Consider the following 57,671-nt stretch of genomic DNA (forward strand, 5'->3'; position numbering starts at 1 on the left):
TAACATTGCTAACGTCTCCAAAGGAGTAAGAATTCATTCGATAAGTAGATACTAAGCCAAATCGATAGATAGATAAAACAGTTTGTTCTTATAAATCTGATCGGTTTTGCAAATGTATTGAAAAATTCATGATTAATTTCAAGCTTATATATGGGTGCTTAGCATGAATTTTCAAATAGTTTAAAGTGTGATTGGTCTTTTTCAGTTAAGATTGGAATTCTGCATTTGAGAGTTGAACGATGGAATTACAACGCGGTATTTATCAACATTATAAGGGTAAACTTTATCAGGTCCTGCATGTGGCAACACATAGTGAAACGGAGGAAAAGCTGGTGGTTTACCAATGTCTTTATGGTGACTATTCGATTTGGGTTCGACCGCTATCCATGTTTACGGAAAGTATTAATACCAGTGATGATCGTGAAGTAGAACGCTTTAAATTGGTTCAGGCACTTTAATCAATCCATAAAAAATTTATTTAGATAACCTCAGGGAAGAGCAATGAATCAATTACAACATTTTGAAAGTTTCATGCAGGAACTGTATAAGACCTTTCATGCGCATGATCTTCAGCAAACTGAACGTCTGCAACGCTATCGAAATATTGAGCCTGAATCAGGCCGATTTTTATCATTACTCATTCGTGCCCAGCAGTCCAAACGTATTCTGGAAATTGGGACTTCTACAGGCTATTCCACTTTATGGCTGGCCGAAGCTGCCCGGCAGACTCAAGCGATAATTACAACATTAGAAATAGATGCAGAAAGAGTTGCGCAGGCCGAGCAGTATGCAAATCAGCTAGACTTAAAGGATTTGATTGATTTTAAAGTGACAGATGCCTTGTATTATCTGCAAGCTGAGCAGGACGTATTTGATTTTATATTGTTAGATGCGGAACGTGATGCTTATGTGGATTATTGGACCCATTTGGCCCGATTGCTCAAGCCAAAAGGTGGAGTATTGCTGGTGGATAATGTGATTTCACATGCTGCGGAAGTAGAAGAATTTATTCAGCTGATCCAGCAGGATTCACGTTTTATCATGAGTACATTGCCGATTGGAGCTGGTTTACTCATGGTGACTTATCGTTAAGTAGAAATTAGTTAAATTAAAACAGGCAAACCCGGTCAAAATGTAAGTTGTATTCAAGATACTTCTGTACAAAGGCCATTTTATCTTGTCGTCTTAACAGGTTGTCATAAACAAATTCGGGAACAGGATGGTAGAGCTCTATATCGCCATTGCTATAAATGATTTTCAGGTGGCGGCTAGAAGGACTATAAGCCCATGAGATCACGGTTAGCAGTTTTTGCATACGTTTTCCTCCACTGAATATTATTATCTTATGTCTTGAACTTATGCCAACTGACATTGAAGATGTATAACTGAATTGTAAGCATAAGTAGGGGATTGTTATGAAGAGGATGCAATATGCATGCCTGATTTTTATATGATCTTTAAGATGAAAAATAAAGATTTGGCAGGATGGCTTTAGATAGAAGAAAAAGGAAAATAAAACGGTTGGCCAATAGAGCAATCAAATAAATGTTCAAATAAAAAACCACGCTAAAAGCGTGGTTTTTTTTGAATCAGTTCAATCTAATACAGATTAGATTTTACCAACTAGGTCGATTGAAGGAGCAAGAGTTGCGTCGCCTTCTTTCCATTTAGCTGGGCAAACTTCGCCTGGGTGAGCGTGTACGTATTGAGCTGCTTTAACTTTACGAAGAAGTTCTTGAGCATCACGACCGATACCGCCAGCGTTGATTTCAACGATTTGGATTTTACCTTCTGGATCGATCACGAAAGTACCACGGTCAGCAAGGCCGTCAGCTTCAATTAGTACGTCGAAGTTTTTAGCAAGAGTCCAAGTAGGATCGCCAACCATTACGTATTGGATTTTTTTGATTTCTTCAGAAGAATCGTGCCAAGCTTTGTGAGTGAAGTGAGTGTCAGTAGAAACTGAGTAGATTTCAACGCCTAATTTTTTGAATTCTTCGTAGTTGTCAGCAAGGTCGCCAAGTTCAGTTGGGCAAACGAAAGTGAAGTCAGCTGGGTAGAAGAATACTACAGACCATTTACCTTTAAGGTCAGCTTCTGTTACTTCGATGAATTTACCATTTTGGAACGCAGTTGTTTTGAACGGTTTAACTTCAGTATTAATTAAGCTCATCATTGTCTCCATGATTGAGGTTTGTATTTAATTTCCAATAGGGTACAGAAATTATTTTTCTTGCTGAAACAGTATTTTTACATAACATACATCGGAAAAACCGAATTAAGCTAAAAATAAAACACCATTAGCGCAAACAGCATTGCTCTTGATATAAATGATTCAACCGTAGAATGGTGAATACATCATGACAAGACTCACCCCGGTTTAATGCCTCTTCAGACATGATGCCGCAAGCAGTAAAATTCAAGGGTAAAAATTAAAAAATTATAAAAATATTCAAAATGGCCGTTCTTTCGCTTAGGGGCAATACAGCGTAAAATAGCTGCCTATTGTCTTTTTTTATATCAGGTGTTTTCTCAGTGCAGAGTCCTTTAAATGTAGATCAGCTCGTTATGGCGCGTGACCGTCATCGTTTAAATCGACTCCAAAAAGGTAAAGATGCCAACCAAAAGCAATATCAAGAATTATTTGAAAAATCGCATGCCAAAGTCATGCAGCGTATCGAACGCATTCCCAATATCAAGCTGAATCAGGATCTGCCTGTTACCCAGTATGCAGACAAGCTGATTGAAGCGATTCAGCAGCATCAGGTTATTATTGTGGCTGGTGAAACCGGTTCCGGTAAAACCACGCAATTACCACAAATCGCCATGCTGGCAGGTCGCGGCCTGACTGGTCTGATTGGCCATACCCAGCCACGTCGTCTGGCTGCGCGTAGCGTATCACAGCGTATTGCGGAAGAAGTTGGCGAGAAACTGGGTGAATCAATTTCCTTTAAGGTTCGTTTTAATGAACAGGGCTCGCAGGATTCGATTGTCCGTTTGATGACGGATGGTATTTTATTGGCAGAGCTGGCCAATGACCGGTTCCTGACCAAATACGACACCATTATTATCGATGAAGCGCATGAACGCTCGCTGAATATCGATTTCATCATGGGGTATCTCAAGCAGCTCTTGCCGCGTCGTAAAGATCTAAAAGTGATCATTACTTCGGCAACACTGGACGTAAATCGTTTCAGTAACTACTTTAATGGCGCGCCGATCTATGAAGTGGAAGGGCGTAGCTATCCGGTAGAAGTGCGTTATCGTCCAATTTCTGAAATGAGCATTGTCGGCAGTGATGATGACGAGTTTGATGATTTTGAAGAAAATCTGCCACGTGCAGTGGTTGCAGCTGTAGAAGAATGTTTTCAGGATGCACAGGAAAAGGGACATCCGGAACATGCCGATATCCTGATTTTTGCCAGTACCGAACAGGAAATTCGTGAACTGCAGGAAACCCTGATAAAGCATGGTCCACGCCATACTGAAGTGTTACCACTCTACGCACGATTAGCATTAGCAGAACAGCAAAAAATCTTTAATCCTTCGGGCGGCGGTCGACGGATTATTATCGCCACCAATGTAGCAGAAACAGCATTAACTGTTCCGAATATCCGTTATGTGATTGATAGCGGTTTTGCCCGTATTTCCCGTTATAACTATCGTTCACGGGTGCAGCGCTTACCGATCGAAGCGGTTTCTCAAGCTGCTGCCAATCAGCGTAAAGGTCGTTGTGGCCGTATTGCGCCAGGTGTCTGTATTCGTCTGTATAGTGAAGAAGACTTTTTAAGTCGTCCTGAATTTACCGAACCAGAGATTAAACGGACCAATCTGGCATCCGTTATTTTACAGATGCAAAGTCTGGGCCTAGGTTCACTGGAAGATTTCGATTTCATTGAGCCGCCAGATCATCGTCTGGTCAATGATGGTCGCAAGCTCTTGATTGAGCTTGGGGCGATGGTGGAGAAGAGTAAAGCCCCTCTTTCTGAAAGAGGGGTTGGGGGAGATTCTACTAATCCTCCTAAATCCTCCTTTACGAGAGGAGGACTTCAAGGCAAGGGAGATTCTCTAACCAAAATCGGTCAGCAAATGGCAAAAATGCCAATCGATCCACGTCTGGCGCGAATGATTCTTGGCGGTGCGCATTTTGGTGCATTGAATGAAGCTTTGGTAATTGTGGCGGCACTAGCTGTACAAGACCCACGTGAACGTCCTGCGGATAAGCAGATGCAGGCCGATCAAAAACATGCCTTATTCCGTGAAACAGATTCAGATTTCCTGTTTTATATCAAGCTCTGGGATACCCTGCATAATAACCGTGAAAGTATGAGTGAAAACAAACGCCGTACTTTTGCACGGAATCATTTCCTGAGCTGGTTGCGTCTGCGTGAATGGAAGAAAACTCATGAGCAGCTAGTGGATCTGGCTAAAGGCTTAAAACTGTCCTTTAATGAAAAGAAAGCTAGTTATGAAAATCTCCATCGCGCTTTATTGACCGGCCTACTGTCTTTTATTGCCAACAAGACTGATGAACGTAATGTGTTTATGGCAGTTCGTCAGCAGAAAGCACGGATTTTCCCGGCATCAACGCTGCACAAAACCAATACCCCATGGGTAATGGCTTTTGAAATGGTTGAAACCTCGCAGGTGTATTTACGAACTCTAGCGAAAATTGAGCCGGAATGGATTTTGCTGGCTGCGCGTGACTTACTGAAACATCATTATTTCGAACCACATTGGTCGAAAAAGGCGGGTGTGGTCAATGCGTATGATCAGATTTCTCTGTTTGGTCTAATCATCGAGCCGAAACGTCCGGTCAATTATGAGAAAGTGGATCAGCCGGCTGCGCATGAAATCTTCCTGCGTGATGCACTGACTACTGGTAATCTCGGCATTAATCCACCCTTCTTGAAGCATAATTTGCTGAAACTGGAAGAAGTGGAGCGGGTAGAAGATAAGCTACGCCGTCGTGACTTGGTCGTGGATGAAGAAACCATTTACCAGTTTTATGCCTCCAAAGTGCCACCAGAAGTAGCCAGTCGCCGCAGTTTTGAGGACTGGCGTGCGACAGTAGAGCCACATGATCCACGTTATCTGTTTATTGATGATGATGCGCTTTGGCTGAATGATCGTCCGACCACACAACAGTTTCCGGATTATTTACGTAATGGTGAATTGCGTCTGGCGACCAGTTACCGTTTTGACCCAAGTCATGATGAAGATGGTGCAACGGTTAAAATCCCGCTGCAGGCTTTGCCGCAGGTCGATGAAAATATCTGGTCATGGGGGATTCCGGGCTGGCGTCTGGAGTTGATCGAAGCTTTATTAAAGAGTTTACCTAAAGATAAACGCCGTAGTCTGGTGCCGATTCCAGACACTGCGAAAAAGCTGGCAGCCCGTATTGATGCAGTCAATTTACGTGAGCATATTTTCAGTTTTCTGGCTTTCCAGTTGCGTGGCGAGCAGATTACAGAAAAAGATTTTAGCCTGGATCGGGTTGAGCAATATCTCTTGCCTTTGATCAAGGTGATTGATGAAAAAGGTCGTGTGATTGAACAAGGCCGTGATCTTGCCGAACTGAAAGCCCGTTGCCGTACTGAAACTCATAGTCCGGTGAAACAGTTAAAAGGTGAATTTAAAACTTTCCCAGAAAACTTTGTCTTTGAAGCGTCACAAAAAGTGACGGGTGTAGTGGTCAAGCAATATCAGGCACTGGTTCCGACCAAAGACTTCGCTGCACTGGAACAGAAAGATGAATCTGGTGTCGTGATTCAGACCTTTAATGATCAGGCTGAAGCCGTCAAACAGCACCGTGAAGGGATTATTCGACTGGTGCATATGCAGCTCGGAGATCTGGTGCGCCAGCTGAAAAAACAGATTTCCAAACCGCTGGCACTGGCATATTCACCGCTTGGTGATAAGGCTCAACTGGAGCAAATGCTAGTTTATGCCACACTGCACCTGTCAATTAACGAGCTGCCTGTCAATATGCAAGAGTTCCAAAAGTTGGTGGAGGATGTAAAAAAATCTTTCCTGACTCATGGCCAGACTGCACTGAAAGAAATCACGGATATTTATATCCAGTGGCAGGAAATCCGTCGTAAATTACTGGTTTTAGACCCATCTATATTTGGAAAAAATATTGATGATATTGAGGATCAGCTTGATTTGATGAGTCTTTCTGACTTTGTTTATCGGAAACCTTCCGACGTATGGTCAGAATTTCCACGTTATTTGAAAGCCCTGATCTTGCGTTTAGAGCGCTTGCCAAATAACCTACAGAGGGATGATTCCGCCATTGACCAAATTGATCCGTGGATGGAAAAATTATTTCAGTTTAAAAATGACGCTCGCCTTAAAGAATTGTATTTTATGGTTGAGGAGTTAAGGATCTCATTGTTTTCTCAACCGATGAAAACGAAAACACCCGTTTCTCCAACTCGTCTGCAAAAAGTATGGGAACGTCTTGGAATCAGTTAAGATATAGGTCATTTTGAGAAGGAGTTTTACATGGGCATTCGTATTACGGGTACTGGCTTGTTCCATCCGGAAGATGTCATTACCAATGAAGAGTTAGTTGAAAGTTTAAATGCTTATGTGGAACTGTATAATCACGAAAATGCAGATAAAATCGCTGCAGGCGAATTAGATGCACGTCGTGGTTCTAGCGCAGAATTTATTGAAAAAGCGTCAGGCGTACAACGCCGTTATGTGTCAGAAAAAACTGGCATCCTCGATCCAAAACGTTTACGTCCAAATCTACGTGAACGTTCAGATGATGAAATTTCCCTTCAGGCAGAATGGGGCGTGATCGCAGCAAAACAGGCGATGGAAAATGCCGGTGTCACTGCTGAAGATATCGATGTCGTGATCCTGTCATGTTCAAACCTACAACGTGCTTATCCTGCGGTTGCGATTGAAATCCAGACTGCTCTGGGTATTCAAGGTTATGCTTATGACATGAACGTTGCATGTTCAGCAGCCACTTTCGGTTTAAAACAGGCTGCTGATGCCATCAAGGCAGGTGCACGTCGCGTATTGCTGGTGAATGTTGAAATCACCTCTGCACATACCGATTTCCGTTCACGTGACTGTCACTTTATTTTCGGTGATGTCGCAACTGCATCGATCATTGAAGATACTGAAACTAAAACCGGTTTTGAGATTCTAGATACTTCATTATTTACCCAGTTCTCAAACAATATCCGCAATAACTTTGGTTTCCTGAATACGTCAGAAAATGCGGATATCGACGACAAACGTTTCCGTCAGGATGGTCGTAAAGTATTTAAAGAAGTGTGTCCACTGGTTGCCAAGATGATTACTGCTCAACTTGAGAAAAATCATATTGCCCCTACAGATGTGAAACGCTTCTGGTTGCACCAGGCTAATGCCAGCATGAATGAATTAATTCTGAAACTGGTAGTGGGTAAAGAAAATGCCAAACCAGGTCTGGTACCTATCATTCTGAATGAGTTTGCCAATACTTCTTCCGCAGGTGTCATTATTGCCTTACATCGTACTGCAAATGAAGTTGAAGACGGCGAATATGGCGTACTGTGTTCATTTGGTGCAGGCTATTCAGTGGGTTCAATCCTGGTACAAAAACGCGTGGCGTAAGCCGGGAGTATATTTTGCAGGTCAAGCATGACGGAGCATGGATCAGGCGCTTAAGTGCCTTATCCAAACTGTATTTCACGCCTACTTTTTTAGGGGCTGAAAATATTGATGCCAGTCGACCTGCAATGTATGTCGGTAATCATTCCATGTATGGCATCTTTGATGCGCCAATGCTGATTGATTACCTGTACAATGAACATCAAGTGGCTGTGGTTAGTATTGCTGATCATAGCCATTTTTATGTGCCGCTATGGCGTGAAGCAGTGAAGAAATTTGGTGCTATTGATGGTATACAGGACTATGTGCGCTCAGCTATGCAGCAAGGCTACTCGATTCTGGTCTTTCCGGGTGGTGGCCGTGAAGTGCTGAAACGGGAAGGTGAGCAGTATTAGCTGATCTGGAAAGAGCGTTACGGTTTCCTGAAATTAGCACAAGAGTTTCAATACGATATTGTCCCTTTTGCTGCACTCGGCGGTGATGAAATCTATGAGATTGGATTTGATGCCAATAAGATCATTCAACATAAGTATTTTCAAAAATTATTAAAAATTCCCCAACTCAATAAATTATTACGTCATGGTGACGTGATTCCTTCCTTACCTAAAAATCTGTTTCCCAAACGCTTGCCTTTTTATTTTCAGTTTATGCCGCGGCAGCCAATTCATCATGTGCAGCACGAGAATGATCTGATTGATTTTCGTGAGCATTTACAACAAAAGATCTATCAGGGGCTAGAACTGTTGGCTGACAGACGTCGGCAAGATGAAGTCTAGGTCTTTTCATCATTCCTGCTTTGCTTTACATTGAGATCGAATCGTCTAAAAAATCACCATGCTTCAATTTCTGTAATAGAAAGGAAAAAGCGATTTTAAAGGATTGAAATTCAGTAGGTCTGTAACTCAATAGGGTTAAAACGAAGGGGGAAATATGGAACAGGAGTGTTTGCTACTGCCATTCAGACAGCTCGCTCAACAATGCCTCAGTATTTTTCCTGAGTTAAATCAGCTGTATTTGGATCAAATGGCTTTTGTTGGTCATGTGAATGCCCAGAATTTGTTCAGGATTCATCAGGACGAACATCGCATTGACCTGCTTAATGGCTTATTAAATATCCAGCTATATACACCTCAAGATTTAAATCCGGAAAGTCCTCATGCCTTAGCAGAAATGCACATTGATTCCAGTCTGGCTAAAGCAGAGGCTTTGGAAGAGTTTTTCTTTCAGGATATTTACTTTCTGACTGGCGATTTAAAGCCCCAGCATTCCCTGTTTTTACGTGATAAAGCCAAACAGCTCCGTCAGCTCATTATTGATCAAGTCTATATATGGGTTAATGCGCCTGACCGAGTTGCTAATTGCTTAAAACAGATGTCGCTTGTGCAGGCTGAAATCATCGACTCCTTTATGATTAAAGCCGAAGTTTATACTCAGTCTTGTATCAGTAATTGGATTCAAAGTGGGCATGAGATTCCTGCGCATGTCTTAAAACAGCTACAGCAAATCTTTTCCTTGCAATATTTGCAGCCAGATGAGTTTCTATCGATTCAGTCAGTTATGGATAGTCTGGATGCATTTTGTTTTAGTGCGCCTGAGTTTCTGCACCCAGCAACCTTCCGGATTATTTCTTTATCCTTTGAAAACCGGTTCAATCTGCACGAACTGAATGACCATATTGACGATATTCGTTTGTTGTATCGGCATGCAGAAGAGCAAAGTCATCTACTGGGCTTTGTCCGGTTGATGAATTGTGATAGCTGGCATCGGAGTGATCTGCTATCCAAACGCAATTTTCTGGAAAATAATCCTTATTTATGGCAAAAAAAAGTCGCCAAACTTCCTTTATTTGACTGTCATCGCGTAGTGAACTGGCTATTTAAACAGCCTGCGGAAATCTTGGATTGGCTGAGCAGCAATATTCAACATAGCAGTGTGCGGGTAGCAGCAACAGCTTTAAGCTTTATCGATACGCATCATATTCATCCGCAGATTGTTTTAGCTACCTTGCAATATTTTCAATATATCGCAGCACGTCTGTTTATTGATGATGTTCATCAATATGCCATTCAGCATCACTGGTTTGAGCATGAGCTAAATCGAACAGTTGTTCTCAAAGGGACGCGTCAGGCTATTGAGGATCATCGTATTGCGATTAGTCCATCGATTCTATATCTGGATGAATGGATCGGATTATTGCGGGATGTAGTGGCAATGGATGATCAGATGACTAAAAGAGTTTACGCCAACTTAAGTCGGGTGATGCAGGCTTATATGCAGCATCTGTATAAGGTCACCCGTGATTTGCCTGAGGATGTGCTGGCTTATATTCGGCCCCAAACTCAGCAAGACCGTGATTTTTATAACGTGCTACAACGTAACCAGATTCCATTTGTAGAGTTCAGGAAGCGCTTTTATTTACATGCAAGGCATGTGCGGGAATCCTGTTTTGATGGTTATATCCGTGATTATCTGCCGGAGTATTTTTCTACTCAACCGGAAGTGCCTAAAAATTTAAGCTGGACCAGTTTATTTACGCAGGCAGTTGTCTGGCATGAGCAAATTCAGAAGCAAGAAATTATTGCCAAGCTCAAAAAAGACTTTGCTCTAACCAGCTGGAGGCCGCTCACACAAGCACATTTTCTACTGTATTTTAATTGGCGGTTTGAGGAATTGAAAACACTAGAGCGGATTATTGAAGAGGCTAGAATATTCCGGAACTGTCTGGCTGCAAGTTATGCACAGCGTATAGTCGAAGGTGAATATGTGGCCTTTCGCATGTCACATCCTGCCATTAAATTACCTTTGATTTTAGGCTGTCAGTTGCAGAATGACCAAGTCATCTTTGACCAGCTTGAGTATCCAAATAATCAAAAAGCGGAAGTTGAATATATCAATATTGCCCAGCATTTTATTAACTGGTTAAACCTGCAGGCTTGACCTGATTCAGTGCTTTTCTGTCCGTGAAGCTTAACTTTTCCGGCAAAAATCGTTAGGCTATAGCCGTTCTTTTACGGTATCTCTTTTATGAAACAGGAAACTGCACTTAAGCTCTTAAAAGCAGGGGAAAATGTCTTTTTAACCGGTTCTGCGGGTGCAGGGAAAACTTATACGCTCAATCAATATATCAATTATCTGAAAGCCCGTAAGGTGTCGGTCGCCATTACTGCGTCGACTGGCATTGCAGCAACGCATATGAATGGCATGACCATACATACCTGGGCAGGAATTGGGATCAAAGACTTTTTGTCTGAAGAAGACCTGAAGCGGATGAAAGAGCGTAAATACCTGAAAGAACACTTGGAAAATGCGCAAGTCCTGATTATTGATGAAATTTCCATGCTGCATGCCAAGCAGCTTAATCTGGTCAATCAGGTGCTGAAATATTTCAAGGAAAGTGATGAAGCTTTTGGTGGGATTCAGGTCATTGTAGCAGGGGATTTTTTCCAGTTGCCGCCCGTTGGAAAAAATGATGAACGTAACCGCGATAAATTCTGCTTTATGTCGGATGCCTGGGTTGAAGCCAAGTTCCGCGTCTGTTACTTGACTGAACAGCACCGTCAGGGCAATGACTATCTGAATGATATTCTGAATGCCATTCGTGCACAGGCCATTTCACCTGAACATCGTTCAGCGCTACAAGGTACACGTCAGCAGGACATTGGCGATACCTATACACGTCTCTATACCCACAATATGGATGTCGACAGCATTAACTTTAAGCATCTGAATGAAATTGATCAGGATCCCCGCCAGTTTGATGCGCAATGTGATGGCAATGAAAAACTGATTGAAACCTTAAAGTCTTCAGTCCGAGCACCCGAAGCCTTAACCCTGAAAAAACATGCCAAGGTCATGTTCGTGAAAAATAACTTTGATATGGGTTATATCAACGGCAGCTTGGGTGAAGTGATCGGCTTTGAAGATGATGATGAGCATGGCATTCTGCCAAAAGTTAAACTGACAGATGGAACTACATTAATTGTAGAGCCTGAAACTTGGTCGGTAGATAATGAAGCAGGTAAAACCATTGCCAGTTTCCAGCAGATTCCACTACGTTTGGCTTGGGCGATTACCATTCATAAGTCTCAAGGCATGACGCTAGAAGCTGCTGAGATTGACTTGAGCCATACCTTTGAAAAAGGTCAGGGCTATGTAGCATTATCCCGTTTAAAAAGCTTAAATGGTCTACGCTTGAAAGGCTTTAATGAACAGGCTCTGGAACTTGATAGTCTTGCCATTAAGGCTGATCGCCGTTTTCAGGAACTGTCAGATGAAGCAGAAGCGAATTTTGAAAACGTGGATTTGACTGTACAGCATAAGGCCTTTATCCGCCATTGTGGTGGCACTTTGAACGAAGTTGAGATCCAGCGTAATGAGAAGAAAATTGCCAAAAATGGTGGTAAGCAAAACTACGCGACTGCAACCTTGGATGAAACCCGTGAACTGTTTGAAGAAGGGTATGAGATTTCCGATATTGCAACTGAACGTGGCTTGACACCAGCAACCATTATTAACCATCTCGGACGTTTGCATAAAGAGCAAGGTCTTGATATCTCAATAGCTCATCCGGGTGAGGAAGTTGTTGAACAAGTCCGTAAGATTTATAAACGTCTAACCAAACGTCAAAATTCAGATCATTTTAATGATGATGGCAGTATTAAATTACGCCCAATCGTGGAACTGACCAGCCCGCGTATGGGTTATGATCAGGTGCGTTTGGCCTTGCTGTTTGTGGAATAAAATTTGGGTTTTTAAATTTTAGTATTTAACCTGAGCTTTTACTTTTGAAAGATCAAAAGTAACAAAAATCTTTTGTTGGATTGAAGGTACATCCTGTACCTCAATCCAACGAGCGACATCCATGTCGCTGATCATGTGATTTAATACTATGCAGTTCTTAATTTTAGAATATTAATTTTTAAGAATATTGCACAATCATGGTTAAAGACTTATTGCGTTCCAATCAATAACGATAAAATCCCGGCTGCAATTAATGGCCCGACTGGGACACCACGAAGTACCGCGACGCCTGCCACCGTACCAATTAATAGACCTGCAACGACATCAGGCTGACTTGACATCAGTTTCACCCCGCGTCCACCAAGCCAGGCAACAAATAGACCGATTGCAATTGCCAGTAAAGATTTCCAGCTAAGAAAAGATTTCAGAATACTGTCACCGGGAATTTTTCCGCTAGCAATCGGAGCCAATACTCCAATGGTTAAAATAATAATCCCGATATTTAGGCCATGTTGCTGTATATAAGGTAAGAGTTCATTGAGAGGCGTGATTTTTAATACGATCAACACGGCCGCGGCAATGGTCACAGCAGTATTATGACTAAAAATACCGCAAGCCAGTAGAACCAGAAGAACAAGCAGATTCAGATCAAATTGGGACATAAGGAGATAGGAAAAATGAAAAGTCACAGGATTATAGGCTTTTTACCCATTTAAAGGGAGAAAGCCTTATAAGAACTGAATCTAGTTGGTTTTCGGTATAGAATGCGCCTATTGTTCGTTTAAACAGGTTCAGACAGATGCTATTGGAAAAAATGTTGCAATCACAAGGTTTCGGCTCACGAAAACATTGTCAGCAACTGATTAAAAATGGTGCTATTTCGATTCAAGGCGAACTCATCGATAACCCCAAGCATAAGCTGAATCTGCAAGATCTGACTTTTAGCGTCTATGGTCATGAGTATCGCTATCGGGAAAAAGTATATATTGCGCTCAACAAGCCACAAGATTATGAGTGCTCACATCAGGCCACACATCATTTCAGTGTATTTGATCTGTTTGATGACATCCTGTTAAACCGTGGAATTCAATGTGTAGGTCGTCTCGATCAGGACACCACCGGACTGTTATTGCTGACGGATGATGGTCAGTTTTTACAAGCGTTGACCCATCCTAAAAAACATGTGGCGAAAGTCTATCAGATGACTACTGCCGATCCCGTGACAGATGAGCAGATTCAACAGCTTGAACAGGGTGTGGAATTGAGAAATGAAAAAGGCACCTTTGCTGCTACAGATATTGTTCGTCTAGATGAAAATCGTCTGCAAATGACCATTCATCAAGGGGTTTATCATCAGGTGAAACGTATGCTGGCAGCTGTTGGCAATAAAGTGGAGCAGCTGCATCGTGCCCAGATTGGTGCATTGGCCTTGAATGAACTGCCAATAGGGGAATGGACCTATCTGGACGCAGAACAAGTGGCACAGGCAAAATTCCGTACCGAATAAAGTCTGGGATTTATTTCAGGAAACAATGGAAAGTCACGAATTCATTATCCTGAATAAATCCAAGTGACTCATAAAGTTTATGTGACTGATAATTGGTTTTTTGCGTTTCCAGGCTGATTCGAAGCGCATTCTCATGTCGGGCAAACAAGATGGCAGTGTCAATCAGTTGCTTGGCTGCACCATGCCGTCGATAAGGCGGGCTAATATAGACATCGTCCAGCACATAATAAGTAGAACATGCGACTGAGGAAAATCTTAAATACAGCAGAATAAATCCGGTAAAAATATCATCCTTAGTGTTGATAAAAATGACAGTTTGACCATCTTCAAAACGCTGTTTCAGAAACTCGTAAGATAAATCCAGATTGGAAGAAGTACCATAAAATTGACGGTACTCATCAAATAAAACGGCCAGGTTAGGTAGATCTTCTGACTGGGCGCGTCGCACGATCATCGGCTTACTCCATGTTAATTTTATTATTTATCATTAACATCAAGCATAGCGAAGTTTGAAAGGAGAGAAACTTAAGAATTGTTCGTAAATGCAACAATGTTAAATTTTGTCGCTTTCACCTAAAATGGCATTCAGCTCTTCAAATAAATCAAAATGATCATCATCCAGATTCATTTCCTGATGATCTGCTGGAATCGCTGTAGTACTTGGACTTGAGGTTTGTTCTGCCTTAAGTTCATTCTGTTTCTGCTTGCGTAACTTGATCAGCTGTTCCAGATTAATATTCTGATTTTCAATCGAGAAGGGGATTGATTTGGTCAGAACCACCTGTTTAAAAAAAAGACGAACTGCCTGAGCCGGCGTAATCCCCAATTGTTTAAATACTGCAAATGCCTGTTTCTTTTCTTGGGAATCCAGGCGAATTTGATAAACTTCAGTTTTTCTCATAATATTTTCAAAGCTTTAAATTACTTAACTTTTCGCCTTATTCTAATCGATAACTTCGGGATTTCAATCCTCAAGTTGCCGTTTTTAGAAAATAATCTGTAATGACAAGAGATTTACAGTGTCAATTCAAGTTCAGAGCTAAATTGCATCTGCTTTTGAGTAACTGGATCCCTAAACTGAATGTGTTTGGCCAGTAGCTGTAACGGTGCAGAAAAATCATCATCCGCCTTATGGCAAACCTGGGGATAAAAAGGATCATTCTGGATCGGAATCCCCAAATGACTTAAATGTACCCTTAACTGATGCTGCTTTCCTGTATGCGGTTTTAGCTCATATTTGCCCCATTGTTGATCATGTTGCAGCAGTTGAATTTCGGTTTCGCTATTAGGTTCTCCTTCTACCACCTGCATGATATAAAAGGGCTGGCCTTTTTCCATTTTCAGCTTTGTGATGAGAGGAAAACTTAAATCATCACGATAAGCCGCAATCGCATGATAGGTTTTCTGTACTTGCCGAGTCGCAAACATTTGCTGATAAACCCCACGCGATTGCACACATTTTGAAATCAGCACCGCACCTGCCGTTTCACGATCTAAGCGATGAATCGGAGTGAGATGTTCATTTCCAGTTTGCCGTTTTAGGCGTACCAGCAAGGTTTCCTGTACATATTGTCCAGTAGGACTTATGGTCAGAAAATGCGGTTTATCTACGACCAGTAGATGCTCATTCTCAAACAGAATCTGATGCTGAAAAGGAACATGCACTTCGTGTGCCAAAAAACGATAATAAAAACAATGAGTATTCGCTTGAAAAGAACTTTCGATGCTTAAGGTATTACCCTGAGCATCATAAACCAGACCATTATTGAAACGGGATTGCCATTCGCTTGACTCAATATGTGGAAATTGTGCACAGAGATAGGCATAGACTGTCTTGGGTGAATCTGAGGTCGCTTGCAGGAATACTTTACTTGCCGTAACCCCATTCAGCATGGGTGGGCTAAATTCAACAGTCGGAGTCATCACAACGTGGATCTATCTCTGGTCTGGAACGGATGCTGTGAAAAAATACAGTTTCTCACAGAGGTGAATAGGCTTTTAAAGCGTTGCGATGCTATCATAATTATTCTTTTTCATCATGTCGTGAGTAATATGCCTTATTCATTTAATGTCACTTTAAAACATGAAGATGACACCCAAAATCTGGCCAAAGTTCTGGCAAATAATTTTTCTTCGGGCGTTATATATCTGATTGGTGACTTGGGTGCGGGGAAAACCACGCTGACGCGTTATTACTTACAACAACTCGGTCATAAAGGCTCAGTAAAAAGTCCGACTTATACGCTGGTGGAGCCCTATCAGGTGAATGGTCAGGATATCTTTCATTTTGATTTATATCGCCTTAATGACCCTTATGAACTTGAATTGATGGGAATTCGGGATTATTTAGAAACTCCCAATGCGCTATTTTTATTTGAATGGCCTTCTAAGGGTGGCGATGAAATCCCGCAAGCCGATTTAATTATTGAAATTTTAAAATCAGAAGATGAGCTGACCCGTACTGCAAGTCTGATTTCTTCTAATCTGGCCTTACAGCAAGCTTTGGAGCGTGAATTCCCAAATGGTTGATGATTTAAGCATACGCCGTATCCGTGCACTTGATCCAGCGCTGGCGAACCAGATTGCCGCAGGTGAAGTGATTGAACGTCCTGCATCTGTGGTCAAGGAGTTACTGGAAAACTCGATTGATGCAGGTGCGACCGAGCTGATCATCCGGGTGGAACAGGGCGGCAGTACGCTGATTGAAATCATTGATAATGGCCGAGGCATTCATTATGAGGATTTGCCACTGGCCGTAATGCGTCATGCGACCAGTAAGATTCAAACGACTGAAGAGCTGCATGCGATTACCAGCTTGGGCTTTCGTGGTGAAGCATTGGCCTCAATTGCTGCAGTGTCTCGTTTGACTCTAACGAGTAGCCAGAATGAAGATGGTATTGGCTATCAGGTCGAAGTAAACGGCACGGCTTTTGATCATCAGGATATTCAACCGGTTGCAGCATCCAAAGGAACTCAGATCCGGGTGCAGGATTTATTCTTCAATGTTCCGGCGCGGCGCAAATTTCTAAAAAAGCCCGGCACTGAATTTGGACATATCGAAGAAATTGTCCGCCGTATGGCTTTAACGCATTTCGATATTCGCTTTGTATTGGAACATAACCAAACCATCAAGCTGAATTTGCCGGTCGCAGATAGTGGTGCTTTGCGTTTTCAACGTGTGCAACAATTACTTGGCCGTCAGTTTACTGAAAATGCTTACTGGATTGATGCAGACAGTATCAATATGCGTTTATCAGGCTGGCTCGGACATCCTTCAGATGCACGGGCTCAAGCCGATCTGCAATATGTCTATGTGAATGGCCGGATCGTTAAAGACAAGACCATTTCTCATGCCTTGCGCATGGCCTATGATGGTATCCTGCATGGCCATCAGCATGCCGCTTATTTACTATTTCTGGAAATCGATCCAGAAAGTATTGATGTCAATGTGCATCCGACCAAACATGAAATTCGTTTCCTGAACCAGCGTGAAGTACATGAATTTGTACGTCACTATGCCAAGGAAACCCTGGCACAATTCCAGACTGCGAGCGCTGATCTGGCTGAGGCCATGAAAACTGAGTCTGAAGCTGTTGCGATTACACCACAGCCACGCTATCAGGAGCAGTTTAGCCTGCATCAGCCCGTAGCCACTCAACCAGTTATTCCCGCCACATATCTATATCATCAGCGTGAAGAAGAAGCTTCTGATGTGTTAACGGATTTTGAATCATCTGGTCCACAAACTGTGCATTATGCGCAGGATTACAATAAGTCATATTCGGGTTCACAGCAGCTGAATAATGCCTTGAAAAGTTATCTCGCGCCTTTAAGAGAAACTGAACCGGAAACCAATACTTCAGCATCGGATGCATTTCAGTCACATTTACATAGTAAAGTGGATGAGCATCCTTTGGGGATTGCGATCGCCCAGCTGCATGGGATTTATATTCTGGCGCAAAATACCGAAGGCTTAATCATCGTAGATATGCATGCGGCGCATGAGCGTATTCTGCTGCAACAGATGAAAATGGCTTGGGATAAACCGGAATTCTGGATATCCCAGCAATTGCTGATTCCTAAAGTGGTGAGCATTAGTCGTATGCAAGCCATGCGTGTTGACGAACTCAAAGATCAACTTGCTCGTTTAGGTCTGGAAATTGACCAGTATGGTGATGAACAGGTCATTGTACGAGGCGTACCGGCCATTTTACATAAGGCTGATTTTGATGCCTTGATCCCTGAATTATTGAATGATCTGGATCCTAATGATCAGGGACAGGGGTTAATGCAAAAACGTGACCAGATTCTTGCAGGTATGGCCTGTCATGGTGCGGTACGTGCGCATCGAATGTTAAGTCTATCTGAAATGAATGCTTTGCTGCGTCAAATGGAACAAACTGAATTTGCGAGCCAATGTAATCATGGTCGTCCAACCTGGCGAGCATTTCCATTGTCTCAACTTGATAAACTTTTTGCTCGGGGAGAGTAGCGTTACATGTCCAATCAACTGCCGGTCATCAATTTAATGGGACCAACTGCAAGCGGTAAAACTGCTTTGGCATGTGAACTATACGAGCAAGGTCGGTTTGAGCTGATTTCTGTCGATTCTGCGCTAGTCTATCGGGAAATGGACATTGGTACAGCGAAACCTTCTAAAGACGAATTAGAGCGCTATCCGCATCATTTGATCGATATTATTAGCCCGCTCGAAGTCTATTCTGCAGCAAACTTTGTCGAAGATGCTTGTCGTCTGATTGATGATATTCATGCACGTGGTAAAACTCCAATTCTGGTGGGTGGCACCATGCTGTATTTTAAGGCCTTACTTGAAGGCTTGTCTGATAATTTACCAAGTGCAGATTATGCGATGCGTGCCCAGATTGAAGAGAAAGCTGCTCGTGAAGGGTGGGAAGCGGTGTATGCTGAATTATGTCAGGTAGATCCCTTGGCGGGCCAGAAATTTAAAGTCAGTGATAAACAGAGAATTATCCGCGCATTAGAAGTTTTTAAGCTAACAGGTGAGCCGATTACAAAACTACAAGCAGAACAACCAAAAAATTTACCATATCGTTACAGTTTCCATAACTATGCCTTAATGCCTGATCGGTTAGAATTGCACAAACGTATTGAAAAACGTCTTGAAATTATGTGGAAAAACGGATTTTTAAATGAAGTTAAAGGATTAATGGGAAAATACGATTTTGACGAAAATTTACCCTCAATGCGTTCAGTAGGTTACCGCCAAGCCATAGAATTCTTAAAAAAAGGTGACCTAAGTCATGAAAAACAACAGGAAATGGAGGATAAGGCTTTATTTGCGACACGACAACTTGCCAAACGTCAATATACCTGGTTGAGATCTTTGCAAGAAAAGCATAAATTTACAACATATTTTACGCTCGAGCAGGCCCAAGAAGACTTGCGAAACTGTCACGGATAAAGCAAAATTTGAGTACTATCTTTTTTATAATTTTTAATTGAAAAATAGAGATAGTTTTTTGCGCTGATTTTTAAATTTTTGGAGTTATAACATGTCTAAAGGTCAAACTTTACAAGATCCATTCTTGAATTCTCTCCGTAAGGAACGTATTCCAGTTTCTATCTTCCTGGTAAACGGTATCAAATTACAAGGTCACATCGAGTCTTTTGACCAATACGTTGTATTATTAAAAAATACAGTAAGCCAAATGGTTTACAAACACGCGATTTCTACAGTAGTACCTGCACGTAATCCTCGTCCAGCTGGTGCTCCTGCTGGTTCACAAGGTGCTGGCTTCGGTGGTCAAGGTGGCTTCGGTGGTCAAGGCGCTGCTGGTGGCTTTGGCGGTCAAGGTGGCTTCGGCGGTCAAGGTGCTGGCTTCGGTGGTCAAGGTGGCTTCGGTGGTCAAGGCGGCTTCGGTGCTCAAGGCGCTGCTGGCGGCTTCGGTGGTCAAGGTGGCTTCGGTGGTCAAGGTACTGGCTTTGGTGGTCAAGGCGCTGGTTTCGGTGGTCAAGGCGCTGGTTTTGACAACGATTCAAAATTTGAAGATTCTTCTGACGACGAAAACAATCGTTAATCGGATCTGAAATAAAAAGCCTCTTAATAAGAGGCTTTTTATTATTTAAAGAATTAAGTCATTAAAAAAGCCAGCATAATGCTGGCTTTTCTTCTCTTAAATTAACGAGCGCGTTTAGGATCTAGCTGTGGATCTTTAATTTCTACATAGGCATTGCTACGGGTTTCACGTAACCAGCTATCTAGCTCAGCATCAAACTGGCGTTCACCCAGAATCTGGCGGGCCATACGTTCCTGATATTCCTGAGTCATATCCTGTTGACGTGTATCGGTCACTTGCAGGATATGCCAGCCAAATTGTGACTGGAATGGTTCACTTATCTGACCCACTGGCGTACTTTTCATACGCTGTTCAAATTCAGGTACCATGACACCTGGGCTGACCCAGCCTAAACTTCCGCCATCACGCGCTGAACCTGTGTCATTAGAGAAAGTAGACGCCAATACTGCAAAATCTTCACCTTGCTTAAGACGCGTATACAAGCTATCAATCATCTGCTTGGCATTTTCCGGGCTAACCACTTCTGATGTTTGAATCAGAATATGACGAGTCTGGTATTGAGGTACCAGTGCTTTTTGTTCACCACCTTTACGCTCTAAAAGTTTCAGGACATGCACGCCATCTGCCGCAGGAATCAGTTCTGATGTTTGACCTGCTTGCAGGGTAGAAACGCGTGCAGCGAGTTCTCCTGGAATTTCTGATAGGTTTCGAACACCCATATCAGATGCATCTACTTTAATATCGCCAGTTGAATATTTTTTGCTGATCGCCTGAATATCATTGCTACTACTCAAGTCATTTCTTACTTGTGCTGCAACCTGTTGTGCATTTTCTCCAGTTATACGTAAATGCAGAACATGTACCTGGCTACCTAACAAAGCTTGACCTTGTGGTGTATTCAGGAAGTTTTTAACATCTTGATCACTGATTTGAATACGTGAATTTACGGCTTGCTGACGTAAACGGCTAAGTGCTAGATCTTCTGCAATACGGTTACGTAAAGAGGCATACGTATTCGGCGCGATAGCATCCAGTTTTTGCTGGAAAGCTTCCAAGCTAGGGGAGCCTGAATCACGTGCTACTTTAAGCACTGCTTCATTTAAAGATTTTTCATCTGGACGAATATTGTAGCGTTTAACCTGTTCAAGTTGAGCCTGACGTACAATTAGCTGTTCAAGTGCTTGTTGTTCAAGATAAGGTTGCGGTGGAACAGGCTTGTTTTGTTTTTGCAACTGGTGAGAAATTTCAGCAACGCTTTGTGCCAGATCACTACGCAGAATAGCGCTATTGTCGACAACAGCTACAACTTCATCTTTAGGTTGGGCAACAGCAAAAGTCGTCATCGCTGAAGAAAGACATAGCGCAAGTGCGGTCGCTTTAAAAATTTGTTTTAACTGTTTTGTCTTCATTAACGTTCTGTCCAAGTTTGATTGATATTGTTAAAACCTAGAATACGATTTTCTAGTAATGAGGTTAGCTTGTTGCTTAACCCGCCAAGACCTTTAAGCGTTACTTCAGCCATCACTGCACGTTTCGCTTTCACATCCGGGTCATTGATATCGTCTAGGTCATTGTAGTATGAGCGGCCATAGACAGATACTCCCCAACAGCATGACTCATAGTTTACGCCAAGTAAATATTCACGTGCGACACTATTGTCCAGGTCAAATTGCGCATGGCCGACTAGACGCCAGTTATTGGCAATTGGCTGGATAAATGAGCCAACCACCTGATCATAACTTTCCTGGCGGTTTGGAATATCTTTACGATAGAAATAGCCTACGTTATATAGATTGCCCTGATCGCCCGTATAATAAACCTGTACATCACGCTGGGCATTGGAGCCATTCGACATCCAGCTAGAATTTAGGTTGACATGCACGTTTTGGTTTAACTGACTTCTAAGCTGAATAACTGGACCAGTATGGCTTTCACGATCAAATTTATCTGCTTCACGATCTAATGTGACACGGCGATCTTCAAAGAAGAAACTTTGTCCCACACTGGCGCGTAATCGCTCTAAACCTTCTTCATTAAATAAACTGTAACTAAGACCTAAAGAAGCGAAGTTATTGTCTTCTAAGCGGTCATTACCATAGAAGCGGCGTGCACTAAATAATTGGTCATAATTAATTGAGGCTACGACAGAGTCAAAGTTTGGCTGATTGCGCTGATTTTCATATGGTGAATAAGCGTAAAACAGGCGAGGCGTCAAGGTCTGTAAATAGCGACCATCTTTTTCAAAAATTAAACCGGTGTCCAGCGTAAATTGTGGCACTACGATAGAATGATTTTCACTTGATGAGCTGGTTTGATTATTATTAATACGATCAATAGTATCTTGATCATAGAAAGTATTGATATTGCGTAATGTCGCCTGAGGAATGAAGAATGACCAAGGGGTAAAGTGATTATAGCGTACCGAGAAATCATTATAGATGCGTGTACCACTTGGTTGATAGATGGCTTCATCACCGGTATCAATATTTTCAGTATTTCTGATGTCTTTCTGGAAATAAGCCGTATCGTTATTAAATTCGTATTGTAAACCCAGTGGGTTACCGGTCTTATAATTCACCAAAAGCTGCGGCAAACGCGCATAAGGACGGTCTTCATCCAGAACGGTAGGATCAAGCGTCTGGAAATCTTCAACTTTAAATTGAGCTTTTAAGCCGGGGATACCATTTTTATAATTAACTTCCCAAGCACGGCGCAAGTTCAGGTCTGTTTTTGAATCTGGGTTATTATCCAGATCGGCAAAAAAGTCCTTGTCTGATGCGTAATTATATTCAAGATTTGTTGAGAACTGATCGTTGATTTGCCAGTTATGCAGGAAGTGCAGGTCTTTACGGTCTTTATTGCTATAACTTTCATCAGATGGCAGGTAGCCACCCCAAATCCGGCCTTCACCATAGTTTTCTGTTAGATAACGAAACTCGCCATCCAGCATCGCACCACGGTCACTAATATAACGTGGCGTAATAGTCGCATCATATTGTGGTGCCAGGTTAAGATAAACCGGCATACCCAATTCCAGACCCCCATCATTGGTAAATCCGAAAGTTGGCGTCAGAATCCCTGTGGTACGGCGATCATCGATTGGGAAGTTAAAATAAGGAACAGCCAGTACCGGAACATCTTTCACATAGAGCTTGGTATTACGGGTTTCACCACGACCGGTTTCCTGATTCAGCTTGATTTGATCTGCCTGAATTTTCCAGGTCGGCTTTTGTTCAGGTGGACAGGTGGAATAGGTGGCATTTTCCAGTTCAAGCGTATCGTCAGAGGTTTTGGCAATCTTTTCAGCACGACCATGCGCATGCTGTTCTTCGGCAATGAAGAAACTGTTGTTTAAGTCACCTTGCTGGGTTTTCAGGTTGTAATTGATATCATCGCTTTGCGAAATCAAGCCGCCTTGGGCCAATTGGACTTGACCTTCTGCCTTAGCATAGGTTTGAGTCTGATCAATCGTCACGCGTTCCGCACGAATCTGACGACCTTCCTGATCAATGACCACATTGCCTTCTAAGTAGGAATCACCGGCCGGATTATAATGACCATAGTCTGCAGTAATGGTTGAAGTTGCCTGTTCAGGGTCAATCGTTGGTGCATCAGGTGCAATTGGAGTGACCCAGGCGCCTTCACAATAGACTGAACTGAGGTATTTACCTTGACGCTGCTGTGCTTCTGGTGAAGATTTATCCACATAATATTGTGAGAAGAATGCTTCACCGGGATAGGTCTCATTAATGCGCTGTTTGAGTTGTTCCGCATTTACATTGGATGAGTCATTTGATGCAGCATAGCTTGAGACCGAGCTACTACATAAAAGGGTTAAGATCGCAGTCGCTAGAGGGTTTATTTTAAAGTGATGCTTCATTTGTCTCATTAACCAATCATGCTTTTATCGCAATTAATTATTGTCGCATCATAGAGAAAAAGTTGATAAGTAGCTACACTTAGCACTTTAAAAACTCAGCCTGTACTAGAATTTATTGCAAATGAATACTCAACGCGAACAATTGATACAATCTTGGATTGCTTCTGTACTCGGTTCAGATCAATTTGAAACACATTTTTTAGCAGGCGATGCAAGTTTTCGTCGTTATGCACGAATCAAACTGAATAATAAAACATTTATGCTCATGGATGCACCACCAGAAAAAGAAGATTGTGTGCCTTTTGTGACGATTGATGAATTTTTTGATGCCCATGACGTACGTGTTCCACACATCGTGGCCAAAGACCTGGAAAATGGTTTTTTGCTGCTCGAAGATTTTGGTGATGTGCTGTTATCAAATCTGCTGAATGATCAGACGGTTGATGCCTATTATGAGCAAAGTTTTAAACAGCTGATTCAGCTGCAGTCCATTCCTGGAGAAGGTCAGTTTCCTGCTTATTCTTATGAGAAGCTTATTTCTGAAATGGAGTTGCTGACTGACTGGATGCTGCCTGCTTTAAAAATCCAGCCTACTGAAACGGAATCTGCTTTGATCAAGCGCACATTTGCGATACTGGCGAATGCTGCTTTGGCACAACCACAAGTCATTGTGCATCGTGACTTCCATAGCCGTAACCTGATGAAAATTGAAAATGAAACCGAACTGGGTGTGATTGATTTTCAGGATGCAGTGATTGGTGCTGATACCTATGACCTGATCTCTATTACCCGTGATGCCTATGTGCAGTGGAATGCAGATCGCGTGTATCGCTGGTTTAAAGTGTTCTATGACCTGTTACCAGCAGCGGCAAAACAGGACCGTGATTTCGAACAGTTTAAAAAAGATGCGGATATGATGGCGATTCAGCGTCATATCAAGATTTTAGGTATTTTCGTACGTCTATTTGAGCGAGATGGGAAATCTGGCTATCTAAAAGACCTGCCACGTGTGATGTGGTATCTGCTCGAAGAAACCAAAGACTATCCAGAATTACAGCCATTTATGCGGTTTATTCATGAAAAAGTGATGCCAGCTTTTGAAGCAAAATATGGTTCATACGAGGTAGCGGCCTAAATGAAAGCGATGATTCTCGCGGCTGGCTTGGGCAACCGCATGCGTCCTTTAACTTTGTATACGCCAAAACCTTTGCTGGAAGTGGGCGGCAAACCATTAATTGTCTGGCATATTGAAAAACTAGCCGCGATGGGCGTGAATGAAATTGTCATCAATACGGCTTGGTTGGGTGAAAAACTGGCTCAGGCCTTGGGTGACGGTTCACAGTTCGGTATCAAGATTTTATGGTCACATGAAGGTGAAGGGCTGGAAACAGCCGGTGGCATTATTAATGCTTTACCACTCCTGGGTGATGAGCCTTTTATTCTGGTCAATGGTGATGTCTGGACAACCATGGACTTTGCACCTTTATTGAATGTTGAGCTGGGTGAAAATCTGGCACATCTGGTTTTGGTACAAAACCCGGAGCAGCACCCTAACGGTGATTTTACACTTGCAGACGGCAAGGCTTATACCTTTGACCAGCAGCTGGCGGGTGAAAACCTGACTTTTAGTGGTGTATCAGTGATTCATCCGAAAATGTTTGAAGGCTTAGAGGCTGGAAAACGTCCTTTAGCACCACTATTAAAAGCAGCAATGCTGGAAAAAAAGATTGCTGCTTCTAAATTGACAGGTATTTGGATGGATGTGGGAACACCTGAGCGTTTGAATGCATTGGATTTAATGATCCGAGAAGGGAAGTCTGCTTAAGTGAATATTCACTAGGCACTCCCTACTGTGCCAATATAGAGAAAACGGTATACTTCCACTTAACTTTTTCGAGCATTGATTGTTTATGCACACGTTTTTTCAAGAACTAAAGCAGGGTAGCCAGGCTTTAGGTTTAGAGCTGTCTGATGAAGCTTTAAATTTATTACTCAAGTATCAGGACGCTTTGGTGCTGTGGAATAAAGCATACAATTTGACTGCAATTCGTGATCCTAAGGAAATGCTAGTTAAGCATCTGCTTGACAGTTTGAGTATTCTAAAGGATTTGCCTGCAGGTCGTTTGCTCGACATCGGGACTGGTGGTGGTATGCCGGGCATGATCATTGCTTTATGTCAGCCTGAGCGTGAATGTGTACTACTGGATTCAAACGGTAAAAAAATTCGTTTCCTGAAGCAGTTTATTGCAGACCTAAAATTAAAAAATGTCATTGCAGTACAAACCCGTGTGGAAAATGAAGACAGTATCAATGAGCTGGGTCAGTTTGATGTGATTACCAGTCGTGCATTTGCTTCATTGACAGATTTTGTGAATGCATCTAAACCGTATATGCATGAGCAGAGTATTATTGCTTCCATGAAAGGTTTGATTCCTGAAGAGGAAGTGGCAGCGTTAAAAGATGAATTTAGCTGTCAGATTATTGAACTGAAGGTTCCGCGCTTGGACGAACAACGTCATTTACTTCTATTAAAACGTATTTAAAATTTTTGAAGGATCGGGGTCAACATGGCACAAATTATTGCGATTGCCAACCAGAAAGGTGGTGTCGGTAAAACCACAACCGCAGTAAATTTGGCGGCATCTCTCGCTGTGTTAAAAAAACGCGTTTTGCTTGTGGATATGGATTCTCAAGGTAACGCGACCATGGGGTCGGGGATTCAGAAAAATGACCTGCTGTATTCAGTGACTGATGTATTGCTAGGTGAAGTGCCGATTGAAACTGCGATTACTAAAGCTGAAGTCGGATATAAGGTTTTAGGGGCAAACCGTGATCTGGCTGGTGTGGAGCTGGCGATTGCCGAGCAAAAAGGCCGTGAATTCATTTTGCGTGAAGCTTTGCAGGAAATTGAATCCTCATTCGACTATATCATTGTTGATTGTGCACCAAGCTTAAGCTTGATCACCGTGAATGCATTGGCAGCGGTGGATGGTGTCATCATCCCGATGCAATGCGAATATTATGCATTGGAAGGTCTGGCTGATCTGACACAAACCATTGACCGCATTCAGCAGGCACTTAATCCAGACCTACAGATCGTGGGTGTATTGCGTACCATGTATGATGCTCGAAATGCCTTGACCCGTGATGTCTCGGAAGAGTTGGAACAATATTTTGGTAAAAAACTTTATGAAACCGTGATTCCACGTAATATCCGTCTGGCTGAAGCGCCGGCACATGGTCTACCAGTGATTTATTTTGAAAAAAGTTCAAAGGGTGCAGTTGCTTACTTAAATCTGGCAGCTGAAGTATTAAAGAAAAGCAAAGTGAAAAAAGGAAGTAAAGCATGACCGTCAAGAAACGTGGACTCGCCAAAGGTCGTGGTTTAGATGCCTTGCTAGGATCAATTCAAAAAGAAAAATTACAACTCGAAGCACAAGGTCTTGATCATGGTCAGTTGAAACAGATTGATGTCAATCTGCTGAAACGTGGTGAATATCAGCCACGTCGCTATATCAATGAGCAGGATCTGCAGGAACTGGCAGCATCGATTGAAAAGCATGGTATCATGCAACCGATCGTGATCCGTCCGGTCGATGATGAACGCTATCCATACGAGATTATTGCGGGTGAGCGTCGTTGGCGTGCGGCACAACTGGCAGGCCTGACTGAAGTTCCTGCGATTGTGCGTGAGCTGAATGATCAGGTCGCAATTGCATTAGCTTTAATCGAAAACATTCAGCGCCAGGACCTGAACCCGATTGATCAGGCGATGGCTTTGCAGCGTTTCCATGACGAGTTTGGTTTAAGCCATCAGGAAATTGCCGATACTGTCGGTAAGGCGCGTACCACAGTGAGCAATCTGCTGCGTCTGCTAACTCTGGCTGAAGAAGTAAAAGACTTTATGCAGCAGGGCTTGCTGGATATGGGACATGCACGTGCCATCCTGACTTTGAAGGCTAAAGATCAGCTTAAAGTTGCTGAGATGGTCATTGAAAAAAGCCTGTCAGTACGCCAAACCGAACAGTTGGTACGCGACTACAATGCACCAAAAACAGAAAAACCAAAAGCAGCGATTGCGCCAGACATTCAGCAGTTGACTCAGCGTCTGTCTGAGCGCTTTAGTGCGGATGTTAAAATTGACTACAACAAGCAAGGAAAAGGCAAGCTGGTCATTAGCTATCATTCTTTAGAAGAGCTGGACGGGATTCTTTCGATCCTAGGCGATGAATAATTAATTTAAAATTTGTTTTTATTGGGGAATAAATCAGATGTGGGAATTGGTTAAAGCAGGCGGCTGGTTGATGCTGCCGCTAGTATTGTGTTCGATATTTATGCTGGCGATCTCGGTTGAGCGCTTCATTCGTTTAAAAAAGAGTCTGGTACTGCCCAACTCACTTCTGATAGGTCCTGCACAAAATGCAGACCAAGCCATGCAAAAGCTGCAACAGAGTTCAGCTTTGAAAAACAGTACTTTGGGTCGTGTATTTACTGCTGGTTTTGGAGCGCGTCACCAGTCTGAGCAATATGCTCGTGCTCAGATGGAAGTGATAGCTTCACAGGAAATTGGCTATCTGGAAAAAAATATTAATTTTCTGGGTACTTTGAGCGCAGTAGCGCCTTTACTTGGTTTGTTGGGTACAGTCATTGGGATTATCGAATCATTTTTAATGATTGATGTCGGTACTAATAGTGACCCGGTGTTAATGATGCCGGGTATTTCCAAAGCACTGATCACAACAGCAGCGGGTATGTTGATTGCTATTCCTGCTTTATTTGCACATCGTTATTTCCAGCGTCTGGTTCAGGAATATGTGGCGGAACTTGAACAGCAGGCAACCTTATTTCATGCCAACCTGTTCTATTTGAATGCTTCAGATGATGTAGAAGAACGCATCAAGAAAGCAAGCTAGGAGCAGGGGCATGAAATTTAAACGTAACCAGGTGGAAGATGTACATATCAATCTGACGCCCATGATTGATTGCCTGCTATTTATTTTGGTCTTTCTGTTGCTTTCAACCACGTTTAACCAGATGAGCCGGATGAACCTGACGCTTCCAGATGCGCAAGGTGTGCCGCCCAAGAATTTTGACCAGAAAATTGAAGTGATTGTGGATGCCAATGGTCACTATGCCGTGAATGGTCAGTCTATTGCCAGTAAAGATGCAGCAGATTTAAATACGGCAATTAAACAGATTTCGAATGAACGTCGTGATTTAATGTTTGTCATTGCCGCTGATGCAAAAGCGACACATCAGGATGTTATTCGTGTCATGGACGTTGCAGGGCAACTTGGCTTTGTTAATGTCAACATCAGTACGAAAGTACCAACTCGAGGTTATTAGTGAAGCACGATTTTAAGGTCTATCTTCGCCTTTTAAACTATTTAAAACCATTTTGGGGCACAGCCTTAATTGTCCTGCTTGGTTTCTCTATGAATGCGGCGACAGAAGTTTCTGTAGCCAAATTACTGGAATATATCATTGAGGCGATACAAAACAGAGACCAGGGTTTCACCTTACTTTTCCCATTCTTAGTGGTAGTACTGATGTTCTTCCGGGGCTTAGGCCTATTCCTCGGTGGGTATTATACGGCGGTCATCTCCCGTAATCTGGTATTTAATATTCGTCAGGAAGTCTTTGCCAAAATATTGCGTTTGCCTGCGCAATATTTTCTGGACAATACCAGCGGTCATATTACGGCCAAAATTATGTATAACGTTGAGCAGCTCACCGCAGCCTCAACTGAAGCACTTAGAACGATCATTCAGCAAGGTCTGATCACAATTGCCTTATTGGGATATCTTTTATATACCAACTGGCGTTTAACCATGTGTATTCTGATCTTTGGACCTGTGATTGGTTTTGTGATCAGTAAAGCCTCAAAACGGATGCGCAAGCTATCACAACAGGTTCAGGACACCATGGGTGATGTGAACCATGTGGTTCAGGAAACTGTAAATGCCAATCTGATTGTCAAAGGTTTTGGTGGTCAGATTTATGAGCAGGAACGCTTTAAACAGAATTCTTTGGAAAATCTACGCCGTGGCTTAAAGATGGTGGCAGTGCAGCAGCTGAACAGTCCAGTGGTACAGCTGATCATGTCAGTTTCACTCAGTATCGTGATGTATATTGCGTTGCGCCCACAAATTCTGGGAGATACTACTGCGGGTGAATTTGTTGCTTATATTACAGCTGCAGGCATGTTGGCACGCCCAATCAAGACATTAACTGATGTGAATGAAAAAATTCAGCGTGGTATGGCGGCCGCACATTCTGTGTTTGAATTGCTAGATATGCCTGAAGAGCATAATACTGGCAAACTCAATGATGCCTTAAAAGGCAATATTCAATTTAAAGATGTCAATCTGGTTTATGGCGATGGTCACCATGCGATTCATGACTTTAACCTGGAAGTGAGAGCGGGCGAGACTGTCGCATTGGTTGGACGTTCAGGAGCAGGCAAAACCTCTCTAGTGAATCTGTTGGTACGTTATCAGGAAGCTACATCCGGGCAAATTTTGCTGGATCAAAAACCGATTACTGATTATGAATTGACTGCTTTACGTACCCAGATCGCGATGGTAAACCAGCAGGTAGTGCTGTTTAACCGTACTGTTCGTGAAAATATTGCTTATGGCCAGCTAGAAAATGCGAGTGATGAAGAAATCATTGCAGCGGCAAAAGCAGCTTATGCCCATGATTTTATTATGGCCTTGCCACAAGGTTATGATACGCCACTGGGTGCTCAAGGTCTGAATCTGTCAGGTGGTCAGCGTCAGCGTATTGCCATCGCCCGTGCCATTTTGAAAAATGCACCGATTCTGATTCTGGATGAAGCGACCAGTGCGCTGGATAATGAGTCAGAATACTTTATTCAGCGTGCCTTTGATCAGGCGATGCAAGATCGGACTACGATTGTGATTGCGCACCGTCTATCAACAATTGAAAATGCCGATCGCATTGTCGTGATGGATCAAGGTCGTATTATAGAGCAGGGCAATCATGCTGAGCTGATTGCACGCCAAGGTGCTTATTATCAGCTGCACCAACGTAATTTCGAGGAACATTAAGTCATGGCTTTGGCACAGATCATTCAGGATGCTTGGAATACACAGGCAAAGTGGCTGGTTGTGCTGCGTCCTTTGTCATGGCTTTACCGTTTGGGCTTTGTCTGCAATCACTGGCTTTACCGTAAAGGGATCAAGAAAAGTTATACCGCACCTATTCCAGTAATGGTGATTGGAAATATTACCGTAGGTGGGAGTGGTAAAACACCTTTACTGATTCATCTGGTGGATTACCTTAATGAAAAAGGCTTACGGATTGGTGTGATCAGCCGAGGTTATGGTGGTAAAGGTCCTTTTCCTGCTTATGTCGATTTAAATACCTTGCCTGAAGTGGTAGGGGATGAACCAGCCTTAATTGTCCAAGCGACTGGTGTGCCGATGGCTGTGGGGCCAAATCGCCAGAAGAGCATTGAGCTTCTGCTAGAAAAGCATGCACTGGATTTAATTATTTGTGATGACGGTTTGCAGCACTGGGCTTTAAATCGGCAGATTGAATGGATTGTGCTGGATAATAACCGAGGCTTGGGTAACCAGAAACTTTTACCTGAAGGTTATCTGCGTGAACCCGTTACCCGGTTGGAAAAAGGTACCGTGATTGAACATGCAGCAAATCCAGTTTCGCCTTTGCATATGCATCTTGCAGCCTCTCAGCCCTATCTATTAAATCAGGATGTCATCAAAAGCTTTGATCCAACTGCGGCTTTTTATGCAGTAGTCGGCATCGGTTTTCCGCAGCGTTTTTATCAAACGCTAGAACATCTGGGGCTGCAGCAATTTCAGTGTCACGAATTTCCAGACCATCATGATTATGAAATTGAAGATCTGCAATTCGATGACAATAGTCCGATTATTACTACTGAAAAAGATGCAGTTAAAATTATGGCATTACTTAAACAGTATCCAGATTATCAGCGCGATATCTGGGTGGTGCCGGTCGATGCAGTCTTGTCACCTGCCTGTTATGCAATTTTGCAGCAGCAATTAGAGCAACAGGGTATTTCTATTTCCTAAGGTTTATTTACGATGAAACATATAGTTATTCCTGCACGCTTCTCCAGTTCACGTTTGCCGGGTAAACCTTTGCTGGAAATCCATGGTCGTCCAATGATTCTGCGTGTCGTGGATCAGGCTAAAAAAGTACAAGGCTTTGATGACCTGTGTGTGGCGACAGATGATGAGCGTATTGCTGAAGTCTGCCGTACTGAAGGCGTTGATGTGGTCCTGACTTCAGCAGATCATCCATCAGGTACGGATCGTCTAAGTGAAGTAGCTCGAATCAAGGGCTGGGCGAGTGATGACATTATCGTGAATGTACAGGGTGATGAACCTTTATTGCCAGCCCAGTTAGTTAAACAGGTCGCGCAACTCTTAGAAGATCAGCCAGCTTGCTCAATGTCGACTCTATGTGAGCCAATTCATCATTTAGAGGAATTTAAGCGTGACGGTATCGTTAAGGTTGTGATGTCTAAGCACAATCAGGCATTGTATTTTAGTCGTGCTACGATTCCTTATGACCGTGATGGTGCAAAGCTGACTGAACAAAAACTGCATGATCGGGCTTATCGTCATTTGGGTTTATATGCTTACCGAGTAAAACTGCTACAGGAATATGTAACCTGGGAAATAGGTGTGCTGGAAAAACTGGAATCTTTAGAACAGTTACGTGTACTGGAAAATGGTCACCGTATTGCCATTGCTGTGGCAGAAGCCAATTTACCGCCAGGTGTCGATACGCAGGAAGATCTGGACCGCTTGAACCAGATGGATCCATCTTCTTTTGCTTAATTTGAGAATTCTCCATGCCGCTTGATGTCAATGCACAGATTTATCCATGGCAGCAACAGGTTTGGGATACGCTAACCGGGCGTTTTCCTAAGCTTGGGCATGGTTTATTGTTCTATGGAAAAAAAGGCTGTGGTAAAGAAGCCTTTGCCCAACAGTTTCTAGCCTGGGTTTTATGCCTAAATCGTCAGCCTGATGGCCCATGCGGTGAGTGTGGTAGTTGTCAGTGGCTGAAAGCGGATACCCATCCGAATTACGTCTATATCAGTACTGATGAAGATAATAAAAAACAGAATGCCAAAATTAAAATTGAAAAAATCCGTGATCTTCTGCCTTTTGTACAGCAGACCGTGGATGGCTGGCGCGTCATTGTCATTGAACCCGCTGAAGCATTAAATATTGCCTCTTCTAATGCCTTGCTGAAAACTCTGGAAGAACCGGGTGAAAATATTGTCATCATTTTACTTGCGGATCATTATCTGAAATTGCCTGCAACTATTCGCAGCCGTTTACAGCATTTTGCTTTGGACCGGATTTCATCAGTGCAATTCAGTGAATATGTAGAAGTGCAATTACCTGAAGCAGGTTCGAGCCAGCAGCAGTTATTGATGAATTTATCCAATCAGATGCCTTTGCAAGCGGTTGAGGTTGCACAAAGTTCATGGCTGCCACTACGTCAGGAATTCATAGAAGACTGGAAAAAACTGGCTATTCAAAAAAATATGCCCATGGCAATTGCGACTAAATGGAATAAAAGCCTGAGTTTTGGTGAATTTGGTCAAATGTTTGAATACTTGTTGTCCGATTTAATTTGTGTCAAGCTAAATCAGGCCGTAAAAAACATTGATCTGGACTTTAATGTATTGGCCGAACAATATTCATTGGAAACACTTTTTGAAATTTATGAGGATTTTCAGCGAGCCAAACAATATCTTGAGCAGAACGTACAAAGTAATCTGGTGCTCGATGAATTGTGTATCAAGCTGATGAATCTTTAGCTTAAGGGGAAAACAAGATGCAACCACGTATGGGCGGTATTATTCAGGCCAATATTCCGGATATTGAAACGTTATTTGCCAGTTATATGCCATATGTTGTAGGTGGTGGACTTTTTATTCCTTCCAAGCAACCAGTCAAGCTGGGTGAAGAAGTATTTGTTTTGACGACTTTACCTGAACAGACGCAGAAAATTCCATTAACCGGAAAAGTAATCTGGATATCTCAAAAGCAGAATGGCATCAAGCCACAAGGTTTTGGGATTCAGCTCACCGGTGAAAAAGGCGTTTTCTTCAAAAATGAAGCAGATCGTCTGGTTGCAGGTCTTAAATCTGATGGACGTAAAAGTTACACTATGTAGTTAATTTACCTTCGGTAGGAACTCATTGTGTTTGTAGATACTCATTGTCATTTAACACTGCTCGATTTAACACCTTATAATGGTGATCTGGATCAGGCGCTTGTTCAGGCCCGTGAAGCAGGCGTATCCAAGTTTATGAGTATCTCGGTGGATCTGGATGATCATATCGAGCTGGCTAAAATCGCGGCCCGTCATCCTGATGTCGGTTATACCGTCGGTGTACATCCTTGCGAAGATGTCGCGACAATGGCACGTGCGACTACTGAATATCTGGTTGAACTGGCACAGCCAGAAAAAGTCTGGGCGTTGGGTGAAACAGGACTCGATTATTATCACAGTACTGATTTTATTGCCGAGCAGAAAGACTGTTTTGCACGCCATATCCATGCCTCACAAATCGTGAAAAAACCTGTCGTCGTGCATACCCGTTCTGCCAAGCATGACACGGTTGATATTATTCGTGCAGAGAAATCTACCCATGGCATTTTGCACTGTTTTACCGAAGACTGGGAAACCGCTAAAGCTGTTTTAGACTGCGGTTACTATGTGTCTTTCTCCGGTATTGTTTCTTTTAAAAATGCCCAGGATTTGCGTGACGTTGCCAAACAGGTTCCACTTGATCGTGTTTTAATCGAAACGGATAGTCCTTACCTTGCTCCAATGCCATATCGTGGCAAATCTAATGAACCAAAATACGTTCCTTATGTAGCCAAAGCCCTTTGCGATGTATATGATAAGTCGCTAGAAGAAATGGCTTATATCACAAAGCAGAACTTTGAGAATCTTCTGAATTCGAAGTAAATAAAGTTAGATAAGAGTACAAGAGAGTTATAGGGTGAAGATGGATCGTCAGGCTCAGTTTCGAGCAAGAGAAACCTTGATTTTTCAAGTCGCAGAACAATTACTGCTAGAAAATGGTGAAGCCGGGATGACCCTGGATGCACTGGCAGCAGAACTGGATCTGGCCAAAGGCACTCTTTACAAGCATTTTCAGAGTAAAGATGAATTGTACATGCTGCTGATTATCCGTAATGAGCGCATGTTGCTGGAAATGATTCAGGATAGTGACAAGGCTTTTCCTGAACATCTGGCTTTCTTTATGTTGCACCATCTGCATCACCCTGAACGTACTGTCCTTTTTCATCAGATTGAAGAACGTCTTTCTACAACAGGTGTTGGAATTCAGCACCTGTTTAGCGAACTTTATCAGGTTCGAAAACAGCGCTTACGTCTGATTATCCGTATGACTGAAAGCTATCTGGCTTCGATCAATAGCAACATGTCGGTGCGTGATTATCTGGCCTCAATCTGGTCATTGACCCATGGTGCAGCTGCTATTCTTAACTCCAGTTTCTACCAGCGCTATCTTGGTTCACGCGATACCTTGCGCGTTGCCCTTATTGATCAAGCTTTAGCTTTACCGAAACAGGTCCATCCTGCCGAGCAGTTCGCCTAAGAGTTGCCTATGATCAGATCACATCATGCCTCCATTCGTGGATTCACTCTAATCGAAGTGATGGTGGTGATTGTGATTATGAGTATTATGGCATCACTAGTTGTATTGAATATTGGTGGGGTAGATCAGCGCAAGGCAATGCAGGCGCGGGAAGTCCTGTTACTGGATTTGCAGCGGATCTTGCGGGAAGCTAATGATCAATCCCGTATTCTTGCGCTTGATGTTCAGGCTGTCACTGATGTTTCACCATTTCGCTACGGGGTCGTGGAATATCGTTCACCTAATCAGGCAGAATCAACTTTAAATCAGCAGAAATGGCAAAATTATGCGGAGTTTAATCTGCGCAGTTTACCGGAGCAGGTCTCTTTCCGGATTCAGCCTTTAGAGCAGCGTTATAATAATGCCCAAAATCGGGATCTCACTGAAGCCAATGCACCCCAGCTGATCTGGTTGGGTAATGGTGAAGTTAAACCGGTCAGAATCCAGTTCTATCTGGAAGATCGTGAAGTGGGCAATCCGATTGAAATTGATCACTTGGGTAAAGTCCATGAAAGCTAGGGTTTTCAAGCAGAGTGCCGGAGCTGATGTAATCAAGCCATTTAAGTCAAATGCTGATCGTGCGCACTCCGAGTATAGCTCTTCGTCTTGCGCAGCGATGAAACAGCATTTCACTCATCGCGGCTCCTCAAGCATAGCTTTTGGACTTTCTTGCGCGACAATGCCGCTCAGGTCGAGGATTACTCGACTTAAGCGTGCCTCAGGATTTACCTTGCTGGAAGTGATGGTGGCGCTGGCGATCTTTGCCACAGCAGCCATGACCCTGACTAAAGTTGCCATGCAATATACCCAATCGACTTCGAATGCCATTTTGAGAACCCAAGCCCAGTTTGTTGCCTTGAATGAAGCGGCACTGATGGAAATCAATCAGCAGTGGCTCACTGGTACTGAATCTAAACAACTCACCCAGCAGGGCGAAACCTGGCAAATTGATAAGCGCAGTGAGCCTACTGTAAGTCCTAATGTACAACGTATTGAATTACAGGTGAGTCTGGTCAACACTGAAACTGGTCAGGCAGAAAATGGAATTAGCAGCTTGATGTTCTTTAATCACCGGATGAATGAAGCGCCATGAAGTCAAAGGGATTTACGCTGGTCGAACTACTGGTTGCTATTGCTATTTTCGCCGTACTGTCTGCTCTAGGCTGGAAAGTATTTGATTATATTATACAAACCAAAGACCGTAATGCGGTGCATGAACAGCGCTTAAGTCAGTTGCAAGATACTTATCAGCAGATCTTGCGTGATACGGTACAGGCGGTGCCTTTAACGGCCAATATTAATGGTGATATTCAGCCGGCACTGGTTTTGCAAAACGGGCGTTTTAACTTTAGTAAGACTGGAGTTACCGATCCTTTGGAAGAGGGGACTTCTCCAGATGAACGGGTTGAATATCAGTACCGGGCAGATGAACAAAAACTATATCGCTTGAAATACCGAAATTTAAACCAGACCGGTCGTGATCAACCTGAATCCAGTGTGTTGTTGTCCGATGTTGAGCAGTTTCAGATCGTAGTGCTTAATCCGAACGAATTGATCCAATGGCCAGACTCATCTTTTGATTTAAATCAGGTTGAGCAAAAACAACGTCTGCCTAAAGGCATTAAAATCAACTTAATGGTTAATGGGGTCAGTTATGAGTGGATTTTCAGTTTATTGAATACAGATTTCCTGCTTGAAGCCCAAAAGTTAACCTGACAAAGAATAATAAAATGCAGAAGAACAAAGCAATGATGATCAAACAGCAGAAGGGGATTGCTCTGATTACCATTCTAGTGATGGTGGCTCTTGCAACTATTTTGGCTGCGACTATTGCTAAACGTCAGGCTGCAACTGCTGAAAGTACCGCTTATTTAATGCGACAAAACCAGTCTTTGATGTATGCCAAAAGTGCTGAAGCGTTTTTTTCTGAATTGCTGGTCGATGACGCCGAGAATGCAGCAGAAGTTGATCATTTAAATGAAACCTGGGCGCAGCCGATGCCGGCTTTTCCGGTTGAAGATGGCTATGTCTCGGGAATATTGCAAGATGAGTCGGGTAAGTTTAATTTAAATAGCCTGATTACAGCAGAAGGCACAGTGAATGAAAATGCTAAAGCCTGGTTTGAGTTGATATTAAAACGTGCTGGTTTGCCAGAGCAGTTGAGTGAAGCCGTGATCGACTGGCAGGATGAAGATGAAATGCCGAGTGGACCAATGGGTGCAGAGTCCATTTATTATCAGGGATTGCCGAATGGTTCTCTGCCTCCGAATGCCAAATTTCATAGCGTTGAAGAGCTGAAATTGGTACGAGGCTTTGAAGAAAACAAGTACAAATTAATTGCACCTTATCTAAGTACTGCGTCTGTAGCAGATACTAAGGTCAATATTAATACCGCATCTGCATTTCTTTTGGCGAGCATGGATGAAAAGCTGGATGTGAATGCTGTGCAGCAATTGCTGGATCACCGTCAGGCGAATCTGGAATATTTTTCCAATGTGGCTGATCTCTGGACACTAGAACCCTTTGCTCAGGTGGATGCAGCCAAACATAACCTGTTTAATAACCTGCTTGGAGTGCAATCTAATCACTTTAAAGCACGTATCGAAGTGATGCTGAGTGAACGTAAACGTCAGTTTAGTAGTGATCTGGTGCGGCAGGACAAGAAGGTTTATGTTGCCTATCGAAGCATGGCGCCTTTTTAAAATATCATCATTTTAGAATGCTCTCATTTCTTGAATTTAATTCGCGTAGCCTTAATCCCTTTTCCCTATCATGATGAACTGCAAAATTAATCCTCATAGGTTTACTTTTGCTTTATAATTGAAATTAATTCACCTATTTTTTGACGACATTACGGCATATGTTAATTCGTAAGTTATTTAAGTTTGAAAATGCTCATATTGTGCGTAACTGCACCTCGGATCGGTGTAAACGTTCGATCCACGGTCACAGTTATAAAGTTGAGTTATTGCTGAAAGCGTCGAAGTTGGATCATGGCCAGATGGTATATGATTTTGGTCTGCTCAAAGGGGTGATTAAGGATTTCTTTGATTCTTTTGACCATGCGATCTGCTTCTGGCAAAAAGATGATCCTGAATATATTCAGGCATGTAAAAACTTTAGTGCACGCTGGGTATCTTTGCCAGTTTCACCGTCTGCAGAACAGTTTTCACGTATTTTCTTCTTCTTGGCTCAGCAGGTATTGGCATCCACCATTACTCAGAATGGTGAAGGGGATGTTGAAGTTTACTCTGTGATTGTCCATGAAACTGATACGGGCTATGCGCAAAGCTTCCTGGAAGATATCCAGAATGAACAGATGGGTTCACTTAGCCTGGAACAGATTGAATTCTCGGAGCAGGTCCGGGCAGAATGGACAGATTCAGAGATGTTTACGAAACTGAAACAGGGTCTTCCATTTCATAACCCGGCTGTGGATCTGCAAGTCCAGCCTTAAAAATTCAAATATAAACGCAGACTGACATAGATTTAGGATTGAAGCATGTCTTTAAATGAACAGCAAATTGCGAAACTGAATAAAGTTCAGTTAGATGACAGCTGGAAATATGGACTCAGTGAGTTTTTACTGAGCCCGAAAATGGATGCGTTAAAAACATTTTTAATTGAAGAAAAAAAAGCAGACAAGGTGATTTATCCACCGAATCACCTGATTTTTAATGCTTTGAATACAACGCCATTAGACCGGGTCAAAGTGGTCATCATTGGTCAGGACCCTTATCATGGCCCGAATCAGGCGCATGGTTTAAGCTTCTCGGTGCAAAAAGGGGTTGCATTACCTCCATCTTTACGTAATATTTTTCATGAGTTACATAATGATTTAGGCGTAAAAATCCCTAAACATGGTGATTTAACTCATTGGGCGGAACAGGGTGTACTTCTGCTCAACGCTGTACTGACTGTAGAGGCAGCACAGCCAACTTCACATCAGAAACGTGGCTGGGAAGAATTCACAGATCACGTCATTGATGTATTGAATGAACAACGTGAACATATCGTTTTTATTCTTTGGGGCGCATACGCACAGCGTAAAGGACAGCGCATTGATCAAAATAAACACCTGGTCTTAAAGGCAGCACATCCTTCGCCTTTGTCAGCAAACCGGGGTGGTTTTTTTGGTTGTAAAGTTTTTTCGAAAACGAATAATTATCTCAAACAACATGGCATTGAGCCTATAGATTGGCAGCTGGACGCATGACTTATTCTCCTGTAACTACACCTTACCATCCGGACCTGATTGTTGAACAAGCCAATAATGGCTGGCGCATTGTTCGCCTGAATCGTCCAAAATCATTACACGCTTTAGATGAATCTCTGGTTTCAGCATTGCTAGAAGTCTTTCAGGACTTTCATACAGATGACAGCGTAAAAGCGATCTGGCTGGATTCAACTACCCCGAAAGCATTTTGTGCCGGTGGCGATGTACGTAAGCTGCGTCAGTTAGTAATTAATGATGAAGTGGCAACCGCCAATAAGTTTTTTGAACAGGAATATGCGCTAGATTTATTACTGCATAACTATGCCAAGCCGGTATTGGTGTGGGGTGAAGGTTATGTTATGGGTGGTGGTTTAGGCCTGTTTATGGCGGCTCCATTCCGTTTGGTGACGCCGTATTCACGTCTGGCCATGCCTGAGATTAATATTGGTTTATATCCAGATGTGGGTGCGACCCGCTTCCTAGCAGACCGTGGAGCGATTGGCCTGTTTACAGGTTTAACGGGTTCCATTATGACTGCTGCGGGTGCTTACGGTATTGGCTGGGCGACTCATATCTGTGATGCACAGCGTGATTCAGTATTAGATAAGGTCGTAAATATAGACTGGGAACATTATCCAGCTGGGGATTTCCGTGCGATTGATGACACCTTGAATAGCATGCACCGTCCGGTAGGCCCGGGTCCTTTGCAAAACTCACTGGATGTAATCCACAGTGTATGTCGTGGCGTAAACTTCGAGCACGATTATGAATCGATTATTGGTTTAAGTGATGCGCGCAGTGACTGGTTGCGTCAGGCCAGCGAAAACCTGCAAAAAGGTTCACCTGCAACCGCTGCTCTAAGCTGGTTATTATGGCAATGGGGTAAACAGGTTCATTCCTGGAATGAAATTTTCGAACTGGAAACCCAGATTTCAGACTGGAAAATCCGTCATCCTGACTTTGTTGAAGGCGTGCGTGCACGTCTGGTTGATAAAGACCTGTCTCCAGAATGGCAAAAAGGCAGTGATTTAAGCTTGAAAGGCATTCTGTCTCAGAATCCACCGGTAACCACTATTGAAAGCTGGAATGAGCTACTCAAACACTATGGTGTGATTTAAGTCTGAATGTCCGAAACACAATTTACCGATGAATACTGGATGCAGCTTGCTTATGAGCAGGCTGCACTTGCTGCTGAGCAGGGTGAAATTCCTGTAGGTGCTGTGATTGTCAGCCAAAATCAGGTTATTGGCCGTGGCTACAATGCGCCAATTTCTTTAAATGATCCGACTGCACATGCTGAAATCGTAGCATTACGTGAAGCCTGTCAGAGCCTAAAAAACTACCGCCTGCCTGAAGATGCTGTCCTCTATGTAACTCTGGAACCGTGCACCATGTGTGTAGGGGCATTGGTGCATTCGCGTATTTCGCGGGTCGTTTTTGGTACAACTGAGCCTAAAGCAGGTTCTTTGGTGAGTGCACGCAAGCTTTTTGAGACCGGCTACTATAATCATGTATTTCCATTTGACTCGGGCTGTATGCAGCAGCAGTGTGCTGAACAGCTCAGTGCATTTTTCAAGTTGCGTCGTGAACAAAAACGTCAGCTGAAATTGCAAGAAAAATTACTGAATGCTCATAAATAAATCGAATCTAATTCGTTAAACTTTGCTCACTTTAAAATCATTTATTTTCAGGAAAAAGAAAAATGAAAAATGCGATTCAGGTAAAAAAAGAATTCCCAGCAGCGATTGATAAGGTTTTTGAATTGCTGTCTAAACACGATGCTTATAACGTGGCTTTTGCACCAATGCAGGTGGAACGGATTAAGGATTCGGCAGACCCTGAGCGCCCAGATGGTGTGGGTTCTGTGCGTAGTATGGGTTTAGGTCCAGTCAAGCCGCTAAAAGAGCAAATTACCTTGCTAGAGCCGAACTCCCGTATTGAATACAAGATCGTAAAGAATCCTTTGATTAAACATCATTTGGGTATTATTGAATTTGAAGCATTGGACGATAACAAAAGTCTGGTGACTTATACGATAGAATTGCAGGCACGTCTTCCATTTGTCAGTAAATTAATTCTTGCACAGCTCAAGACAGGGATTAAACTAGGCCTCGCAAAACTTGCAAAATCTGTATAAATAACGGGAAAGTAATGACAGTTCAAATTATTACCATTGATGGTCCAAGTGGATCTGGCAAAGGCACACTGGCTGCAAAACTGGCAGCACACTACCATTTTCATTTACTGGATTCAGGGGCTTTGTATCGTTTATTAGGACTGTCATTGCATCACCATAATTTACTCGATGAACTGGATACTCAACTGGCTGAATGCGTACAAATTGCAACAAATTTGGATATCCAATTTTTCAGCACTGAATCAGGTGTTCAGGTATGGCTGAATGGTGAAGATGTCTCCCAAACTATCCGTACCGAACGGGTGGGTGAGTATGCTTCAAAAGTTGCTGCAATTCCTGAACTTAGAACTGCTATGGTGGCCCGTCAACATGCTTTTGCTCAAGCTCCTGGTCTAGTGGCAGATGGCCGCGATATGGCGACCAGTATCTTCCCAGATGCACAAGCTAAGATTTATTTGACAGCTTCGGCTGAATCCCGTGCGCAAAGACGTGTAAAGCAGTTGCAGGGTATGGGGCTGGATGTTAAAATAAACGACATTTTAGCTAATATCGAAGCGCGGGATAAACGAGATATGGAACGCACTGTCGCTCCGCTCAAACCTGCTGCTGATGCCTACATCATCGACAGTTCAGATTTGAATATCGATGAAGTATTTAAGCTGATGACCACGTATGTGGATCAGCAATTAGCTCAATAACCCTATTATTTCAGCAGATGCATAGCTTGATCAGTTTTATATGGACTATGTAGACGCTTAATTAAACCGGCCTTGTCTGATCCAAGACCGCTGACTTTATCGGATATATCATGACCGAATCTTTTGCAGCCCTCTTTGAAGAAAGCGAATTAAACCTCAACGTTGAAAAGGGTGCAGTCATCCAAGGCGTTGTAGTAAGCATCGACTCTGATTGGGTAACTGTTGACACTGGCCTTAAATCTGAAGGTGTTGTTGACCGTGCTGAGTTCTTAAATGAACAGCGCGAACTTGAAGTTCAAGTTGGCGACACTGTAGACGTAGTTGTTGAAGCACTTGACAATGGTATGGGTCAAACAGTTCTTTCTCGCGAAAAAGCTAAACGCGCTGAGACTTGGACTAAACTTGAAAAAATCTTTGAAGACGGCGAAATCGTTACTGGTGTTATCTCTGGTAAAGTTAAAGGCGGTTTCACTGTTGACATCGGTCCAGTTCGTGCGTTCCTTCCAGGTTCTTTAGTTGATACTCGTCCTATTCGTGATACTACTCACTTAGAAGGCAAAGAGTTAGAATTTAAAGTAATCAAACTTGACGCTAAACGTAACAACGTTGTTGTTTCACGTCGTGCTGTTATGGAAGCTGAATCTTCAGCTGACCGTGAAGCTCTTCTTGCTCAGCTTGAAGAAGGTCAAACAGTTACTGGTACTATTAAGAACCTTACTGATTACGGCGCGTTCGTTGACCTTGGCGGTATCGACGGTCTTCTTCACATCACTGACATGGCTTGGAAACGTATCAAGCACCCATCAGAAGTTGTTGAAGTGGGTCAAGAAGTTACTGTTAAAGTACTTAAATTCGACCGCGAACGTAACCGCGTATCTTTAGGCCTTAAACAATTAGGTGAAGATCCATGGTTAGCGATCATGAGCCGTTATCCTAAAGGTTCTATCGTTAAAGCTCGCGTAACTAACCTGACTGACTACGGCTGTTTCGCAGAAATCGCTGAAGGCGTTGAAGGTCTAGTACACGTTTCAGAAATGGACCACACTAACAAAAACATCCACCCATCTAAAGTTGTTCAGATCGGTGACGAAGTTGACGTTATGGTTCTTGAAGTGGACGAAGAACGTCGTCGTATTTCTCTTGGTATCAAACAAACTCGTGCTAACCCATGGGAAGAGTTTGCTAAGAACCACGATAAAGGTGAAAAAGTATCTGGTACTATCAAGTCAATCACTGACTTCGGTATCTTCATCGGATTACCAGGTGGTATCGATGGTCTAGTTCACTTGTCTGACATCTCTTGGAACGAACAAGGCGAAGAAGCTATCCGTCGTTACAAGAAAGGTGACACTGTTGAAGCAGTTATCCTGTCTGTAGATGCTGAAGGCAACCGTATCAGCCTTGGCATCAAACAATTGAACAGCGATCCGTTCAACGATTTCTTAGCTGCTAACGAACGCGGTGCGCTTGTTAAAGGTACTGTAACTGCAGTTGACGCTAAAGGCGCTACTGTTAAGTTAGCTGATGAAGTTGAAGCAACTCTTAAAGCATCTGAAATCAACCGCGACCGCGTTGAAGATGCGACTAAATTCCTTGAAGTTGGTCAAGAAGTTGAAGCTAAGATCATTAATGTAGATCGTAAATCTCGCTCTATCAACTTGTCTATCAAAGCGAAAGACGAAGCTGAAGAGAAAGAAGCTGTTGCAAATCTGAAAACAGCTGCTGCTGGTCAAGACAATGGTCCTAAAACTATTGGTGACTTGATCAAAGCGCAAATGAATCACTAAGAGTAGATGGTGAATTGTATTGTTAATGTAAATTAAGTAATACTTTTTACACAAATACTATAAACGGTAGCGTAGTATTTAATTATTGCGCTACCGTTTTGTATTTAAACAGGTTATTATCGGAAAATAGATCCCGAGTAGCTTGATAATTAAAGAGGTCGCAGATGACTACTGAAGCACTTAATAAGTCTGACTTAATAGAGCGCATCGCGCTAAAGAATCCGCATTTGGCTGAACCTTTAGTGGAAGAAGCAGTTAAAATTATGATTGATCAAATGATTGAAGCTTTATCATCTGATAACCGTATTGAGATTCGCGGGTTTGGCAGCTTTGCATTACATCATCGTGAGCCTCGCGTGGGTCGTAATCCTAAAACTGGTAAATCTGTTGAAGTTGCAGCAAAAGCTGTTCCACACTTTAAGCCAGGTAAAGCACTTCGTGATGCAGTAAACGAATCCGCAAGCAAATAAACAAGATATTTACGGGGTGTTCATGCGTTACGTTCTGGTCATTCTTTTATTGCTCGTCTTTGGCTATTCATTAGCTTTGGTGTTGCAAAACGGGACTGAGGTCTCAGTGGACTTGTTATTTACTCAAGTTCCTGCAATGCGTTTAGGGTTATTGCTCCTTTTGACTCTTTCCTTAGGAATAGTGGTTGGCTTGTTACTCGGTGTGCAGGTTTTCCGCGTTTTTCAGAACAATTGGGAAATTAAACGACTACGTAAAGATATTGAGCATCTACGTAAAGAACAGTTGAATACTGCCAAGATGATGGCAGCAGAAGCGGCGGCTCATACACGACATGAGAAAACAGTATTAGATATTAATTCTAATGACAGGCCATCGGCACCGCTTTAAACGAAAATGACAAGTAGAAGTAATCTACCGAATCTTTACTTCGCCTGTTTTGATCGAACGCCTTTTAGCTTAGCTTCTAAGGCGTTTTTTATTGTTTAATGGTATTTAGAAAATTATATAAAAATTATATAAATAAATGACTTAATTTGAATTAAAAAAATCATTTTTGCGAAAATATTCTTGGTTGTTATAGGGCTAATCCGTATAATGGTTTAATTTTGTCAATTTGAAGGGTCTTCTCATGAGTATCATCGTTGCACTGGATGCTAAAAGTCAATTTGATGCCTTAAGGATTGCAGAGCAGCTCGATCCTGCCTTATGCCGAGTAAAAGTGGGCAAAGAGTTATTTACTCATGAAGGTCCTATCATTGTAAAAGCACTTCAGGATAAAGGTTTTGATGTATTTCTAGATCTGAAGTTCCATGATATTCCAAATACCACTGCACAAGCGGTATGTGCCGCGGCAGACTTGGGTGTGTGGATGGTCAACGTCCACGCTTCAGGTGGTCGTAAAATGATGGAGACCTGTGTTGAGCGTTTAAAAGCAGGCAACTATAAAACTCAACTTATTGCAGTAACTGTATTAACGTCTATGGGACGCGAAGACCTGAAAGACATTGGTTTGGATATTGAACCTAATGAACATGTAAAACGTCTGGCTCAACTGACTAAAGACAGTGGCTTAGATGGAGTGGTCTGTTCCGCACAAGAAGCGAAAATGCTGCGTGAAAGCATTGGACAAGACTTTGCACTGGTCACTCCTGGGATTCGTCCTGAAGGTTCAAATGCAGACGATCAAAAACGTATTGTGACACCAAAACAGGCAATGCTGGATGGCTCAACACATCTGGTCATTGGTCGACCAATTACCAAGTCGGAAAATCCTCGTCAAACTCTAAAAGATATTTTGGCAACATTGTAATTCCGGCTACCCGCTGAAAAGCCTTTCATATGAAAGGCTTTTTTTATACATTGAGAAAAGCTGTATAAAAATAAAAAGGAATTTCAAATGAGAATAATAAAGACACCAGAACAAAAAATGCTAGAACAAAGGCTGGAAATGGAAAAAATAGCAGAACAGTTCGAACAGCAGGAAAAATATAAACAACAGGCACAGTCGGGTTCATGGGACTGGATGTCAGGCCTTGATAGCATAGATATTGTAGAACTCGCTTCAGAGATGATGGAGACAGTAGCGGATTCATTGAGTAGGGTTGATTTGAATTTTTAATATTCCGTAGTTTATTTTATTTCTAATTGAATCCCCCTAAATCCCCCTTTATGAAAGGGAGGTCGGGAGGTATTTTTAAATTACCGCCAACACACTTACCGCTACTGGCGCCAATATAGATAAAATAAAACCGCTCACCATGGCATGTGGAATAAAATCATTGCCACAAGCCTGTTTGACCATGGGTAAAGTCACATCCATCGCAGTCGCACCTGCAGCAGAAATTGCTGATCTTGGGTAACGCCAGCCGGCACAATACATCAGTAAAATCGCAAAAATTTCCCGAAACAGGTCATTCATCAGGGCAATACTACCCAGTTCTGCATTTCTCAGTTCCGTGATGACAACACCCGACATGGAATAAAAACCATAACCTTGCGACAGCATAATCAGGTCTTTTAAATGAATATCCGGATTCCAGAAAGAATAGGCAATTGCAGCCACGCATGAACCAGCAATACAACCTGCCGGAACCAGCAGGATTTTCCAGTTTAACCATGAGCGGTCAAGTGGTGAGTAGGCAAGATCCAGTCCAATCAGAAACATAAAGACCAGTAATAAATGCCAAGTGCTGATTTGAACAGAAAGCCCCATTTGAGTGAAACTATAATGTAGTAGATAGCCAGCAGCTAAGGCAAAGAATGCATAACTGATATTGATTAGTGATTTAATCACTAGCTCAGTCGAGACTCGTCCAGAAGAAGGCTGGAAATCTGCCCATTTAAATAGCAGATAACAACAGCCAAATGCCCCAATAGAGGTGAGAAAAGCAATTGTAATAGAGGTATTTAGAATCTGGGCAGGGTAAGGTAATTCCGTCAGAAGCTCAGAAAACTCAAAAGCGATGGCAATCAGCAAAATATAACTGAAATATGGAAGAACCTTAAAGCATATTTTCGTGAGTGAAGCAGGAAGCCGTTTTGCAAAAACAAAACCAAGCGCTAAACAGACCAGAAGCTGGGATACTAACCAAAGCGATTGCATAATAAAAAAGTATGATAAATCAGTCTTTATTATGCCATCGCTAGCCCTATGAATGTGAGGGACTTTTAACTGGCTTTATTTAAAAAATAATAATCTGCTGCATTAAGGGTTTTGGTTTTGAGCCAGTATTTCCAGGTATAGGTGGGCCATAAGGCAAAATTTTTCCCACCTTCTTGTTGATACCAGCTGATACAGCCAGATTGCCAGACCGTATTGTCCAGCATATGTTGGACATCCTGATTGAATTTTTCCTGTACCTGATCTTTGGCCACAATCGCATTACTATGTGATTGATCTACTAGGGCGATCATTTGCAGGATATAACTTACTTGCGCTTCAATCATAAAAAGCACTGAGTTATGTGCCAACACAGTATTCGGTCCTAATAGCTGGAACAGATTCGGAAAACCTTTAACACAGATTCCATAATAGCTTTCGGCACCATCTTTCCAGACATCAGTTAAGTGAATGTCATTCAGGCCAGTGCAATCGAAATTTTTCAGATAAATTCTTGGATCGGTAATAAATCCGGTACCGTAGATCAGGCACTCAATCGGACGTACTTTACCATCTACAGTAATAGTACTGTTTTCGGTCACTTCACGAATACCTTCAGTCACTAGTTCCGCATTTTTACGGTTAAAGGTAGGGAAGTATTGGTTAGACACCAGAATCCGTTTGCAGCCCATGATGTAATCTGGGGTCAATTTCTTGGCAGTTTCCTTGTCCTTGACCTGATAGCGAATATAAGCTTCTGCGAGTTTCTGAGCATATTTCATGACAGTTGGTTTAACGATAGGCACTACACGCGACTCATTAGACCAGTACAGACGAATCCGGTGTAACTTGCGGAACCATTCATATTTGGAAAACAGCTTTTTTTCCAGGTCATGATATAGGCGCTCATCCCGTGGAATAACCCAAGCCGCAGTACGTTGAAAGACATAGAGCTGTTTGCATTTGGGTGCAATTTTAGGGATATATTGAATTGCACTGCCACAAGCCCCAATCGATGCAACATTTTTTCCCTTGAGATCATAATGATGATCCCAGTGAGAAGAGTGAAAGATTTTACCCTTAAATTTTTCAATGCCCGTAATATGGGGAATTTGAGGAACATGTAAAGGACCAGAGGCAAATACTACAAACTGAGCTTCCAGAATGCTTTGATCCTGCAGATGGATTTACCATAAGCATCGGTCTTACTGGTAATGAACCCCAAGTACTTCGGTATTCAGCCGAGCAAAAGCCCGAAGATTATAATGACTGACTAAATCTTGAATATAGCTGAAAATTTCCGGTGCTTCGGCATAGCGTTTTGACCAGTCAGTTTTGGGTGCAAAGGAAAGGGAATACATATGTGATTGCACATCACAGGCCGCTCCCAGATACTGATTATCGCGCCAGGTTCCCCCAAAATCGCTATCTTTTTCTAAAATAATAAAATCATGGATGCCTTACTGTTGTAAACGTATTGCCATCGCTATCCCGCCAAAACCGGCACCGATAATGGCCACTTTGGTATAAGGATGAGTGTGGGTAAGGCGTGTATTGTCCAGCATCTTCGCATTCCTTGCTTATTTTAATAATGGATAATTATCTTGATTTATTAACTGGCTATTAGATATAAAATTGATCTAAACGGCAATAGCCGACGGTTTATTTTTATAGTACAACTAGAGCTATCACATTGTATTCGTATAGTTATGAAACGTTCTGTTCTCAGTCTGATGTATCTGATCCAGGGCATGCGCAAGGCTGGTATAGAGGTCGATCAAAAACTGCAAAATATCGGCTTGCGTGTTGATGCGCTTGATCCGACTTCAATCATTCACCCAAGCGTGGAATATGATGTGCTCAAGGTGGTGGGTCAGGATATCCAGCCAGAACAGGGTTTATCGATCGGCCAGCATTATGCATTGGCAGGTTATGGGCCTTTGCTGATGTTGCTGGTGACCAGTCCAACCGTACGGGATGCGATGCATCAGGTAATTCGTTTTCAGCAATTGACGCATCTTACCGGCCAGTTGGGACTGGAGCAAAGTGAGTACCACAGTGCGCTTTGCTATTATCCCAAGAAAACGGAAGACCATCTGGGAATGCTGGTCGCGCAAGCTGAGATTTCAGGTACATTCAAGTTCATTCGCGATATTTACAAGATGATGGGCCTGTCCAAACCTGACCTGCAGATTGAACTGCCTTTCGCCGCACCGGAACAATCTGCTACCCAGAAAATCTATCGTGATTATTATGGAACACAGGTACAGTTTGGTGTTGCAAGAGCTGCATTCTGGTTTGATGAGGCCATTCTGGATATCCGGATTCCTTCAGCAGATGCGGAGACCTTTGCAGTTTATGAGGCAAAGTGTCTGGCTGAACTGGAACGTCTGGCAGAAGATGCTGATGTCCCAACTGTGGTACAGCGAGTACAGGATTATCTGGAGTTGCAAACCGGTTTGATGCCGAGTATGGCTGAAACGGCTCAGGCTCTGAATATTCCAGAACGTACTTTACGCCATCAATTACAGCAGTTCGATACCAGTTATAAACAGATTCGCGAAGAGATTATTAAAGATAAAGCTTTACGACTCATTGAATATAAACAGTATTCGATTGAAATGATTGCAGAGTTATTGGGTTATTCCGAACCGGCTGCTTTTAACCATGCCTTTAAGCGCTGGTTTGGACAAAGTCCTCGGCAATATATAAAATAGCCTAAGTTAGTTAATGCCAAAGTGTTATAGTGTGCGTTCTAAACTCCGCTATAATTAAACAGATCCTGAATAGTACGAAACCTATGTCCGATTTTAATTCACAGCACAGCACCGCTTTTAGTCCGATCTCTCCTGCAGAACGTTATGCACAGGCTTTGTCTTCAGGACAGTTTATGCCTGATGATGCACAGGCCATGGCAGTACATGAGCTGAATCGTACCTGGCTGGAATTAATTCAGCGCTTCAAAGCTTCTAAAAAAGCCTTTCGTCGCTTCCGTCGTCAGACTTCGCCAAAAGGCGTATATATGTGGGGCGGAGTCGGTCGTGGAAAGACCTGGCTCATGGATCAGTTCTATGAGTCGATTCCATTTCGCCGTAAAACCCGTATGCACTTTCACCATTTCATGCAGCATGTGCATCGTGAGTTAAACAAGCTTTCAGGTCAGCGCAATCCGCTAGATCTGGTAGCGGATCAGATTTATAAAGATGCTGTGGTGATCTGCTTTGATGAATTTTTTGTATCTAATGTGACAGATGCCATGATCCTGAGTGATCTGTTCCAGAAGCTGTTTGAGCGTGGCATTACGCTGGTGGCGACTTCGAATATTGCGCCAGATGGTTTATATAAAAATGGGATTCACCGTGACCGTTTTCTGCCAACCATTGAAATGGTCAAGAAAAACTGTGTCATTCTGAATGTAGATGCCGGTGTGGATTACCGTTTACGTGTCTTAAAGCAGGCACAGTTATTCAAATATCCACTAACGCATGACAATAAAAACTGGTTGGCACATCGCTATACTGCACTGACTCAAACCCAAATCTCTTCTCAAGAGTCAATCATCATCAATAACCGTATTGTGGAAACTGTAGCCCATACTGAAGATGTCTTGTGGTGTGAGTTCTCTGAACTGTGTCTAAAACCGCGTAGCCCAGCTGACTTCATTGAAATTGCGAATATTTACAATACGGTATTAGTCAGCAATGTGCCGCATTTAACCGATTTCCTGAATGATGCCACACGCCGTTTCATTTATCTGGTCGATGAATTTTATGACCGTGGAGTCAAATTACTATTGACCTCAGAAGATAATATCGTTGATCTTTATAAAGGTGAGCGACTGGCTTTCGAAATTGAACGGACTCGTTCACGCTTATTGGAAATGCAGTCAGATGAATACCTGCATTCTGAACATCGCCAGATCGAGAAAATAGCTTCGAGCGAGCCTGAATAAATACAACAAGCGCTGGTCATGACCGGCGCTTTTTTATGCATTTCATTGCATCAAAGATCGACAAGTTCAGCCAAACATGGCTTAATCTTGATCTAAATATGACCTTGTATAAAAAGAACGGACAACTTTTATTCAAAATTCTGAACTTAAGTCTAATTTCTACATTTCAAAAACTTTATACACTGTCATGAGGGTATTTAGCAGGGTGATATTGCATCGTGTGAGACATCATTTAATAAGGATATGAGGGTATTCTTATTAGAAAAATGCTCATTATTTTGCGGTGTGATAGTACTATTCAGCTAGATTTTAATCGGTATACTAGAATCTCTTGTATAAAAAGTAGCAATATCAGGAAAGACAATGACTGCACGTATTCAAAAAGGCAAGTTAGCGATTGCTAAAGAACTTTACGATTTTATCGAAAATGAAGCACTACCAGGTTCTGGTTTGGACAGCGAAACATACTGGAAGAACTTTGAACAAGTCGTTGTTGATCTTAGCCCTAAAAACAAAGCACTTTTGGCTAAGCGTGATGATATTCAAGCTAAAATTGATGAATGGCATCGCAATAACACATTTGAATTACAAGCTTACAAAGCTTTCTTGACTGAAATTGGCTACTTATTACCAGAAGTAGAAGATTTCCAGATCAGCACTGAAAATGTAGACGAAGAGATTGCACTATTGGCTGGCCCACAGTTGGTAGTTCCAGTACGTAATGCGCGTTACTGCCTGAACGCAGCGAATGCACGCTGGGGTTCTTTATACGACGCTTTATACGGCTTCGACGTGATCTCTGAAGAAGATGGTGCTGAAAAAGGTAAAGGCTATAACCCGAAACGTGGTGAGAAAGTAATTGCATTCGCGAAAAACTTCTTAAATGAAACATTCCCTCTGGCACAAGGTTCACATGCTGATGCAACCAAATATGCAGTTGAAGGTAATGCGCTGGTTGTAACGCTGAAAGACGGTTCTACCACAACTGTTGCGGATAGCTCTAAATTCGTTGGTTACAATGGCGAAGCTTCTGCGCCGACTGAAATCGTACTAAAAAATAACGGCCTGCATGCAATCATCCAGATTGATGCAAACAGCCCAATTGGCCAAACAGATGCAGCAGGCGTAAAAGACGTTGTGCTTGAAGCAGCTGTAACGACGATTCAGGACTTGGAAGACTCTGTTGCAGCAGTTGATGCTGAAGAAAAAGTAGAAGGCTACCGTAATTGGTTAGGCTTGATGAAGGGTACGCTTGAAGAGTCTATCGAGAAAAATGGCAAGACCATTACCCGTAAACTCAATGCTGACCGTACTTTCAAAAATGTTGAAGGCGGTGAGACCAAGGTTCATGGTCGTTCATTGATGCTGCTTCGTAACGTTGGTCACTTGATGACAAACCCAGCGATCCTTGTAGATGGCGAAGAAATTTATGAAGGCATCATGGATGCATTGGTAACTCCATTGCTTTCTGTGGCTGATATCCGTGGTGAGAATACGATCAAGAACTCACGTACCGGTTCTATGTATATCGTTAAGCCAAAAATGCACGGTCCAGAAGAAGTTGCATTTGCGGTTGAGCTGTTTGAACGTGCTGAACAGGCGCTTGGCTTACCTGCGAAAACCCTGAAAATCGGTATCATGGATGAAGAACGCCGTACTTCGGTTAACCTGAAAAACTGTATTGCTCAGGCAAAAGACCGTACCATCTTTATTAATACTGGTTTCATGGACCGTACAGGTGATGAAATCCATACCTTCATGGAAGCAGGGCCATTCGTTCGTAAAGGCGAAATCAAAGGCCAAAAATGGTTCCCAGCTTATGAGAACCGTAACGTGATGGTAGGTCTGCAAACGGGTCTACGTGGTAAAGCACAGATTGGTAAAGGCATGTGGCCAAAACCAGACATGCTGTTAGACATGTACAAAACCAAGACTGAACATCCTGAAGCAGGCGCAAGCTGTGCATGGGTTCCGTCTCCAACAGGTGCAGTGATTCACGCGATTCACTACCATCAAATTAATGTAGCAAACCGTCAGCAAGAATTGCTTGCAACTGAAGCATTGCCTTTAGATGATTTGTTAACTCCACCTCTTGCAACTGATACCAACTGGTCTGAAGAAGAGAAACTAAAAGAACTGGAAAATAACTGCCAAGGTATCTTGGGTTATGTCGTTCGTTGGGTTGATCTGGGTGTAGGTTGTTCTAAAGTTCCAGACATCAATGATGTGGGCTTGATGGAAGACCGTGCAACTTTACGTATTTCTTCTCAGCACGTTGCCAACTGGTTACGTCACGGAATTGTAACGCGTGAACAGGTTGAAGAAGTAATGCAACGCATGGCGAAAATCGTGGATGAGCAAAATGCGAATGATCCACTGTACAAGCCAATGGCTGCTGACTTTGACAACAGCATTGCATTCCAGGCTGCTTCTGACCTGATCTTTAAAGGTGGTGAACAGCCATCAGGTTATACAGAGCCGCTTCTACATGCAGCACGTTTAAAACTTAAAGGTTATACAGGTGACTAATCCTGTAACTTGAAAAAGCCTCTTCGGAGGCTTTTTTTATTGCTCTTAAATCTTAAATAAGATCTAAGGTTAAAAATGTATTTTTGGAATGTAAATTAACTGATTGAACACCTAAAACAGAGCAGAGCAAGGTTAAGGGAGAGAACTTTAATAATAATTATCTGTTGAATATTAGCTTTATATATACCAATCGCAATTCCTATGAGCGTTTACAGCTCCTCATGCTGGATAGCTGTAGAGCTTTGGATAATGGCATTTAAGACTCAATTTAATTCTCAATTTTTAACTTATAAGAATCGTATTTGGGCTGACGTACTGGAAGATTTAGACAGCAAAGAATGAGATTCATGGATCAATAATTTCCATTCACTTAGAAAGCTCAAGATAAAAGCGTAACAATTCGTCGCTGTCACTTCCATCCTGAAATGGCTCTGCTAAAGTAAAAGCAAATCAATAAATTGCAGGGAAGAACAGCATGGCATATCAAAATTTGGATCAGCAATTTATTGCGGGTCAGTGGCAACCCGGTCGTTCCCAGAAAATGATTCAGAATTTGAATCCCTACACCCAAGATACGATCTTTACTTTACAGGCGGCTAGTACTGCAGATGTTGATGCGGCATATGCGGCAGCTGATAAAGCCTTCCAGCAGGGTGTCATTAAATCAGTAGAGTTCAGACAGCAAATCCTGCAAAAACTACAACAGGTAATTCAGGCACGTCAGGATGAAATTATTGACTGGTTAATTCTTGAGTCTGGAAGTACCCGTTTTAAGGCTGGTCTGGAAGTTGGCGCTGCTCTATCTATTATTCAGGAAAGCCAAAAATTTCCGGAGCAGATCAAGACTGAACAGCTGGAGAGTAAAGATCCACAACGTAAAAGTCTGGTACTGCGTAAACCCTTGGGTGTGATTGGTGTCATTAGCCCCTGGAATTTTCCATTTCATTTATCCATGCGTTCTGTAGCAACAGCGATTGCCTGTGGAAATAGTGTGGCACTCAAGCCAGCAAGTGATACACCAGTGACAGGTGGAACCTTATTAGGCAAATTGTTTGAAGAAGCTGGCTTACCTGCAGGTGTGCTCAATGTGGTATCGGGTGCAGGCAGTGAAATCGGTGACTATTTTGTCGAGCACCCAATTCCAAAAATGATCTCATTCACAGGTTCTACTGAAATTGGACAAAATGTAGGAAGCAAAGCCTTAGCCAGCCCTCGGATTAAACGTCTGGCGCTGGAACTGGGCGGAAATGCGCCACTGGTGATTCTGGATGATGCAGACCTTGATCTGGCAGTAGAGTTGACAATTATGGGACGCTTTATGCATCAGGGGCAAATCTGTATGAGCACTAATCGCGTCATTGTCGATGCGTCCGTCTATGATGCCTATGTGGAAAAGCTTTTAGAACGGGTAAAAACTGTTGCTGTAGGTGATCCAAATTTAGAAGAAACCATTATTGGTCCGATCATCAATCAGAGTCAGGTCAAAAAACATCAGCAGATTATTCAAAGTGCAAAAGAGCAGGGTGCAGAGCTAGTATATGAAGGGGGTATAGAAGGTAATCTGGTCTATCCACATATCTTTACTGGGGTAGCACCTGAATCTCCACTGGCTCAGGAAGAAAGTTTTGGACCGATTCTACCAATACTGAAAGCTCGTGATGAAACACATGCCTTAAAGCTGGCCAATGATACCCGTTTTGGCTTATCCAGTGCGGTTTGTACCTCGAATATTGAACGTGGTGTTCATTTTACAGAACAGCTTGATATCGGTATGACCCATATCAATAGTATTAGTGTGGCAGATCAAGCCAATGCTCCGTTTGGGGGAGAGAAAAACTCTGGACTTGGGCGTTTCAATGGACGCTGGATTTTTAAGGAATTCACCCGTACTCACTGGCTGACTGTACCTAGTGAATAATATTAAATGATAGAAACTTATCCATAATCCATACAGGTTTAAGCTTGGCATCAAGCTATAATCAGAACATCAAGTGATCTGTCTGATTAAGCATGTGTGCCAACTTTAAGCCTTTAACTTCGCAGCAAATACATGATCTGGGCTTGCCGGAAATTCCCTTTGAATATCCGGAAGAAGTCTATCCGAATTATGCTACCCCCTTGTTATTTCAATCTGATCAAGGTCTGGAATGGCGCTTGGTTAACTTTGGCTTTATTCCCAAATGGGCAGAGGATAAAACGATTGGGACAAAAACCTACAATGCCAGAAATGAAACTTTGCTGCAAAAACCAACCTTTGCAGAAGCGACAGCCAAATGCAAGTTTGGGGTGATTCCCGTCTCGGAATTTTATGAGTCAAAGTATTTTGATAATAAACCACAGCGCTGGGGCGTCAGACGTAAAGATGGAAAGGCGACCTTTATTGCGGCACTGTATGAAATTGCACGGGTGCAGGATGAAATCGTACGTTCAGCCAGTATGATTACGATGGATGCAATAGACCATCTCATGATGAAAGAGTTTCATGAGCCGGGAAATATTAAACGTTCAGTCATTGTGATTCCACATGAACGTTTACATGAATGGCTGAATCTAACGCAACCGGATATTCGCAGCTTTGTACAAGGATTTCCAGTAGAGGAGTTCGAATGTTCACATGTACCAAAAGAAAGAATCAAAAAAGCCAGTCCACAGCTGAACTTTTTTGATTCCTAAAGCCTAGAAAGCAATGGCGGATCGTTAATTATTATAAAAGGTGTTATTGATCTCGCCAGCTAAATACAAAATTGAAAAATACTTAACGAGCCAAATTTTTAAAGATATGGCGTAAGCTTTCCATAGTTTTTTCAATTTGTAATGGGGTTAGCCCTTCAAATGATTGTTCCAGTACAACATTGGTCAGGTCATTAATTTTATGTGTCATTTCCATTCCTTTTTCAGTCAGCACGACACGGGTAATACGAGCATCGTCTTCACAGGAATAGGTCTCAACCAGACCTTCATCTTTTAAGCGATAAACGATCTTGGTGGTTGTCGACATTTTAGATACGACCATTTCTGACAGGTCAGAAACGCTGGCATGTGGTTTGGCTTTAAGAGCAAGCAAGATACGGCGACGTGAATTATCGACACCATACTTTTTAAGTGCATGATCTACATTTAGGACATATTGGGCATGAACTTGAGTCACCCAGTAGTATGGAAAGTTTTCTAAATTAAAGTGTTCTGCACAAGGTAAAAATTTTGCATATTTTTTAGTCATGAAATGTTCCTTTTATTTATTTTTCTAGGGCACTGACATTTTATGTAAAAGTTTATACATATTTCAACCTTTATTTTTAAAATGTTAACGAGATTGCATTTGTTAGATCTTCTTAACATCAAAAAAATCAGGTGATTTATGTGTTGTAGATCAATCGGGGCAAATTGTAACTGTCTTTATCCAGATGAATGGCATTGATATGACATGCAAATCTTAAGACTCCAGATTAAATTTAGAGTCTGAATAAGAACTAGATTGGCAAACCATATGGATAAATGGCCGACCTGCGCATATCTTACTTTTGGTGAGTATGCGGAAATACAATTCAAAATCGATGCTGTTTAAATGAATGCTCTGATAGATTTTATAATCTGTAGCACGATGCAGATTCGGATTTCTCAAATCTGATCGAAAGCTAGAGCGAGTACATTTAAGTTGGTCACCCATCTAATAAAACCGTTTTGGATGAGAAACTTATGCATCTTTTGATCCCACGACTAACTATTTATAACGTATATGAACTATTTTAATAAAAAAATCCATATTTAAAATATG

Annotated in this window: 55 protein-coding genes and 2 pseudogenes; 46 read left to right on the forward strand and 11 right to left on the reverse strand. The window is 42.5% G+C overall.

From position 1 onward, the window contains the following. Positions 1-239 precede the first annotated feature (239 nt). Both B3Q46_RS00535 and B3Q46_RS00540 read left to right on the forward strand, forming a co-directional pair. Positions 240-458, forward strand: a complete 219-nt coding sequence (locus tag B3Q46_RS00535; protein ID WP_004784046.1) for a DUF1653 domain-containing protein — start codon at positions 240-242, stop codon at positions 456-458. Positions 459-501: 43 nt separating this feature from the next. After that, on the forward strand, positions 502-1,092 hold the full coding sequence (locus B3Q46_RS00540; protein ID WP_034702281.1) for an O-methyltransferase: 591 nt from the start codon (positions 502-504) through the stop codon (positions 1,090-1,092). 16 nt (positions 1,093-1,108) lie between these two features. Here B3Q46_RS00540 and B3Q46_RS00545 read toward each other — a convergent pair whose 3' ends face one another. Both B3Q46_RS00545 and ahpC read right to left on the reverse strand, forming a co-directional pair. Continuing rightward, complete coding sequence (locus B3Q46_RS00545) at positions 1,109-1,315, reverse strand: KTSC domain-containing protein (RefSeq protein ID WP_004784043.1); 207 nt, start codon at positions 1,313-1,315, stop codon at positions 1,109-1,111. A 294-nt stretch (positions 1,316-1,609) separates the two neighbouring features. Then, positions 1,610-2,173 (reverse strand): alkyl hydroperoxide reductase subunit C, encoded by a 564-nt coding sequence (gene ahpC, locus B3Q46_RS00550; RefSeq protein ID WP_004784041.1) that lies wholly within the window; start codon positions 2,171-2,173, stop codon positions 1,610-1,612. 362 nt (positions 2,174-2,535) lie between these two features. Between ahpC and hrpA the strand changes: the two genes are divergently transcribed. From hrpA to B3Q46_RS00575, 5 genes and pseudogenes are all read left to right on the forward strand, one after another. Further along, positions 2,536-6,480, forward strand: a complete 3,945-nt coding sequence (hrpA, locus tag B3Q46_RS00555; protein WP_034702283.1) for an ATP-dependent RNA helicase HrpA — start codon at positions 2,536-2,538, stop codon at positions 6,478-6,480. Between the two features lie 30 nt (positions 6,481-6,510). Beyond that, positions 6,511-7,620: a beta-ketoacyl-ACP synthase III gene (locus tag B3Q46_RS00560; RefSeq protein ID WP_004784039.1), complete on the forward strand. Its 1,110-nt coding sequence runs from the start codon at positions 6,511-6,513 to the stop codon at positions 7,618-7,620. A 14-nt stretch (positions 7,621-7,634) separates the two neighbouring features. After that, positions 7,635-8,393, forward strand: a pseudogene (locus B3Q46_RS00565) (lysophospholipid acyltransferase family protein). Positions 8,394-8,547: 154 nt separating this feature from the next. Then, complete coding sequence (locus B3Q46_RS00570) at positions 8,548-10,554, forward strand: hypothetical protein (protein WP_034702285.1); 2,007 nt, start codon at positions 8,548-8,550, stop codon at positions 10,552-10,554. Positions 10,555-10,641: 87 nt separating this feature from the next. Beyond that, entirely contained in the window at positions 10,642-12,357 is a 1,716-nt protein-coding gene (locus B3Q46_RS00575; RefSeq protein ID WP_004784036.1) for an AAA family ATPase, read from the forward strand. Between the two features lie 209 nt (positions 12,358-12,566). Here the strand turns inward: B3Q46_RS00575 and B3Q46_RS00580 are convergent, their stop codons facing one another. Beyond that, positions 12,567-13,019: a DUF441 domain-containing protein gene (locus tag B3Q46_RS00580; RefSeq protein ID WP_034702287.1), complete on the reverse strand. Its 453-nt coding sequence runs from the start codon at positions 13,017-13,019 to the stop codon at positions 12,567-12,569. Between the two features lie 137 nt (positions 13,020-13,156). Here B3Q46_RS00580 and B3Q46_RS00585 point away from each other — a divergent pair, with 137 nt between their 5' ends. Next, complete coding sequence (locus B3Q46_RS00585) at positions 13,157-13,864, forward strand: pseudouridine synthase (RefSeq protein ID WP_034702289.1); 708 nt, start codon at positions 13,157-13,159, stop codon at positions 13,862-13,864. Between the two features lie 10 nt (positions 13,865-13,874). Here the strand turns inward: B3Q46_RS00585 and B3Q46_RS00590 are convergent, their stop codons facing one another. The 3 genes from B3Q46_RS00590 to B3Q46_RS00600 all read right to left on the reverse strand — a co-directional run bounded on the left by B3Q46_RS00590 (position 13,875) and on the right by B3Q46_RS00600 (position 15,787). Beyond that, a complete protein-coding gene (locus B3Q46_RS00590) occupies positions 13,875-14,318 on the reverse strand; it encodes a GNAT family N-acetyltransferase (RefSeq protein ID WP_004784033.1) in 444 nt (147 codons plus the stop codon). Positions 14,319-14,417: 99 nt separating this feature from the next. Beyond that, positions 14,418-14,765 (reverse strand): type II toxin-antitoxin system RelB/DinJ family antitoxin, encoded by a 348-nt coding sequence (locus tag B3Q46_RS00595; protein ID WP_004784032.1) that lies wholly within the window; start codon positions 14,763-14,765, stop codon positions 14,418-14,420. A gap of 113 nt (positions 14,766-14,878) precedes the next feature. After that, a complete protein-coding gene (locus B3Q46_RS00600) occupies positions 14,879-15,787 on the reverse strand; it encodes a pseudouridine synthase (RefSeq protein WP_004784031.1) in 909 nt (302 codons plus the stop codon). A 129-nt stretch (positions 15,788-15,916) separates the two neighbouring features. Here B3Q46_RS00600 and tsaE point away from each other — a divergent pair, with 129 nt between their 5' ends. From tsaE to hfq, 4 genes are all read left to right on the forward strand, one after another. Further along, positions 15,917-16,393, forward strand: a complete 477-nt coding sequence (gene tsaE / locus B3Q46_RS00605) for a tRNA (adenosine(37)-N6)-threonylcarbamoyltransferase complex ATPase subunit type 1 TsaE (protein ID WP_034590094.1) — start codon at positions 15,917-15,919, stop codon at positions 16,391-16,393. Further along, complete coding sequence (gene mutL, locus B3Q46_RS00610; RefSeq protein WP_004784029.1) at positions 16,386-18,356, forward strand: DNA mismatch repair endonuclease MutL; 1,971 nt, start codon at positions 16,386-16,388, stop codon at positions 18,354-18,356. Before tsaE ends, mutL begins: the two co-directional genes overlap by 8 nt. A 6-nt stretch (positions 18,357-18,362) precedes the next feature. Then, the gene (gene miaA / locus B3Q46_RS00615; RefSeq protein WP_004784028.1) at positions 18,363-19,307 is read left to right on the forward strand and encodes a tRNA (adenosine(37)-N6)-dimethylallyltransferase MiaA; all 945 of its coding nucleotides are present in this window, start codon (positions 18,363-18,365) and stop codon (positions 19,305-19,307) included. 91 nt (positions 19,308-19,398) lie between these two features. Then, positions 19,399-19,923, forward strand: coding sequence for an RNA chaperone Hfq (gene hfq / locus B3Q46_RS00620; protein WP_004784027.1), 525 nt, complete (start codon positions 19,399-19,401; stop codon positions 19,921-19,923). Between the two features lie 101 nt (positions 19,924-20,024). On the opposite strand, the gene B3Q46_RS00625 is transcribed toward hfq, so the two are convergent. Both B3Q46_RS00625 and lptC read right to left on the reverse strand, forming a co-directional pair. Next, positions 20,025-21,332, reverse strand: a complete 1,308-nt coding sequence (locus B3Q46_RS00625; RefSeq protein ID WP_004784026.1) for a peptidylprolyl isomerase — start codon at positions 21,330-21,332, stop codon at positions 20,025-20,027. Then, positions 21,332-23,803, reverse strand: a complete 2,472-nt coding sequence (gene lptC / locus B3Q46_RS00630; RefSeq protein ID WP_004784024.1) for an LPS export ABC transporter periplasmic protein LptC — start codon at positions 23,801-23,803, stop codon at positions 21,332-21,334. The genes B3Q46_RS00625 and lptC overlap by 1 nt, the downstream gene beginning before the upstream one ends. Positions 23,804-23,924: 121 nt before the next feature. On the opposite strand from lptC, the gene B3Q46_RS00635 reads away from it, so the two are divergent. From B3Q46_RS00635 to B3Q46_RS00775, 29 genes are all read left to right on the forward strand, one after another. Further along, positions 23,925-24,938 carry an aminoglycoside phosphotransferase family protein gene (locus tag B3Q46_RS00635; RefSeq protein WP_004784023.1) on the forward strand — a complete coding sequence of 338 codons (1,014 nt, stop codon included), beginning with the start codon at positions 23,925-23,927 and terminating at the stop codon, positions 24,936-24,938. Beyond that, a complete protein-coding gene (gene murU / locus B3Q46_RS00640) occupies positions 24,939-25,628 on the forward strand; it encodes an N-acetylmuramate alpha-1-phosphate uridylyltransferase MurU (RefSeq protein WP_034702293.1) in 690 nt (229 codons plus the stop codon). Positions 25,629-25,713: 85 nt separating this feature from the next. Continuing rightward, positions 25,714-26,346: a 16S rRNA (guanine(527)-N(7))-methyltransferase RsmG gene (rsmG, locus tag B3Q46_RS00645; protein WP_004784021.1), complete on the forward strand. Its 633-nt coding sequence runs from the start codon at positions 25,714-25,716 to the stop codon at positions 26,344-26,346. Positions 26,347-26,370: 24 nt separating this feature from the next. After that, entirely contained in the window at positions 26,371-27,153 is a 783-nt protein-coding gene (locus B3Q46_RS00650; protein ID WP_004784019.1) for a ParA family protein, read from the forward strand. Beyond that, positions 27,150-28,037 (forward strand): ParB/RepB/Spo0J family partition protein, encoded by an 888-nt coding sequence (locus B3Q46_RS00655; protein ID WP_004784018.1) that lies wholly within the window; start codon positions 27,150-27,152, stop codon positions 28,035-28,037. The genes B3Q46_RS00650 and B3Q46_RS00655 overlap by 4 nt, the downstream gene beginning before the upstream one ends. Positions 28,038-28,074: 37 nt before the next feature. Next, the gene (locus B3Q46_RS00660) at positions 28,075-28,716 is read left to right on the forward strand and encodes a MotA/TolQ/ExbB proton channel family protein (protein WP_004784016.1); all 642 of its coding nucleotides are present in this window, start codon (positions 28,075-28,077) and stop codon (positions 28,714-28,716) included. Positions 28,717-28,726: 10 nt separating this feature from the next. Then, on the forward strand, positions 28,727-29,149 hold the full coding sequence (locus tag B3Q46_RS00665; protein WP_004784014.1) for an ExbD/TolR family protein: 423 nt from the start codon (positions 28,727-28,729) through the stop codon (positions 29,147-29,149). Beyond that, entirely contained in the window at positions 29,149-30,876 is a 1,728-nt protein-coding gene (gene msbA, locus B3Q46_RS00670; RefSeq protein WP_004784013.1) for a lipid A export permease/ATP-binding protein MsbA, read from the forward strand. Before B3Q46_RS00665 ends, msbA begins: the two co-directional genes overlap by 1 nt. A gap of 3 nt (positions 30,877-30,879) precedes the next feature. Further along, entirely contained in the window at positions 30,880-31,884 is a 1,005-nt protein-coding gene (lpxK, locus tag B3Q46_RS00675; protein WP_286712813.1) for a tetraacyldisaccharide 4'-kinase, read from the forward strand. Between the two features lie 12 nt (positions 31,885-31,896). Next, entirely contained in the window at positions 31,897-32,658 is a 762-nt protein-coding gene (gene kdsB, locus B3Q46_RS00680; RefSeq protein WP_286712815.1) for a 3-deoxy-manno-octulosonate cytidylyltransferase, read from the forward strand. Positions 32,659-32,672: 14 nt separating this feature from the next. After that, positions 32,673-33,653: a hypothetical protein gene (locus B3Q46_RS00685; RefSeq protein ID WP_004784001.1), complete on the forward strand. Its 981-nt coding sequence runs from the start codon at positions 32,673-32,675 to the stop codon at positions 33,651-33,653. A 17-nt stretch (positions 33,654-33,670) separates the two neighbouring features. Next, positions 33,671-34,012: a PilZ domain-containing protein gene (locus B3Q46_RS00690; protein WP_005236142.1), complete on the forward strand. Its 342-nt coding sequence runs from the start codon at positions 33,671-33,673 to the stop codon at positions 34,010-34,012. A gap of 27 nt (positions 34,013-34,039) precedes the next feature. After that, positions 34,040-34,813, forward strand: a complete 774-nt coding sequence (locus B3Q46_RS00695; RefSeq protein WP_034702299.1) for a TatD family hydrolase — start codon at positions 34,040-34,042, stop codon at positions 34,811-34,813. A gap of 40 nt (positions 34,814-34,853) precedes the next feature. Further along, positions 34,854-35,468 (forward strand): TetR/AcrR family transcriptional regulator, encoded by a 615-nt coding sequence (locus B3Q46_RS00700; protein WP_004783998.1) that lies wholly within the window; start codon positions 34,854-34,856, stop codon positions 35,466-35,468. A 9-nt stretch (positions 35,469-35,477) separates the two neighbouring features. Continuing rightward, a complete protein-coding gene (locus B3Q46_RS00705; protein WP_004783997.1) occupies positions 35,478-36,026 on the forward strand; it encodes a type II secretion system protein in 549 nt (182 codons plus the stop codon). A 97-nt stretch (positions 36,027-36,123) separates the two neighbouring features. Further along, a complete protein-coding gene (gspI, locus tag B3Q46_RS00710; protein WP_171064816.1) occupies positions 36,124-36,600 on the forward strand; it encodes a type II secretion system minor pseudopilin GspI in 477 nt (158 codons plus the stop codon). Then, positions 36,597-37,223, forward strand: coding sequence for a type II secretion system minor pseudopilin GspJ (gene gspJ / locus B3Q46_RS00715; RefSeq protein WP_034702301.1), 627 nt, complete (start codon positions 36,597-36,599; stop codon positions 37,221-37,223). The genes gspI and gspJ overlap by 4 nt, the downstream gene beginning before the upstream one ends. Positions 37,224-37,237: 14 nt before the next feature. Further along, positions 37,238-38,209, forward strand: coding sequence for a type II secretion system minor pseudopilin GspK (gene gspK, locus B3Q46_RS00720; RefSeq protein ID WP_079281007.1), 972 nt, complete (start codon positions 37,238-37,240; stop codon positions 38,207-38,209). A 158-nt stretch (positions 38,210-38,367) separates the two neighbouring features. Then, complete coding sequence (locus B3Q46_RS00725; RefSeq protein ID WP_034702303.1) at positions 38,368-38,964, forward strand: 6-pyruvoyl trahydropterin synthase family protein; 597 nt, start codon at positions 38,368-38,370, stop codon at positions 38,962-38,964. A gap of 45 nt (positions 38,965-39,009) precedes the next feature. Then, positions 39,010-39,723, forward strand: coding sequence for a uracil-DNA glycosylase (gene ung / locus B3Q46_RS00730; protein WP_004783992.1), 714 nt, complete (start codon positions 39,010-39,012; stop codon positions 39,721-39,723). Beyond that, on the forward strand, positions 39,720-40,841 hold the full coding sequence (locus B3Q46_RS00735; RefSeq protein WP_004783991.1) for an enoyl-CoA hydratase/isomerase family protein: 1,122 nt from the start codon (positions 39,720-39,722) through the stop codon (positions 40,839-40,841). Before ung ends, B3Q46_RS00735 begins: the two co-directional genes overlap by 4 nt. A gap of 6 nt (positions 40,842-40,847) precedes the next feature. Continuing rightward, a complete protein-coding gene (gene tadA / locus B3Q46_RS00740; RefSeq protein ID WP_004783990.1) occupies positions 40,848-41,363 on the forward strand; it encodes a tRNA adenosine(34) deaminase TadA in 516 nt (171 codons plus the stop codon). 62 nt (positions 41,364-41,425) lie between these two features. Continuing rightward, positions 41,426-41,860 (forward strand): SRPBCC family protein, encoded by a 435-nt coding sequence (locus B3Q46_RS00745; protein WP_004783989.1) that lies wholly within the window; start codon positions 41,426-41,428, stop codon positions 41,858-41,860. Between the two features lie 14 nt (positions 41,861-41,874). After that, positions 41,875-42,558, forward strand: a complete 684-nt coding sequence (cmk, locus tag B3Q46_RS00750) for a (d)CMP kinase (protein ID WP_034702305.1) — start codon at positions 41,875-41,877, stop codon at positions 42,556-42,558. Positions 42,559-42,668: 110 nt separating this feature from the next. After that, the gene (gene rpsA / locus B3Q46_RS00755; RefSeq protein ID WP_004783987.1) at positions 42,669-44,345 is read left to right on the forward strand and encodes a 30S ribosomal protein S1; all 1,677 of its coding nucleotides are present in this window, start codon (positions 42,669-42,671) and stop codon (positions 44,343-44,345) included. 164 nt (positions 44,346-44,509) lie between these two features. Then, positions 44,510-44,815 carry an integration host factor subunit beta gene (locus B3Q46_RS00760; RefSeq protein ID WP_004783986.1) on the forward strand — a complete coding sequence of 102 codons (306 nt, stop codon included), beginning with the start codon at positions 44,510-44,512 and terminating at the stop codon, positions 44,813-44,815. 22 nt (positions 44,816-44,837) lie between these two features. Continuing rightward, positions 44,838-45,203, forward strand: coding sequence for a lipopolysaccharide assembly protein LapA domain-containing protein (locus tag B3Q46_RS00765; protein WP_004783984.1), 366 nt, complete (start codon positions 44,838-44,840; stop codon positions 45,201-45,203). A gap of 241 nt (positions 45,204-45,444) precedes the next feature. Beyond that, positions 45,445-46,125 carry an orotidine-5'-phosphate decarboxylase gene (gene pyrF, locus B3Q46_RS00770; protein WP_004783982.1) on the forward strand — a complete coding sequence of 227 codons (681 nt, stop codon included), beginning with the start codon at positions 45,445-45,447 and terminating at the stop codon, positions 46,123-46,125. 87 nt (positions 46,126-46,212) lie between these two features. Next, a complete protein-coding gene (locus tag B3Q46_RS00775; RefSeq protein WP_034702308.1) occupies positions 46,213-46,434 on the forward strand; it encodes a hypothetical protein in 222 nt (73 codons plus the stop codon). 75 nt (positions 46,435-46,509) lie between these two features. On the opposite strand, the gene B3Q46_RS00780 is transcribed toward B3Q46_RS00775, so the two are convergent. Together B3Q46_RS00780 and B3Q46_RS00785 are read right to left on the reverse strand one after the other, a co-directional pair. Beyond that, positions 46,510-47,418, reverse strand: coding sequence for a lysine exporter LysO family protein (locus tag B3Q46_RS00780; RefSeq protein ID WP_004783979.1), 909 nt, complete (start codon positions 47,416-47,418; stop codon positions 46,510-46,512). Positions 47,419-47,483: 65 nt separating this feature from the next. After that, a pseudogene (locus B3Q46_RS00785) lies at positions 47,484-48,980 on the reverse strand (flavin-containing monooxygenase). A 144-nt stretch (positions 48,981-49,124) separates the two neighbouring features. Between B3Q46_RS00785 and B3Q46_RS00790 the strand changes: the two are divergent. From B3Q46_RS00790 to B3Q46_RS00810, 5 genes are all read left to right on the forward strand, one after another. Then, complete coding sequence (locus tag B3Q46_RS00790) at positions 49,125-50,132, forward strand: helix-turn-helix domain-containing protein (protein ID WP_034702310.1); 1,008 nt, start codon at positions 49,125-49,127, stop codon at positions 50,130-50,132. 83 nt (positions 50,133-50,215) lie between these two features. Beyond that, the gene (zapE, locus tag B3Q46_RS00795; protein ID WP_034702312.1) at positions 50,216-51,367 is read left to right on the forward strand and encodes a cell division protein ZapE; all 1,152 of its coding nucleotides are present in this window, start codon (positions 50,216-50,218) and stop codon (positions 51,365-51,367) included. A 363-nt stretch (positions 51,368-51,730) separates the two neighbouring features. After that, a complete protein-coding gene (locus tag B3Q46_RS00800) occupies positions 51,731-53,896 on the forward strand; it encodes a malate synthase G (protein ID WP_034702314.1) in 2,166 nt (721 codons plus the stop codon). A gap of 475 nt (positions 53,897-54,371) precedes the next feature. Next, the gene (locus tag B3Q46_RS00805) at positions 54,372-55,814 is read left to right on the forward strand and encodes an aldehyde dehydrogenase family protein (protein ID WP_034702316.1); all 1,443 of its coding nucleotides are present in this window, start codon (positions 54,372-54,374) and stop codon (positions 55,812-55,814) included. Positions 55,815-55,906: 92 nt separating this feature from the next. Further along, the gene (locus B3Q46_RS00810; protein WP_034702319.1) at positions 55,907-56,569 is read left to right on the forward strand and encodes an SOS response-associated peptidase family protein; all 663 of its coding nucleotides are present in this window, start codon (positions 55,907-55,909) and stop codon (positions 56,567-56,569) included. An 82-nt stretch (positions 56,570-56,651) separates the two neighbouring features. Here the strand turns inward: B3Q46_RS00810 and B3Q46_RS00815 are convergent, their stop codons facing one another. Continuing rightward, on the reverse strand, positions 56,652-57,116 hold the full coding sequence (locus tag B3Q46_RS00815) for a MarR family winged helix-turn-helix transcriptional regulator (RefSeq protein WP_005236095.1): 465 nt from the start codon (positions 57,114-57,116) through the stop codon (positions 56,652-56,654). Positions 57,117-57,671 lie beyond the last annotated feature (555 nt).

This window comes from Acinetobacter sp. UBA2581 (genome assembly GCF_002339435.1).
GTDB classification, from domain to species: Bacteria; Pseudomonadota; Gammaproteobacteria; order Pseudomonadales; family Moraxellaceae; genus Acinetobacter; species Acinetobacter variabilis.

Coding starts and splice junctions, on each gene's coding strand:
- B3Q46_RS00535 (WP_004784046.1), top strand. CDS start 240: ATGGAATTACAACGCGGTATTTATCAACATTATAAGGGTAAACTTTAT.
- B3Q46_RS00540 (WP_034702281.1), top strand. CDS start 502: ATGAATCAATTACAACATTTTGAAAGTTTCATGCAGGAACTGTATAAG.
- B3Q46_RS00545 (WP_004784043.1), bottom strand. CDS start 1,315: ATGCAAAAACTGCTAACCGTGATCTCATGGGCTTATAGTCCTTCTAGC.
- ahpC (WP_004784041.1), bottom strand. CDS start 2,173: ATGAGCTTAATTAATACTGAAGTTAAACCGTTCAAAACAACTGCGTTC.
- B3Q46_RS00560 (WP_004784039.1), top strand. CDS start 6,511: ATGGGCATTCGTATTACGGGTACTGGCTTGTTCCATCCGGAAGATGTC.
- B3Q46_RS00570 (WP_034702285.1), top strand. CDS start 8,548: ATGGAACAGGAGTGTTTGCTACTGCCATTCAGACAGCTCGCTCAACAA.
- B3Q46_RS00575 (WP_004784036.1), top strand. CDS start 10,642: ATGAAACAGGAAACTGCACTTAAGCTCTTAAAAGCAGGGGAAAATGTC.
- B3Q46_RS00580 (WP_034702287.1), bottom strand. CDS start 13,019: ATGTCCCAATTTGATCTGAATCTGCTTGTTCTTCTGGTTCTACTGGCT.
- B3Q46_RS00585 (WP_034702289.1), top strand. CDS start 13,157: ATGCTATTGGAAAAAATGTTGCAATCACAAGGTTTCGGCTCACGAAAA.
- B3Q46_RS00590 (WP_004784033.1), bottom strand. CDS start 14,318: ATGATCGTGCGACGCGCCCAGTCAGAAGATCTACCTAACCTGGCCGTT.
- B3Q46_RS00595 (WP_004784032.1), bottom strand. CDS start 14,765: ATGAGAAAAACTGAAGTTTATCAAATTCGCCTGGATTCCCAAGAAAAG.
- B3Q46_RS00600 (WP_004784031.1), bottom strand. CDS start 15,787: ATGACTCCGACTGTTGAATTTAGCCCACCCATGCTGAATGGGGTTACG.
- tsaE (WP_034590094.1), top strand. CDS start 15,917: ATGCCTTATTCATTTAATGTCACTTTAAAACATGAAGATGACACCCAA.
- mutL (WP_004784029.1), top strand. CDS start 16,386: ATGGTTGATGATTTAAGCATACGCCGTATCCGTGCACTTGATCCAGCG.
- miaA (WP_004784028.1), top strand. CDS start 18,363: ATGTCCAATCAACTGCCGGTCATCAATTTAATGGGACCAACTGCAAGC.
- hfq (WP_004784027.1), top strand. CDS start 19,399: ATGTCTAAAGGTCAAACTTTACAAGATCCATTCTTGAATTCTCTCCGT.
- B3Q46_RS00625 (WP_004784026.1), bottom strand. CDS start 21,332: ATGAAGACAAAACAGTTAAAACAAATTTTTAAAGCGACCGCACTTGCG.
- lptC (WP_004784024.1), bottom strand. CDS start 23,803: ATGAAGCATCACTTTAAAATAAACCCTCTAGCGACTGCGATCTTAACC.
- B3Q46_RS00635 (WP_004784023.1), top strand. CDS start 23,925: ATGAATACTCAACGCGAACAATTGATACAATCTTGGATTGCTTCTGTA.
- murU (WP_034702293.1), top strand. CDS start 24,939: ATGAAAGCGATGATTCTCGCGGCTGGCTTGGGCAACCGCATGCGTCCT.
- rsmG (WP_004784021.1), top strand. CDS start 25,714: ATGCACACGTTTTTTCAAGAACTAAAGCAGGGTAGCCAGGCTTTAGGT.
- B3Q46_RS00650 (WP_004784019.1), top strand. CDS start 26,371: ATGGCACAAATTATTGCGATTGCCAACCAGAAAGGTGGTGTCGGTAAA.
- B3Q46_RS00655 (WP_004784018.1), top strand. CDS start 27,150: ATGACCGTCAAGAAACGTGGACTCGCCAAAGGTCGTGGTTTAGATGCC.
- B3Q46_RS00660 (WP_004784016.1), top strand. CDS start 28,075: ATGTGGGAATTGGTTAAAGCAGGCGGCTGGTTGATGCTGCCGCTAGTA.
- B3Q46_RS00665 (WP_004784014.1), top strand. CDS start 28,727: ATGAAATTTAAACGTAACCAGGTGGAAGATGTACATATCAATCTGACG.
- lpxK (WP_286712813.1), top strand. CDS start 30,880: ATGGCTTTGGCACAGATCATTCAGGATGCTTGGAATACACAGGCAAAG.
- kdsB (WP_286712815.1), top strand. CDS start 31,897: ATGAAACATATAGTTATTCCTGCACGCTTCTCCAGTTCACGTTTGCCG.
- B3Q46_RS00685 (WP_004784001.1), top strand. CDS start 32,673: ATGCCGCTTGATGTCAATGCACAGATTTATCCATGGCAGCAACAGGTT.
- B3Q46_RS00690 (WP_005236142.1), top strand. CDS start 33,671: ATGCAACCACGTATGGGCGGTATTATTCAGGCCAATATTCCGGATATT.
- B3Q46_RS00700 (WP_004783998.1), top strand. CDS start 34,854: ATGGATCGTCAGGCTCAGTTTCGAGCAAGAGAAACCTTGATTTTTCAA.
- B3Q46_RS00705 (WP_004783997.1), top strand. CDS start 35,478: ATGATCAGATCACATCATGCCTCCATTCGTGGATTCACTCTAATCGAA.
- gspI (WP_171064816.1), top strand. CDS start 36,124: ATGAAACAGCATTTCACTCATCGCGGCTCCTCAAGCATAGCTTTTGGA.
- gspJ (WP_034702301.1), top strand. CDS start 36,597: ATGAAGTCAAAGGGATTTACGCTGGTCGAACTACTGGTTGCTATTGCT.
- gspK (WP_079281007.1), top strand. CDS start 37,238: ATGCAGAAGAACAAAGCAATGATGATCAAACAGCAGAAGGGGATTGCT.
- B3Q46_RS00725 (WP_034702303.1), top strand. CDS start 38,368: ATGTTAATTCGTAAGTTATTTAAGTTTGAAAATGCTCATATTGTGCGT.
- ung (WP_004783992.1), top strand. CDS start 39,010: ATGTCTTTAAATGAACAGCAAATTGCGAAACTGAATAAAGTTCAGTTA.
- B3Q46_RS00735 (WP_004783991.1), top strand. CDS start 39,720: ATGACTTATTCTCCTGTAACTACACCTTACCATCCGGACCTGATTGTT.
- tadA (WP_004783990.1), top strand. CDS start 40,848: ATGTCCGAAACACAATTTACCGATGAATACTGGATGCAGCTTGCTTAT.
- B3Q46_RS00745 (WP_004783989.1), top strand. CDS start 41,426: ATGAAAAATGCGATTCAGGTAAAAAAAGAATTCCCAGCAGCGATTGAT.
- cmk (WP_034702305.1), top strand. CDS start 41,875: ATGACAGTTCAAATTATTACCATTGATGGTCCAAGTGGATCTGGCAAA.
- rpsA (WP_004783987.1), top strand. CDS start 42,669: ATGACCGAATCTTTTGCAGCCCTCTTTGAAGAAAGCGAATTAAACCTC.
- B3Q46_RS00760 (WP_004783986.1), top strand. CDS start 44,510: ATGACTACTGAAGCACTTAATAAGTCTGACTTAATAGAGCGCATCGCG.
- B3Q46_RS00765 (WP_004783984.1), top strand. CDS start 44,838: ATGCGTTACGTTCTGGTCATTCTTTTATTGCTCGTCTTTGGCTATTCA.
- pyrF (WP_004783982.1), top strand. CDS start 45,445: ATGAGTATCATCGTTGCACTGGATGCTAAAAGTCAATTTGATGCCTTA.
- B3Q46_RS00775 (WP_034702308.1), top strand. CDS start 46,213: ATGAGAATAATAAAGACACCAGAACAAAAAATGCTAGAACAAAGGCTG.
- B3Q46_RS00780 (WP_004783979.1), bottom strand. CDS start 47,418: ATGCAATCGCTTTGGTTAGTATCCCAGCTTCTGGTCTGTTTAGCGCTT.
- B3Q46_RS00790 (WP_034702310.1), top strand. CDS start 49,125: ATGAAACGTTCTGTTCTCAGTCTGATGTATCTGATCCAGGGCATGCGC.
- zapE (WP_034702312.1), top strand. CDS start 50,216: ATGTCCGATTTTAATTCACAGCACAGCACCGCTTTTAGTCCGATCTCT.
- B3Q46_RS00800 (WP_034702314.1), top strand. CDS start 51,731: ATGACTGCACGTATTCAAAAAGGCAAGTTAGCGATTGCTAAAGAACTT.
- B3Q46_RS00805 (WP_034702316.1), top strand. CDS start 54,372: ATGGCATATCAAAATTTGGATCAGCAATTTATTGCGGGTCAGTGGCAA.
- B3Q46_RS00810 (WP_034702319.1), top strand. CDS start 55,907: ATGTGTGCCAACTTTAAGCCTTTAACTTCGCAGCAAATACATGATCTG.
- B3Q46_RS00815 (WP_005236095.1), bottom strand. CDS start 57,116: ATGACTAAAAAATATGCAAAATTTTTACCTTGTGCAGAACACTTTAAT.